We start from the raw sequence: 55,534 nt of genomic DNA, 5'->3' as shown, positions 1-55,534 counted from the left end.
GTGCCGAGCAGCGCGCCGAAGTTATCGGCAACCTGACTGAAGGCCAAGAAGTTGACGGTGTCGTCAAGAACATCACCGAATACGGTGCGTTCGTTGACCTTGGCGGTGTTGACGGTCTGCTGCACGTGACTGACATGGCATGGCGCCGTGTGAACCACCCATCCGAGATCCTCACAATTGGTGAGACGATCAAGGTGCAGGTCATCAAGATCAACAAAGACACCCACCGTATCAGCCTTGGCATGAAACAGCTGCAGGACGATCCATGGGATGCTGTTGAAGCGAAATTCAGCCTTGGTTCTGTTCACCAAGGTCGCGTGACCAACATCACTGACTACGGCGCATTCGTTGAGCTGGAAGCTGGTGTTGAAGGTCTGGTGCACGTTTCTGAAATGTCTTGGACAAAGAAAAACGTACACCCAGGCAAAATCGTGTCTACTTCGCAAGAAGTCGAAGTCATGGTTCTGGAAATCGACTCTGCAAAGCGTCGCGTTTCACTTGGCCTGAAACAGACACAGCGCAACCCATGGGAAGTCTTTGCTGAGACACACCCTGAGGGCACTGAGGTTGAAGGCGAAGTCAAGAACATCACCGAATTCGGTCTGTTCGTTGGTCTGCCTGGCGACATCGACGGCATGGTTCACCTGTCTGACCTGACATGGGAAGGCCGCGGCGAAGACGTGATTGGCGATTTCCGTAAGGGTGACGTTGTCAAAGCCAAGGTTGCTGAAGTTGACGTCGAGAAAGAGCGTATTTCTCTGTCCATCAAAGCACTGGACGGTGATCCGTTCGCAGAAGCTGTTGGCGGTGTGAAGCGTGGTTCGGTCATCACTGTAGAAGTGACCAAGATCGAAGATGGCGGCATCGAAGTTGACTATGAAGGTGCGAAATCCTTCATCCGTCGTTCTGACCTGTCCCGTGACCGTGCAGAACAGCGTCCAGAGCGTTTCGGCGTAGGCGACAAGGTCGACGTTCGCGTCACCAACATCGACTCCAAAACACGCAAGCTGGGTCTGTCGATCAAAGCACGCGAAATCGCAGAAGAGAAAGAAGCAGTCGAACAGTACGGTTCTTCTGACTCCGGCGCATCCTTGGGTGATATCCTGGGTGCCGCGCTGAAGGGCGACGAATAAGTCAGCGCTTAAGCGTTAGATTTTCACCCCGTCGCAGGACACTGCGGCGGGGTTTTCTTATGCAATGCGCTTTGCTGCCCCTGCTCCAATAGCTGCTTCCGATGCTGAAATCACTGCTCGTCATCGGGGTGGAGCACTGCGAAAACACGGTGAGAACCTAATAAAAGGACCTCGTTTATTGACTGTGTTACAATTGATAATTCTGGCCAATTCGGAGGCGGGCAGTCGATGCGCCGTGTATAAACCTCGAAACTCTGCGAACCTGTTGTTTCCAAACCCAGTTGAGACCAATCACCCCCGCCAGAACCAAACGTGTGCATGCCGTTTTTCCAAATCTCCAAGGCGGGATCTGCCAAGGTGCACTTAAGTTCTTGTGAGATTTGAACATTTTTTCCATCAATGATGACGGTATTTCCCAGTAATGGTGAAATGCGTTCCCAGTACCGCGCCCCACTGATACCTGTGGAGACGATATTCGTTGCAGCCCACTTGCCATCTAGTCGTTCGGGCTGAGCAACAGAAAAGTTGGGTACTCCGATACAAAGTAAGAGCAGAAATAGCGCTCGAGTTGCAGTGGCAGAAAGCGAAATCTGCATGGCGGTCTACTTTCCATCGGGTGGAACTAATAACTCTATTTCATGATAACAGACATTTATGCGCGGCACAGCGTGATGTGATCTGAATTCAAATTGGAAATTCATCTTGCTCTGCGCCCATGTCAGTTCTTGAGCTATTTGTCTGGAGACGGGAAGTGGTTTTGCCGATTGAACTGGTAAATCAGTTTTGACTTTTCGGCGCGATTGGAGATGCTTGGTATTTTGCGCCAAAGGGATTTCTAGGGCATTGCGGTAATGTCGGAAGGTTCAGGTTTCGTGCCAGCAGCGGTCAGCATTGCGTGTATTTGTCCGCGGTGGTGGGTTTGGTGATTGAACAATTGCAGGGCGCAGAGGCAGGTTTGCATTTGTATCCGACTACTATCGTCTGGTGGATAACAACCGATTGTTTCGCTTAGCTCGGCGTCAGAAATTGCGGCTGCCCAAGTTTCGATTTCTAGGTCTCTTTTTGATCGTAAATCTTTAAAGTCGCTCCAATCTGATGGGTGGGCGAGTGAATGTGAAATCGTGTCTTGTGGCCGTTCGTTCCCGTTGATGCGTTCTAGTATCAATGCGTCCGCCCAATACAGGTGATTGAATGTCCCTGCGATGGATTTAAAATATGCGCCGCGATCCTGCCAGCGCTCGGCGTTGGTCAATAGGTTCGTGGCTGTGACAAGCGAGGTGTTTTGCCAACGATTGTAGCGCGCCATGAGCTGACGGTAGCTGGTTGAAATCATGCTTGTTATCCTTTGGGTAATAGATATTTTGGTGTTCAAAGACTTGATCCACGGCTTCTGTGCGATGCGGAAAGCGGCAGGTTCCCGAACCCCATTGCACCGGAGATATCCACGTTTTTAAAGGGTCGTCGTTGTCTGTTTCGGCGTGAGAGCATTGCGAGCTTAATTAGAAGAGAACTTGCGTTTCGCTTGAATTCGTAACTTTGCTTTGATTTACAGGCCATAGATTGTCCATCGGACCAATCGTTCAACAGAGAAGGGTGATGAGTGTTAACTGCGCTTGAACTTTGCGGTGGATCGCATGCCAATTTTGCCGAGAAATTTTCGCAGCAATATTGTATGAGTAAACGTGCGCTACCGCGTATCGATGGGTGGTCATATACGCGCAAGCTTGCCGGTTGGCAGTTAGGCCATTGTCCCACTCTGGATCATACAGATATTCTGGACGCAAATGGCAAGCTCATCGGCTGGATGTTGGGCGTTGCGGTGCAGGCTAATGGCCAGATCGTCGGCCCTCGCCAGCACCACCTAGAGTACGCGTTGAATGACGCGCAGTTTTGGGAAAAATTTGAGGCTGAGATCACCCCTTGGGCTGGGCGTTACGTGGTTTTTGCAATCACGACAGCAGGCAAGCGTGTCTATTTTGACCCCGTTACCGATCTACCAGCCGTATTTCACCGCCAAGAGCAATGTGTCGCGTCATCAGTCTATATGGCTTTGTCGCGGCCGATTGCATGGAATAACCGGTTGCCCCGCCGTCGGATTATCCGCAAAGGCGGGCGTTATGGTCTTCAGCAAACCTGTGATGCGCATGTCTTTCGCGTTGTCTCGAACCATTATCTTGATCTCGAAACCTTTGCGCTTCATCGACATTGGCCCAAGGCAGATGATCAGTTTGATCGTCCCGCTTCCGATTTAGATGAAGTGGCCGAGCAGATTGTTCACAAGCTGGGCATGAATACAGGCGCTATTGTCGCAAATTACGCATGTGCGCTGCCGTTGAGTGGGGGAGCGGACAGTCGCACGCTGGCTTATTCCGCGCGCGCGCACCTGCATCATGTAAAACATGCGTTTTCCCATCGGATCAGTCGGATGTCGAAATTTGATTGTTATGTCGGTATGCGCTTGGCCGAGGATCTGGGGCTGGCTGACCGTTTTCAGTTAATTGACGGTGTTAAGCTGGTTGAAACTGGTGCCTATTCAGACGAGCGGCTTAACCGGTTAAAGTGGCAGTATATGGAGCGCACTGGATACTATCATCCACCTTCAGCGGAGATACTTGCCGCGGCCGAAGAGGTGCCTCCTGCACAGTATACGCTACGTGGCAACATTATGGAGCTTACTCGCGCGAACCAATGGCCCCGCAGTTTCGAATTTTCGGTGGAGCATGGGCTTTCGAAATTGGCGCTAGGCGGAAGGGACACACTCGACGAAAATCTCAACTATTGGGGGCCAGACTACCAGAATTGGGTTGATGGTCTCCCGGCCAGCACCAAAGATCGGGTTTATGACTTTGCATTTGTTGAGCATCTTTTGCCTTACTCTTTGGGGGGCGGCCTATTGGGGTTCCGACAAACGAGTTATCTCAACCCCTTTAATGATCGCGCGTTAACGTCGTTGGCAATTTCACTGCCGCCGCAGTCGCGTCGCAAGCGGAAGTTAAATGCCGCCATCCATCGGGCTTGCAATACCCCGGATATTCCGAGGGCACTCATGGTTAAGCGTGACGAAGACCTGAGGCGCGAGGCAGATAAGCTGTTTGCCTAGTTGTGCTCTATTGCGAATTGCATCCGTCTGTCAGTGTCGATAGCCATGGCGCAAAGGAGACCTGCCAATGCCTATTGATCCCGTTGCCCTGACCGCTGACCTTATTCGCTGTCCGTCTGTTACACCTGCCGAAGGTGGCGCTTTGGTGCTGTTGGAAAAGCTGCTGACCGAAGGCGGATTTCACTGCACGCGTGTCGATCGCGGCGGCATTGCGAACCTTTATGCACGGTGGGGGCGTCAGGGGGCGAACCGGACCTTTGGGTTTAATGGTCATACTGATGTCGTGCCGATTGGGAACCGTGATGATTGGTCCGTCGATCCCTTTGGCGCTGAGGTCAAAGATGGTTTCATGTACGGACGCGGTGCGACAGATATGAAATCTGGGGTTGCTGCTTTTGCGGCTGCGGCAATCGATTTTGTTCAAGATACCCCGCCTGACGGCGCAGTCGTTTTGGCGATTACCGGCGATGAAGAGGCCGACGCTCTCGATGGGACCACTGCCTTGTTGGATTGGATGGCTGCGAACAACGAAGCCATGAGCGTTTGCCTCGTGGGAGAGCCGACTTGCCCCAATACAATGGGTGAAACCATGAAAATAGGGCGGCGGGGGTCGTTAACAGCGTGGTTCACAGTGCGTGGTACGCAAGGGCATTCCGCCTATCCGCATCGCGCCAACAATCCTTTGCCCGCAATCGCCCGTTTGGTTGATCGGCTGTCATCGCATGAACTGGATCAGGGAACGGATCATTTCGATCCATCGACGCTGGCAGTGGTGACCATTGATACGGGCAACCCGGCCACCAATGTGATCCCGGCCGCAGCGACCTGTGCGGTGAACGTGCGTTTTAATGATGCGCATGACAGTCAGGCCATCATCGATTGGTTCCAGTCCGAGACTGCGCTGATCAAAGACGCATTTGGTGTTCAGGTCGAGATGCAGGTCAAAGTGTCTGGCGAAAGCTTTGTCACCCCACCGGGTGAGCTGTCTGATCTGGTGGCAAATGCGGTGGCACAGGAAACTGGTGTGCGTCCAGAACTGTCGACGTCTGGCGGTACTTCTGACGCGCGCTTTGTAAAGGATCACTGCCCAGTGGTGGAATTCGGTTTGGTGGGCAAGACTATGCACGAAGTGGATGAGCGCGTATCTGTGGAACAGATTGGCCAGCTTAAGGCGATCTATAAAAGTATTCTAACCGAGTATTTCGCATGATTAAGGTTGTCACCGATTATACCCCATGCATTGACCTGCGCCGCGCGGTGTTCATGGGTGAACAAGGTATTTCAGAGGAAGAAGAACTGGATAACCTCGATGAGGGGGCAGTCCATTTTCTGGCCACAGTTGATGATGTCCCTGTCGGCACGGCGCGTGTGCTCATGGATGGGGATATTGGGAAAATTGGTCGTATCTGCGTGATCAAGGAACAGCGCGGCACTGGTTTGGGGGCGCGGCTGGTTTTGGCTGCGATGGCGTATCTGCGTGAACAGCCGATGATCACTCGCGCTAAGCTCAGCGCGCAGGACCACGCTATTGGTTTTTACGAAAAACTTGGCTTTGTTCCCAATGGGCCGTTTTACGACGACGCCGGGATTCCGCATAAGGATATGTATGCAGCGCTTTAGCGTACGCGTTCGGGTGCTATTTCGCCATTCAATCCCCGTGACGGCATGGATTGCGCGTGATAGTGCAGACTAATGACTCGTATCCCATCTAAGTCCGAGATCCTTGAATGGATCGCCCAAAACCCCACCAAAGCGGCAAAGCGCGATATCGCTAAGGCCTTTGGCATCAAAGGGGCTGCACGCATTGATCTAAAACGTCTGCTCAAGGAACTTGAAGACGACGGTAAGCTGGTCAAACGGCGCAGTAGCTACCGCGACGCCGAAGATTTGCCGCCCGTTTCCGTGCTTGAGATCACGGGAGCAGACGCAGATGGCGATCTGTTTGCACGTCCGCTGGATTGGACGGGGAAGGGGCCAGAGCCTGTCATTCTCATGATGCTGCGCGATAGCGACCCGGCCTTGGGGAAAGGGGATCGCATTCTGGGGCGGTTGACCGTCGATAAGACCGAACATCATAGCCACACGGCACGTATGATCCGGCGTATTGGGTCTAATCCGCTGCGTATCTTGGGGGTATTTCGGGCGGGTTCCGAAGGTGGCCGCATTCTACCCATCGACAAAGGTGCTGATAAGCAATGGACCGTGGCTGCGGGTGCGACAGGCGGCGCTAAGGATGGCGAATTGGTGGAGGCAGAACAAGCCGGACCAAAGGGGCGCCTTGGCCTGCCCAAAGCTCGCGTTGTGGCGCGGTTGGGTGATCCAACGGCCCCACGTGCGGTATCGCTCATTGCGATTCATCAGCACGGCATCCCTGATCATTTTCCTGACGCAGTGATTGCGCAGGCGGATGCGGCAACACCAGCTGGGTTGGATGGGCGCTTGGACCTGCGTGATATGCCTTTGGTCACAATCGACCCTTGGGATGCACGCGATCATGATGATGCGTGCTTTGTTGCTCCTGACACTGATCCGAAAAACAAAGGTGGCTTTGTGATTTGGGTCGCGATTGCGGATGTGGCCCATTATGTCACGCCGGGTTCTGATCTGGATATCGAGGCACGCAAACGGGGCAATTCGACCTATTTCCCGGACCGTGTTGTGCCGATGTTGCCTGACCGCCTGTCTGGTGATCTTTGTTCGCTTCACGAAGGCGTTGAGCGCGCCTGTATCGCCGTTGCCATGCGCATCGACACCAAAGGCGAGATGATCGACCACAAGTTTCATCGTGCCTTGATGAAATCCGTTGTATCGCTGAACTATGAAGAAGTCCAAGACGCGATGGACGGCCGCGAGAACGAAAAGGTCGCCCCGCTGATGGATGAAATCATTCGCCCGCTCTATGCGGCCTATGATGCATTGACCAAGGCACGTGCGAAGCGACAGCCGCTCGAATTGGATTTGCCAGAACGCCAGATTGTTCTTGATGACGCGGGAACTGTCAGATCGGTCAATTTCAAGGAACGTCTGGACGCGCACCGCCTGATCGAAGAATTCATGGTGTTGGCCAATGTGGCCGCAGCGGAGACGCTGATTTCGAAACGCGCGTCTTTGCTGTTCCGTGTGCACGAGGAACCCAACGCCGATAAATTGGACGCGCTCCGCGAGGTTGCGCATGCGGCGGGTTTGGTTCTGGCAAAAGGGCAGGTCCTTAAGACTGGGCATTTGAACCGACTATTGGCGCAGGCCAAGGACACAGAAAACGCAGAGCTGGTCAATATGGCAACGCTGCGGTCGATGACGCAGGCCTACTATAACCCCGAGAACTTTGGTCACTTTGGTTTGGCCTTGCGTGCCTATGCGCATTTCACGTCACCCATTCGACGTTATGCTGATTTGATTGTCCATCGCGCGTTGATTGCCGCACATGGATGGGGCGAAGATGGTCTAAGCCCATGGGATGTCGAACATCTGGCCGATACCGCTAAGCTGATTTCAGATACAGAACGCCGTTCGATGATGGCGGAACGCGATACCACCGATCGCTACCTTGCGGCGTTTTTGTCGGATCGTGTCGGCGTCGAGATGACTGGCCGGATTAGTGGCATTGCCAAGTTTGGCCTGTTCGTGCGTTTGGATGAAACAGGCGCAGATGGTATAGTGCCGATCCGCACCTTGGGGCGGGAATATTTCCACTTTGATGCAGATAGCCAAACGCTGATGGGGTCTGACAGCGGTATGGTCATGACATTGGGCCAGCGTGTTACTGTCAAACTGACCGAGGCTGCACCCGTCACTGGCGGATTGATTGTAGAACTCTTGACGGTCGATGAACGCGCCATTCCACGCGGTCCTTCACGTGGGCGTGGTAAACCCGCACGGCGCAAAGTCGCATCCGCCCGCAAAAAGGCTGCAAAAACAGCGCGCAAGGTCAAACGCAAGCGGCGTTAAAGGTGATAGGTCAGCGCATGTCTGATCATTAGTGTCAGGCGTGCGGGATTGATGTCAGTGGAGCTGTCAAAGATAACAGCGCGATTGCCTTCGATTTGGTCTGTGTTGGGAAATGCTTGGGCGTAGCTGCTGATCACATTTGTCGCGCAGTGGGCGTAGATCGCGCAGCCGCCAGATTTCGGGATCCCTAAGCGCAAGGTCGTGCCTGTTTTGGGCTGTTTTGGCAGATAGGACGGTTGCCCCCATTTTAGCGTCTCTTGGAGCAGGCCGACCTGCGGCATTTGCGCGGCGGTTTCAAATATGAGGGCACGCAGTTGCAAAGCCATTTCCAACGCATCCGGTGGAAATGCGTCAAATGCAGCTTGGACTTGTGGATCGCTGATCACGGACATGGGCCCAGGCTAGCGTCCAGAAAAACCAAAGACCAGCAGACAAGTGACCATTCCTGACAGTTGTCGGGAAGTTGATTGCTCGAATCTTTTGGTCTGCATTAAGTTGAAGCCAAAATAACGAGGAAGAGTAGAATGTATCGTAGGCAGTTTATTGCGTCATCTCTTGCGGGCCTTGGTTTTGCCTCTGCCGCCCAAGCGGATGCACGTGGTTTTGGCAATTGGATCGCGAATTTCCGCCCGCGCGCACGGGCCGAAGGGATTTCCGATCGGACCTTTGACGCCGCATTTCAGGGCGTTCAATACTTGCAAGACAGTATTGACCGCGACCGAAACCAATCCGAATTTGTAAAGCCGCTGGCAGATTATATGGCGACTGCGGCGTCGGACGACCGCGTGCGTAATGGCCGCAATTTGCTGCAAACGCACAGCCGATTGTTGTCGCGGATTGAAGCGACTTACAGTGTCGAGCCGCACATTGTTTTGGCCGTTTGGGGCATGGAGAGCAACTATGGTCAGCGCAGGGGCAATACGCCCTTGATTTCGACGCTAGCGACATTGGCTTATGACGGTCGGCGCGGGCGTTTCTTTGAGGGGCAGTTGATTGCTGCGCTCAAGATTTTGCAAAATGGTGATGTAGCGCCTCGGAATATGACCGGGTCATGGGCGGGTGCGATGGGCCATACGCAGTTCATTCCTACCTCTTACGAGGCCTATGCCGTCGATTTCACAGGGGATGGTCGCCGCGATATCTGGGCGGATGACCCGAGCGATGCGCTGGCCTCGACTGCAGCATATTTCCGGCGCTTTGGCTGGCAAAAGGGGCAACCTTGGGGTGTAGAGGTGATCCTGCCACGTGGGTTTGATTTCAGCAAAACAGGGCGCACGGTGACCAAGAGCCCTGCGGCTTGGGCGCAAGATGGTGTGGGGGATGTAAATGGTCGTGCTGTGCCGAACTATGGCGATGCTTCCTTGATTACCCCGACGGGTGCGGGTGGGCCGGCATTCCTCGTCTTCCGCAATTTCGATGTGATCTCGCGCTATAACAACGCAGAGGCCTATATTATCGGCGTTGGTCATTTGGGTGACCGGATTCGGGGTATGGATCGGCTGCGCAGCCAATGGCCCGCAGGAGAGCGCCGTTTGCGTCGTTCTGAACGGGTCGAATTGCAGCAGCGCCTTACCAATGCTGGATTTTCAACAGGTGGTGTTGATGGACGCGTCGGCCCGAATACACGCGCGGCGATCCGGGCCTATCAAGCATCGCGTGGGCTGCCCCAAGATGGGCACCCATCCTATGGGTTATTGCAGCGCCTCCGCTGAGCATCCGTTGCCTTGCATACAGGCCGTCAATTGATCAAGCACGGCCTGTGTGGGTTCAGGAAAGATCATTGCACCACAAGGATCGGCGGTCATAACGACCGGATCATTATCGGCCCGTACGAAATAAAGCGCCTCAATGTCGCTTTGGGCCGAGCCGCAGTAATTCGCGACACAATCCACCTGAAGCAATGCCGGGCTGATGTAGTCAGAGGTGAACCCGTTGCGGGTCAGCCCCTTGCCGCGAAAGAACGCGTCGATCGGTTCGGGATCGGCACCTGGCTGATCGACAAAGCTGGGGGGCAGCGCATCAGCGTCAAAGCGCAACGTGCCATAGAGAACATAGTAATTTTCAGGGGCGGCCGCGACGCGATTGAATGTCGAAATGGGGTCTGGGCGCATACAGCTTAGGGCATTTGCTTGGCCGGCGATAAGTGCCAGTGAAGCGGCTAGAAAAAGTGGTTTCATCAGTATCTCCGTTCAGGGCGATGGGGTTGCCCTATTTGGTTTGACGTATTGAAACGCATGATCCTTGGAAAATTATGCAGCGTTATAGCTTGTCTTGGAATTCCTGCAGTACCTGCGCATAGACCTCGCGTTTGAACGGGACAATCGCATCGACCAATTGATCCGCTGGCAGCCATTGCCACGACGAAAATTCAGGATGTTTGGTTTCAATGTTGATCTGGTTGTCCATGCCGTGAAAACGAAACAAATACCATTTTTGTTCCTGCCCACGGTAGCGCCCCTTCCAAATGTTGGGAACCAGATCATGGGGCAGATCATAGGGAATCAGATTTGCGCTTTCCGCTTCGAGCGAGACAAGGTTCGCGGTTACACCTGTTTCTTCCTCAAGTTCGCGCAGCGCAGCATCATAGGTGTTTTCACCGCTGTCCACGCCACCTTGGGGCATTTGCCATGCGTCTGTATCGCGGTCGATCCGCTGACCTACAAAGATATGGCCACGGGGATTGGCCAACATGATCCCTACACAGGGACGATAAGGGAGCTTGGCGATGTCTTCGGGTGTCATATGCTTTTGATCTTTCTATTGCCTATGCCTGATGTGCCTGCATCATCCACCAAGGTCCAGTCGTTATGCGATAACAACACGTGATCCGGGGGTGATGCGCTGCGCAATCCAGCGCAGGTGGTCACGCCGAAAGGCAACACAACCTGCTGTCGGTCTGCCGGGTCCACGCCATTGATGGATAAAGATCGCTGATCCTTTGCCCGCAATGGCATCGGGATAATTCCAATCGGTAATCAGAATAAGGTCATACATCGGGTCTGACCGGCGCAGACGTTCGTGGCTAAACCCGTGTGGGGCGCGAACCTGACTGTTGTAGGCCCGATCATTCACATCATCTGACCACAAGTCAGCCGGTCCAATGGGCCGTGCCCAATCTGTGGGCTGCGCCATTCGGTCCGCACGGTAGAGCATTTCAACGATCCGGTGGATCCCGCAGGGCGTGGCGCCATCGCCTTCGACTTTGTTGCGGGTCAAACCACAGCGCCCAATCGTGCAGGGAAAGCGACGGTTCATAAAACGCACATGCGTTGGGGTCACAATGAGATCAGTTTGTTTCATGCGCCAGTGATAACCACAGCTATGGTCGATGTCAGCCCGACATCGAAAAGGGCCGCGCCGTAAATAAATGATAGCCATCGTAACCGTTAGGACATGCTAAGTTGGCGATGATCGGATGACGCGGATCAAGAAACAGGAGCAGTAGGATGAAGATCATTATTGTTGGTGCCGCTGGCGACATTGGCAAAGCAGCCTGTGACGCGTTAGGAACGCGCCACGACTTGATACGCGTAGGTCGTACAAGCGGTGACATTCACGTGGACATGTCTGACCGATCTTCGGTGGATGCGATGTATACACGGGTTGGTTCCGTTGATGCTGTTGTGTCGACCGCAGGCGAAGTTGCCTTTCGCCCGTTGGGGGAACATACCGACGAAACATTGACCTATGGGCTTAGACAAAAGGTAATGGGCCAGATCAATCTGGTGTTAGGTGGGCTACAAACAATTGCAGAGGGTGGTTCATTCACCTTGACCAGTGGTGTGCTGGATCGTGATCCGATCCGCATGGGGGGAGGGGCCGCGACTGCCAATGGTGCCCTCGCAGGTTTTGTGACTGGCGCCGCGATTGAGATGCCACACGGTCAGAGGATCAACGTCGTCAGCCCCGGATTATTGGATGTTTCTGTGCCGCGCTACGGGGAATGGTTCCCAGGCCATACCCCGGTATCATCAGAGCGCGTCGGTCGCGCCTATGTCAAAAGTGTCGAAGGCGCGATGACTGGACAAGTTATCATTGTTGATTAGCCGCACCTTGCGCGATCATGCTCCCGCGTAACCGAGCGGCCTGAGCGCCGCTTTGATTTCATCAAGGATTGCAGGGTCGTCGATGGTCGCTGGCATCTTGAACTCTGCATTGTCGGCGATTTTCACCATGGTTCCGCGCAAGATCTTACCCGATCGCGTCTTGGGTAGACGGTCCACCACGGCGACCAATTTGAACGCGGCGACCGGGCCGATGGTGTCACGGACAGATTTCACGACTTCTTTGGTAATGTCTTCGTGTGAACGGGTGCAGCCCTTGTTGAGACAGACAAAGCCCATCGGCAACTGCCCCTTAAGCTGATCCGTCACCCCAATCACAGCGCATTCACCGACGTCAGGGTGATTGGCGAGCACTTCTTCCATTGCACCCGTGGATAGGCGGTGCCCGGCGACGTTGATGACATCATCTGTGCGCGCCATAATGTAAACATAGCCATCCTCGTCGATCATGCCGGCATCGCCGGTTTCATAGTATCCCGGAAATGTGGTGAGATATGATTTCTCAAACCGATCTTGGGCATTCCAAAGGGTCGGTAGCGTTCCCGGGGGCAGGGGCAGTTTGATTGCAATCGCCCCCAATTCGCCTGCCGCTACGGGGTGCCCCCCATCATCGAGTATCTGTACGTCATACCCGGGCATGGGGACTGTCGGAGAACCAATTTTGACTGGTAGGGGCTCAATCCCGACGGGGTTGCCCGCAATCGCATAGCCAGTTTCGGTCTGCCACCAATGGTCATAAACCGGTTTGCCGGTTTTTTCTTGGGTCCAGTTGATCGTGTCGGGATCGGCGCGTTCTCCGGCAAGGTAGATCGCATTCAGGCATGATAGATCGTATTTCTTGACGAATTCGCCGGTGGGGTCCTCGCGTTTAACAGCGCGAAACGCGGTTGGGGCGGTAAAGAATGATTTGACATTGTGTTCTTGGATTACGCGCCAGAATGTCCCCGCATCGGGTGTGCCGATGGGCTTACCTTCGAACACGATGGTGGTGTTGCCATGGATCAAAGGGGCATAGCAAATATAGCTGTGGCCAACGACCCAGCCCACATCAGAGGCCGCCCAAAATACATCGCCGGGGTCAACGTTGTAGATGTTCTTCATCGTCCAGTTCAAGGCAACCAAATGCCCAGCGGTTGGACGAACAACGCCTTTAGGGGCACCCGTCGTGCCCGAGGTGTAAAGGATATAGGCGGGATGATTGCCCTCGACGGGGACGCATTCGGCAGGCGTTACACCATATTGAAAACCGTGCCAGTTGTAATCGCGGCCAGGGATGAGTTCTGCGACTTCTTGTTCGCGCTGAAAAATCACACAAAATTCCGGCTTGTGCGCTGCCATTTCGATGGCGCCATCCAAGAGTGGTTTATAGTGAACCACACGACCCGGCTCCATCCCGCAGGACGCGGCAATGATGGCCTTGGGCTTGGCGTCGTCTATCCGTACGGCCAGTTCGTTTGCCGCAAAACCACCAAAGACAACGGAATGGATCGCGCCAAGACGCGCACAGGCAAGCATCGCCTCGAGAGCCTCGGGGATCATGGGCATATAGATGATCACGCGATCACCCTTTTCGACGCCCTTGGCGCGCAGCGCGCCGGCAAGGCTGGCAACACGATTGCGCAACTCAACATAGGAGATTTCGCGCTTGGTGTGGGCAATGGGGCTGTCGTATATAATCGCGGTCTGCTCGCCGTGGCCGTTTTCGACATGACGGTCAACCGCGTTATAGCAGGTGTTTACCTTTGCATCGGCAAACCATTCGTAAAATGGTGCGTTATCACCAAAGAGCGCCTTTGTCGGGGGGCTGTCCCAATCAATGGCCTTGGCCTGCTCCATCCAAAATCCTTCTGGATCGTCCTGCCAGCCCTTGTAAACCTCCGCGTATCCCATGTGTTCCTCCCAAAACAACCTGAGGGGAAGTGTTACGCAGCGGATTGGGTACGGGCAAGCGATGGCTTTGAAGAATTCGCATGTGCTGTAAAATTCTTAACTAGGCGGAATTTCGCAACGTTTGATTGAAATTCGCAAAACTGTTTCGAAATTGGCTATCGTTGAGGCGCGGAGGAGAAAACCCAATTTGAGGTAAACTATGCCAATCATATCAGAGGACTATTTTCCACGCGGGCGGTTCATTGCAAACACCCGCTATGACATCCTTGAGACCTTGATCGAAGATGATGTTGTTGTGCGTCGCGATTACTACAAAGTAATTATAGATGAGGGTCTCTACCTTGTGCGCGAAGAGGTGATTGACGAGGATGGGATCGTCAAAGCCACCGAATATCGGGATTTGTGGGACAGTGAAGCGCGCGAATTGCACACGACGCGGCAACTGGTGACGCTCGACGATTCCTCATCCAACGTGAAGTCCTGGGACAGCATTGAAATGCGGTTTGATCTCTATGGAGTGATGGACCTTAAAACCACGGTGTATGACAACGGTCGTGTACGGGCAGCTGTCTACGAAGAGGGTGAGATCGCCTACGCCCGGACCAAGGATATGGATAATATCTATAGCTGGTACGAAAAGATCGAGTATTTCGACGACTCAGGGACGCTTGCCGAATTGGCGACCATTTATGACGATGGTCGCGTCATTGCCGAGATTTATGACGGCGATGAGATTGTCGACACGATCGTTTTTGCCTCTGAGGCTGAGTGGAGCAATGGCCGGGTTCCTGCCGAAGAAATCACGCGGACGGAAACTGTTCTTGACGATGGTGGAAAACGAGTACTGCTTAGGGATGCCGCAACCAATCTAGAGGATTGGGACAGGGTCGAGATCACCTATGATGCATCTGGAGTAATCACTGACCGGACAGTGTATTATGATGATTATCTCGTGAATACTGAAACCTATGAGAACGGTATTCTTGCCTATGAAATTCTGCAAGATCGGGATGATAAATATGACTTCCGATCTCGAGAAATTACCTATGATGAAAACGGTGAAATTGCGACATATTATCACCAGTATGACTTTACGGATGGTTACAGAAAGTTCTTTGAAAACGGCGTGCTGATCAAAGTCGAAAAACACGATCAGATTTTTGATAGCCCGTCAGGCGGATATTTTTCCCAGCAGGTTATTTTCTTTGATGAGGATGGGAACAAGGAATACCGCGTCGGGGAGATGGGCTTTGATGGAATGCGTTATTTCCAATACGATGATGAAGGCGATATTTTGGTTTTTGCGTCGTCAAATGAATATGGTCATGGCGACGATTTCGGGATCATCAATCACTACGATCAAGATGGCGCAGTGATTTCCCATGATCGCTACGAAACCGAGGAAGCATTCGATGCAGCGCTTGCAGAAGCGTTCGATGAGGCACCTTCAGACTTCTTTGATGATCTGCAAGTTTTCTCTTGGTGAAAATTTGGGGTAGCAAAAGCCATTTTTTGCTACCCCAATTATTTATCCGTAGTGGGCCACCGGCGTGCCTGCCAAAGCGGACATATTCAGAAGGCCGCGTGGTGTGATGGATGGTGTCACGATGTGACAGCGGTTGCCCATACCCATCAGGATTGGACCAACCTCTAGACCGCCACCCTTCATTTTCAGGATGTTACGGACGCCTGATGCCGCGTCGGTGTTGGCAAAAACCAGCACGTTTGCCGCGCCGGGCAGGTGCGCATCCGGGAAGACACGGTTGCGTAGCTCAACATCAAGCGCCGCGTCGATGTGCATCTCGCCCTCATAGGCGAAATCACGTGGCTCGCTATCAAGGATCGCCATTGCTGCGCGCATGCGTACGCCGGTGTCGCAATCAAGGTTACCAAATTGGCTATGTGAACACAGTGCGATCTTGGGTTCGACACCAAAGCGGCGCACGTGGCGTGCAGCGCCTATCACCGTTTCGGCGATTTGCTCGGGCGTGGGTTCGGCGTTGACCTGCGTGTCCGCCACAAACAATGGCCCATCTTCGAGGATCATCAAAGAGAGCGCACCAACGGGGTGTAGCGTCTCATTGCCGAGAACTTGGGTCACGTATTTCAGGTGCCAGCGGAATTGGCCAAATGTACCGCAGATCAGGCTGTCGGCTTCGCCGCGATGCACCATCACTGCGCCGATGGCCGTGGTATTTGTCCGCATGATCGCTTTGGCGAGGTCAGGGGTCACACCTTTGCGGGCCATCAGGTTGTGGTAGGTTTCCCAGTAGTCGCGATAGCGTGGATCGTTTTCTGGGTTCACGATGCTGAAATCAACGCCGGGGCGGATTTTCAGACCTGCGCGTTCGCAGCGCTGGGCGATGACGTCCGGACGGCCGATCAAGATTGGTGTATCAGTCGTTTCTTCCATGATAGCTTGGGAAGCGCGCAATACGCGTTCATCTTCGCCTTCTGCAAATACGATGCTGCGCGATGACGTGCGTGCCGCCTCAAAGACCGGACGCATGATCATGGCTGATTTGAATACAGAACCGTCAAGGTTCGCCTTGTAGGCGGCCATATCTTCGATCGGGCGCGTTGCGATCCCAGTTTCCATCGCGGCCTTAGCGACAGAGCTGGCAACGACGCCCATCAGGCGCGGATCAAAGGGTTTGGGGATCAAGTAGTCAGCGCCAAATGTGAGCTTTTCACCCGTGTAGGCGGCGGCGGCCTCTGCACTGGTTGTTGCACGGGCAAGGGCTGCGATGCCTTCGATACAAGCGATTTTCATCTCGTCGTTGATGTCGGTCGCGCCAACGTCCAGCGCCCCACGGAAAATGAACGGGAAACAAAGCACGTTGTTCACTTGGTTCGGGAAATCGCTGCGGCCAGTTGCGATAATAGCGTCTGCCTTGACGGCGCGTGCCTCGTCAGGGCTGATCTCTGGCGTTGGGTTGGCAAGCGCAAATATAATCGGCGCATCACTCATCTTGGCGACCATTTCGGGTTTCAACACGCCGGGGCCAGACAGGCCAAGGAACATATCAGCCCCTTCGATGACGTCGTCTAGCGTCGCTGGTGTCGTGCCTTGGGCGTATTCGGCCTTTTGAGGCGTCATGTCCTTTTCACGGCCGTTGTAAACCAGTCCTTCGATGTCGCAGAGCCACACGTTTTCGCGTTTTACGCCCAATTTCAGCAGCATGTTCAGGCAGGCGATGCCCGCCGCGCCACCACCGGTGCTGACGATCTTGATGTCTTCGAATTTCTTGCCTGCCACGCGCAGCGCGTTTGTTGCAGCCGCGCCAACAACGATTGCTGTTCCGTGTTGGTCATCGTGAAACACAGGGATGTTCATCCGTTCACGGCAGATCTTTTCAACGATAAAGCAATCAGGTGCCTTGATGTCTTCGAGGTTGATCGCGCCAAACGTAGGTTCGAGCGCGCAAACAATATCGGCAAGCTTTTCGGGATCGGGTTCATTTAGTTCAATATCAAAGCAATCAATATTAGCGAACTTTTTGAACAATACGGCTTTGCCCTCCATGACGGGTTTGGAGGCAAGCCCGCCAATGTTTCCAAGGCCCAGCACGGCTGTCCCATTTGTCACAACCCCAACAAGGTTTCCGCGCGTGGTGTAGTCGCGGGCAGCGTCTGGGTTGGCTTTGATCTCGACGCATGCTTCGGCCACGCCCGGCGAATAGGCTCGTGACAGATCACGCCCATTGGCCAAAGGCTTGGTTGCACGAATTTCGAGTTTCCCGGGTTTTGGGAATTGGTGATAGTCGAGCGCCGCTTGGCGGGTGCTATTTTTTGCGTCGTCGGTCATCGGTCCCTCCGGTTATTGTTTAACGTTAAACCATTTCCGCGCCGTAACGGAAGTCATTGGCTGTCGTTAAGCACAGTTTAGGGGCATTTGGCAAATCATTCGATATCAATCGTTGCCTGAAGATGTTTCAACGCGGTCGGCTCTTGCATCCGCTGGCAGCAAAGATCACTCTGCCTAGATCAAAACGGAGAGAAACATGTCCCTGATCGAAGCAGCGCGTGCTGTGCGTGAAAATGCTTATGCACCCTATTCAAAATTCAAAGTCGGTGCTGCCATCAAATCCACTTCGGGCAATATCTATGCAGGGTGCAACGTTGAAAACGTGGCCTATCCAGAGGGCACCTGCGCAGAAGCTGGCGCAATTGCGGCGATGATCGCAGCAGGCGACAAGCGCATTGCTGAAATTGCGGTGATCGCAGATAGCCCCAAGCCAATCAGTTGCTGTGGTGGTTGTCGTCAGAAAATTGCAGAATTCGCGGATGGGGATGTTGTCGTCACCTTGACCACTGTGGATGGGTTGACCGCAACCACAACAGTGGCGGACCTGTTGCCCGGAAGCTTTGACGCCGATTACATGAGCCGCGTCTGATCATGGATGCCCGCGCAATAATTGCGGCTGTCCGTCGCAAAGAGACACCAACCGCCGAGGAACTATCGTGGTTCGCAAATGGTTTGGCGCAAGGGACAGTCAGTGACGCCCAAGCCGGTGCCTTTGCGATGGCGGTTTGCCTGAACGGTCTGTCAGATGCGGGGCGCGTGTCGCTCACGCAGGGGATGCGCGATAGCGGGGATGTGTTGCGTTGGGATCTGCCGGGACCTGTGCTGGACAAACATTCGACTGGCGGGGTGGGCGATTGCGTGTCCTTGATTTTGGCGCCTGTGCTGGCGGCCTGTGATGTCTATGTGCCCATGATCTCTGGGCGCGGTTTGGGGCATACGGGCGGGACGCTGGACAAACTCGAAGCAATCCCAGGGCTATCCGTTGATGTGACCGAACGCAGATTCGCCAAGATCGTTCGCGATGTTGGCTGCGCAATTGTAAGCGCGACTGGGCAAATCGCACCAGCGGACAAGCGCCTGTATGCGATCCGTGATGTCACCGCGACAGTCGAGAGTATTGATCTCATCACGGCTTCGATCCTGTCCAAGAAACTTGCCGCTGGGCTTGAGGGGCTGGTGCTCGATGTCAAATGTGGCTCTGGCGCGTTTATGAAAACACCTGATGATGCGCGCGCGCTTGCCACGGCTTTGGTCGGTGCAAGTAACGGTGCAGGATGCAAGACAGAGGCGTTAATCACCGATATGAACGCGCCACTCGCACCTGCCTTGGGGAATGCTGTCGAGGTCGCCGTATGTATGGAGGTACTGTCGGGGAATGTTGCGGCAGCACCGCGGCTTTATGAGCTATCGGTCGCCTTGTGCTGTCAGTTGCTTGAGATGCATGGGGTCACGGATGCGCAGGCGCGAGTAACGCGCGCAATCCAAAGCGGCACAGCCATGGAGAAATTCGGTCAGATGGTTGCTGCAATGGGCGGCCCGCCTGATATGGCTGACGATTGGCATACCCATCTGCCCAAAGCCCCTGTGACGTTCGCTGTCTTGGCCGATCGTGCCGGGGCGGTGGCAGCAATCAATGGCGAGGCATTGGGTCTAACCGTTGTCGCCTTGGGTGGTGGTCGCCGGATTGAGACCGACAAAATCAACCCGGCGGTGGGCTTGACTGATATGGTTGATTTAGGTCAGAGCCTCAGCCAAGGAGACCGACTATGCACCGTACATGCGGCGACGGATGCAGATGCACAAGAAGCGGCGCAATCTGTGCGACGGGCCATCACCATTGGTGAAGCGGCCAATGTCGGTCCGTTGATTATTGAAAGGATCACCTAATGCCACGCGCATTTTTGATTGTCATTGATAGTGTCGGCATTGGCGGCGCGCCGGATGCGGATCAGTTCTTTAACGGTGATCTGCCGGATACTGGCGCCAACACCGTGGCACATATCGCGCAATCCGTGGGGTTAAACCTGCCGGTTATGGATGGATTGGGCCTCGGGGCTGCAGTTCAGCTAAGTTCCGGCGAGGATGCGCCGGGTTTGGGTGCAGAACCAACGGGTGCCTGGGGTGCCGCGACCGAAGTCTCAAAGGGCAAGGATACCCCATCGGGACATTGGGAACTGGCCGGAGTGCCCGTACCGTGGGATTGGCATGTCTTTCAGGATACAAACCCCGCCTTTCCCGACACTGTTGTCAAAGCGATATGCGCGGCCGCCGGCACGGACGGGATTTTGGGAAACCGCCATGCATCCGGGACCGAAGTGATCACTGATGAGGGCGAAGCGCACCTGAAGTCGGGATGGCCCATTTGCTATACTTCTGCCGATTCCGTTTTGCAGATCGCGGCGCATGAAGAGCATTTCGGATTAGAGCGCTTACTTAAGCTTTGTGCTGACATCGCGCCGATGCTTCATGAGATGAAGGTGGGTCGCGTCATTGCCCGCCCATTTATCGGCGAAGTTGGCGCATTTGCCCGTACGCCCAACCGCAAAGATTTCGCAATTGCGCCGCCTTCGGATACGATTTGCGACTACGTGAATAGGGCCGGACGCAAGGTCTATGCCGTTGGCAAAATCGGCGATATCTTTTCAATGCGCGGTATTGATGATCTGCGGAAAGGGCGCGACACGACATTGATGGGGCATATCCACGATCTGGTCGATGAGGCCGTCGATGGCTCGTTCGTGTTTGCCAACCTCGTTGAATTCGACAGCGAATACGGGCACCGCCGTGACCCCAAAGGATATGCCGGTCATTTGGAATGGTTCGATTCAGAACTCGGTCGGATATTGCCAAAACTACATGATGATGACCTGTTGATCGTCACGGCTGATCATGGCAATGACCCCACTTGGTCTGGCACGGATCACACCCGCGAACGTGTACCTGTATTGGTGCATGGGATCGGCGCAAAGGCGTTAGGACAAATGGCCTTTACCGATGTTGCGGCCAGTATCGCTGACCATCTTGGGGTCGGTTACAATGGAAAGGGGCGTAGTTTCCTATGAATTTCAGAGATATCCCAAAGGTAGAGCTGCATACGCACCTCGAAGGTTCTGCGCCACCCGCGTTTATTGCTGGGCTCGCGCGTGAAAAGAATATTGATATCAGCGGTATTTTTGATACCGATGGTGGCTATGTATTTCAGGATTTCGACCAGTTTCTAAAGGTCTACGAGGCGGCGTGCACGCCGTTGCAATCTCCCGAAGACTTTCGGCGTTTGACCTTGGCCGTTCTCGAAGAAACCGCAGCCCATGGCGTGGTCTATATGGAGAGCTTTGTCTCGCCTGATTTTTGTGGTGGCGGCGACGTCGCTGCGTGGCGGGATTATCTGGCCGCGATGCAGGATGCCGCCCAAGAGGCGGAGCGCACGATGGGCATCACGATGCGTGGGATTGTGACGGGTATCCGGCACTTTGGCCCGGAGCAATGTAAAACGGCAGCCCTTTGTGCCGCCGAGACCAAAGGCGATTTTATCACTGGATTTGGCATGGCGGGCGGAGAGATGGTCGGCCGCCCCGCTGACTACGCTTATAGCTTCGATATGGCGCGCGAGGCAGGTCTGCAACTGACCGCCCATGCGGGCGAATGGGGCGGTGCTGCCATGGTCGCCGAGACAATTCGCGATCTCAAGGTGGAACGGATCGGGCATGGGATTGGCGCGATTGAGGACCCCGCATTGATGCAGGAGATCGCAGATAAGGGTATCGTCCTCGAGGTTTGTCCGGGATCAAACGTTGTGCTGAAAGCGGTCACCGGCTGGGGCGCGCACCCGATTGCGAAACTGCGCGATGCTGGCGTGCCTGTGACGGTATCTACGGATGATCCGCCGTTCTTTCACACGACTATGACTGCTGAATACGAAATGCTCGCCAAGACATTTGGTTGGGGCGAAGACGATTTTAAAGCGCTCAACCAGACTGCTTTGAACGCTGCTTTTTGCGATGAAGAAACCCGCGCCCGTGTGGCAAAACGATTGGAGCCAAAAGATGACTGATCACGTCACCCATGTGACCCACCCACTGGTGCAACATAAGCTGACGTTGATGCGTCAAAAAGATACTTCGACTGCTGGTTTTCGTCAGCTCCTGCGCGAGATTAGCCAGCTTTTGGCCTATGAGGTCACGCGCGGTCTACCGATGACCACCAAACAAATTGAAACGCCGCTCCAGACAATGGATGCGCCGGTCATTGACGGCAAAAAACTGGCGCTTGTGTCCATTCTGCGCGCAGGCAACGGATTGCTTGATGGCGTGCTAGAGCTGATCCCATCAGCACGTGTCGGCTTTGTCGGGCTTTATCGCGACGAAGAAACACTTGAGCCGGTGCAGTATTACTTCAAGGTTCCGACCGAACTCGAAGATCGTTTGGTTATTGCCGTCGATCCGATGCTGGCAACGGGTAATTCATCTGTAGCGGCGATTGATCTGCTGAAAACGGCGGGCGCCAAGAACATCCGCTTCCTTTGTCTACTCGCCTCGCCCGAGGGGATTGCACGCATGAAAGAGGCGCACCCAGATGTGCCAATCGTGACGGCTGCGATTGATGAAAAGCTGAATGAGCAAGGCTACATCGTGCCCGGATTGGGCGATGCGGGTGACCGTATGTTTGGGACCAAGTAACCTAAATATTGCAGATATTTTGTAGGCTAACCCATTCGCTGTCCGTCAAAATGGCGGGCAGCGTTTCATTTTGTAGTGGGTCGTTGCCGAGGTCAGGCATATTGCCCGTCGTTTCGTCAAGAAGCGCCAGATAGGGGGCTTGCGGAATTTGCGCAGCGGACAGGGCCGCGCGCAACTTTACCCGTCCCGGAATGCTGACGGCACCTTCGGCCATTTGCTGCGCGTTTTGTTGCAATACCTCCGAAGGGATATCACCCGTTGTCAGCAACCGAAACGTGACACCCAGCCCGGCGGATGTAAGCACGCTTTCAAGCGGGTCATCTTCGCCAATTTTTGCGCGGCTCGCGACGATAAATCCTGCGATGGCGGCCGGGTCTTGGGCGCGTTGCAAAAGCGCATAATCGACCAAGATCAGTCGACCCGGTATCGCAATGGCACCTTGGGGTAGGTTTGGGACAACGACGATCTTTGTACGGGTTTCAGCGCCAAACAGGCGCTTGGCCAATTGGGTGGCAGCAGCATTCGCACGCGGTTCGCGGCAAGGGGCCCCCGTCGTGGCCTGCATATGCCCAAGGATTGTCGCGCCGATTTCTGTTCTTTTTGAGGCGGGGACAACGGATAGTGTTTGCCGTGTCAATGCGCCGGGCAACCAAAAAACCGCCAGCCCAAGCGCCAATGCAGTCAATCCAGCTGTTGTTAAATGCCGCAGCTTGCCGGGTTTTGGCTTGGCTTTGTCCAGCGCTTTTTGGATTTCGCCAATGGCGTCGATCATCAGCTCATCCGCGATTTCGACGGTTTCATCGGCATCGTCGCCGGGGGCATAGATCGCTGGGGTTTCACCGGGGTTGGTGCGCAAAATCGCAGGAAGCGACCAATGCGTCAGCGGGCGTCCAGCACCATCTGTGATCACCAGCGTGGCATTGCCAAAGGATACGACAACGTCGCGCCGTTGTGCGTCGCTATCAGCGCGCCACAAACCATCGCATTCCAGCCGCTCATATTTATCAAGTGCTGTCATTGCCCCAACTGCCCTTTTTGATCAACAATATCGCGGAGCGACGGTATTGTCATGTCGGTATTCAACGATGGGCAGGCATCTACCGGTTGGCGTGGTGCACCCCGCAATTGCGAGATGCACCGATCTGTTTAGGCCGCTTTTTCAGCCGCAAAGCGTTTGTAGAATTCCTGGCCTTTTTCCGCCATTTCCCGCAGCAGGGCAGGGGTGGTGAAACGTGGGCCGAATTCTGCCGTTAGCTGGTCACAACGTTCTGCCGCATAGGGCGCGCCGATGATGTCGAGCCAGCTGAACGGGCCACCGGACCAAGGCGCAAAGCCCCAGCCAAGGATCGCACCAACGTCACCTTCGCGGATGTCTTCCAGCACGCCTTCTTCGAGTGCGCGCACCGCCTCGAGCACCTGCGCAAACATCAGACGGTGCTGCACGGTGTGCAGATCAGGCTGATCATCGACGACAGGGTACTGCGCGGCCAAACCTTCCCACAGGCCAGTCCGTTTGCCTTTTTCATCATAGCCGTAGAAACCAGCGTTGGACTTACGGCCCAGACGTTCTTGGTCGAACATCCAGAACAGGACCTCGTCTACTTCGCCATCTGGGTATGCATCGCCCATCGCGGCCTTTGTCGCCTTGGCAATTTTCACGCCCAGATCAACGGATGTTTCATCAACCAACTGAAGCGGACCAAGCGGCATGCCCAGCAGTTTCGCAGCATTTTCGATAAGGGCAGGTTCAACACCTTCCTTCACCATACGGATGCCTTCGTTGATGTATGGAATGATGCAGCGGTTCGCATAGAAGAACCGTTCGTCATTCACAACGATAGGCGTCTTACGGATCTGGCGCACATAGTCGAGCGCCTTGGCCACAGCTACGTCACCTGTTTCTTTGCCTTTGATGATCTCGACCAGCAGCATTTTATCGACAGGGCTAAAGAAGTGGATGCCGATGAATTTCTCGGCGTCGTTCGATGCCTTGGCCAGTTCTGTGATTGGCAGGGTCGATGTGTTTGTCGCAAAGATGCAGTCAGGGCCAACCACGGCCTGAACCTTTTTGGTGACTTCAGCTTTGACGCCCACGTCTTCGAACACGGCTTCAACGATCAGGTCGCAACCTTCCAGCGCGGCATAATCTATTGTCGCGTTGATCAGGCCAAGCACGGCTTCTTTTTTCTCGGGCGTCGCTTTCTTGCGGGAAATCCCCTTGTCCATATAGGCCGTGGTATAGGATTTGCCTTTGTCAGCGGCCTCTTGCGTACTGTCGATCAGGACAACCTGAATGCCAGCCAAGGCTGACACCAGCGCGATACCAGCACCCATCATGCCTGCGCCGATCACGCCGACTTTTTTGACTTTTTGATCGGGGGCTTCGGGGCGGTTTGCACCTTTTTCCAAGGCCTCTTTGTTGATGAACAGGCTGCGGATCATGGCAGAGGACGATGGGTTCATCAGGATGTTGGTGAACCAACGTGCCTCGATTTTCAGCGCGGTGTCGAATGGCACCAATGCGCCTTCGTAGACGGCGGATAGCAGGGCCTTGGCCGCAGGGAATGCGCCTTGGGTCTTGCCGTTGACCATCGCGGACGCGCCAACAAAAGTCATGAAGCCAGCAGGGTGGTACGGCGCACCGCCCGGCATTTTGTAGCCCTTTTCATCCCATGGTTTCACGAATTTCGGCTCGGAAAGAACCCATTCTTTTGCAGCGGCGAGCGGGTCTTCAACAACCTCGTCGATCAGACCAGCAGCTTTGGCTTTCTTTGGATCGCTCAGCTTGCCTTCCAATAGGAACGGCGATGCTGCCATAGCGCCCATTTTGCGTGTCAGGCGCGTGGTGCCGCCCATGCCAGGGAAGATGCCGACCATGATTTCTGGCAGGCCAATTTTAGCCTTTGGGTTATCGGCACAGAAAATCCGGTGACACGCCAGTGGGATTTCCAAACCAATGCCCAACGCGGTGCCGGGCAGGGCGGCTGCGATTGGTTTACCACCTTTGTTGGTCTTTGGGTCCATGCCCGCGCGTTCGATTTTGCGCAGGATGGCATGTGCGCCCATCAGCCCGTCGAACAGACCCTTGGCGGGGTTGTCGCCCGCGCTTTCTTTCATCTTGGCGATGACGTTCAGGTCCATTCCGCCGGCAAAGCTGCCTTCTTTGCCCGAGGTGATCACGATGCCTTTGACCGCATCGTCGGCCAAAGCGTCATCAACCAAGGCTTCCAGATCAGGCCATGCTTCCATGGACATGACGTTCATGGATTTACTAACGGTATCCCAAGTGACTACTGCGACGCCATCAGCGCCTTTTTCCATAGTAAAGTCAGTCATAATTCGGACCCCTTACACGCGTTCAATGATTGTGGCTGCACCCATGCCGGATGCGATGCAAAGTGTGGCGAGGCCAGTGGATTTCCCGGTGCGTTCCAGTTCGTCCAACAAAGTGCCGATGATGATCGCGCCTGTTGCGCCCAGCGGGTGGCCCATGGCGATCGAACCGCCGTTGACGTTGACCTTGCTGTCGTCAACATCAAACGCCTGCATGAAACGCAGAACAACGGATGCAAACGCCTCGTTTACTTCGAACAGATCGATGTCCGAAATCGCCATGCCACTGTCTTTGAGAATTTTCTCGGTCACGGGCACTGGACCGGTCAGCATGATGGTCGGGTCTGTGCCGATTTTTGCAGTGGCACGGATCACAGCGCGGGGTTTGATCCCCATTGCTTCGCCGTATTCCTTGGAACCGATCAGAACGCCAGCAGCGCCGTCCACGATACCAGAAGAGTTACCGGCGTGGTGGATGTGGTTGATCCGCTCAAGGTGGGGGTATTTCATCAGCGCGACTTTATCAAAGCCGGGCATGACCTCGCCCATCTGCTGGAACGCAGGATTCAGGCCACCCAGTGACTGCATGTCTGTGCCGGGGCGCATGTATTCGTCATGATCCAGAATAGGAAGCCCGTTCACGTCAGTCACAGGCACGATGGATTTGGCAAAACGGTTGTCTTCCCAAGCGGCTGCTGCGCGCTTTTGACTTTCCATGGCAAGCTGGTCGGCCATTTCGCGGGTGAACCCGTATTCGGTGGCGATGATATCGGCCGAAATCCCTTGGGGGACGAAATAGGTATCCATCGCGATGGATGGATCAACAGCAATCGCAGCACCATCAGAGCCCATAGCGACGCGGCCCATCATTTCGACACCGCCTGCGATGTACGCGGACCCTGCGCCGCCTTTGACTTGGTTTGCTGCAAGGTTCACGGCTTCCATGCCGGATGCACAGAAACGGTTGATCGCAAGGCCGGGGATCGACTGGTCAAGGTCTGAAGCCAAAACCGCAGTACGCGCAAGGCAACCGCCCTGTTCGCCAACTTGGGTGACATTCCCCCAGATCACGTCCTCCACGGCGTGGCCTTCAAGGTTGTTACGCTCTTTGAGCGCATTGAGAACGCCAGCCGACAAACGTGCAGAGTTCACCTCGTGCAGGCTGCCGTCCTTGCGGCCCTTACCGCGCGGGGTGCGCACGGCGTCATAGATATAGGCTTCGGTCATGGTTTCCTCCGGTTTACGCAGTCGCTGAAAAGGCGCGCTGCATCAGTTCATAGGGTGGTTTCCAACCGGGCTGCGCTGCAATAGCGTCAAGCCAGCGGTCGATGTTTGGATAATCTTTACGATCAAATGTGAAGGGCTCTGGGTAATACAGGTAACTGGCGCAGCTAAGATCAGCGATGGTGATCTCATCACCGGCCATCCAGGCCTGTTCCTCAAGGTGTTTTTCGACAGTTTTGAGCGCTGTTTTCAGACGCCCCGCCAGAAATGCGATCACATCTGCGCTGCGCTTTTCTTCGGGTAAAAAATTCATCTGGAACCGCAACATGCCTGCAAAGCTTGACAGTTTATGGTTGTCAAAAAACATCCAGCGTAGCACTTCGCGACGCTCGTCCGCAGAACGGCCTGCGAGCTTACCAGTTTTTGAGCTAAGATAATCAAGGATCACGCCAGATTGGGTCAGCGTCAGATCGCCGTCTTCCAAGACAGGGGCTTCGCCCATGATGTTCAGTTCACGGTATTCTGGGCTGCGTGATGCACCTTTGAAAAAATCGATGAAAACAGGCTCCCAATCTAGCCCCATCATTTCAAGGGCCATGGCTACCATGTAAGAATGGCCGCTTTCGCCAAAACAGTGTAATTTCATCGTCATATCTTCCCCCTCTACGCCCTATTGGGCCTGTTTTCGTCACGCGTTTACGGCGACGAATGCTCTTGCCGGGAAATCCGGCAAGAGCGGTCAGTCACAGGTTAGAAGTTCGCAGCGTCCAGTGCCATCACAGTGTCGGCACCGGAGTTGATACGGGCGAGGTGCGTGGCTGTCGCCGGCAATTGACGCGCCATGTAGTATTTGCCAGTAGCGATTTTTGTCTCATAGAACGTCTTGTCAGACGCGCCACCTTCGAGTGCTTCCATCGCGGCCTTGGCCATTTTTGCCCACATCAAACCAAAGCAAACGTGGCCCATCATGTGCATAAAGTCATAGGATCCAGCGAGTGCATGGTTCGGGTTTTTCATGCCGTTTTGCATGAAATACATGCCCGCAGCCTGCAGGTCTTTTGACGCGGCTTTCAGCGGCTCGAGGAAGTCTGCTTTGAGTGCTTCGTTGTCGCTGTTTTCTTTGATGAAGGTTTTGACCATTTCAAAGAATGCCATGACATGTTTGCCACCGTCTTGGGCGAGCTTACGGCCAACCAGATCAAGTGCTTGGACGCCATTTGCGCCTTCGTAGATCATCGCGATACGCGCGTCGCGGGCGTATTGGGACATGCCCCATTCTTCGATGTAGCCGTGACCGCCATAGACCTGTTGTGCGGCGACAGCGAATTCGAAACCCTTATCAGTTTGGAAACCTTTGATCACCGGGGTCATCAAAGACACGAGACCATCTGCATCTTTGTCTTCGTTGCGGTGCGCGCGGTCGATGAGGTTGGCCCCCCAGAGCGTAAAGGCGCGTGCACCTTCGACAAAAGATTTTTGATCCATCAGGTTGCGGCGAATATCGGGGTGCACGATCAGCGGATCAGCCGGGCCGTCAGGGTTTTCTGCGCCAGTTACCGCGCGGCCTTGCAGGCGGTCGTTGGCATAGGCGACAGCGTTCTGGTAGGCCGATTCCGCTTGTGCGTAGCCTTGCAGGCCAACACCGACGCGCGCTTCGTTCATCATTGTGAACATCGCGCGCATACCTTTGTGCTCTGTGCCGAGCAGGTAGCCTGTTGCTTCGTCGTAGTTCATCACACAGGTCGAGTTTCCGTGGATTCCCATTTTTTCTTCGATCTTACCGACGGAAACACCGTTGCGCTCGCCTAGCGAACCATCGTCGTTCACGATGAATTTGGGCACGATAAACAGTGACACACCTTTGATCCCATCAGGGCCGCCCGGGATTTTCGCCAGAACAAGGTGGATGATGTTGTCTGCCAGATCGTGGTCACCGGCCGAGATAAAGATTTTTTGACCCGATACTTTATATGTACCGTCGTCTTGCGGGACCGCTTTGGTCCGCATCAGGCCCAGATCGGTGCCGCAGTGTGGTTCGGTCAGGTTCATTGTTCCTGTCCATTCACATGAGACCATTTTGGGTAGGTATTTCGCCTTTTGGTCGTCAGAGCCATGCGCGTGGATTGCAGAATATGCACCGTGGGTTAGGCCTTGGTACATGTTGAATGCCATGTTTGCCGAGACGAATGGCTCTTGGGCGGCACTGTTCATGACGTAAGGTAGACCCTGACCACCGTATTCTGGATCACAGTCCATGGCGGTCCAGCCGCCTTCTTTCATTTGTTCAAAGGCCTCTTTGAAACCTTTGGGGGTGCGGACGACACCGTTTTCGAGTGTGCAGCCCTCGGTGTCGCCGACCACGTTTAGCGGATGCAGAACTTCGGTTGCGACTTTACCTGCTTCTTCCAGAACCGCACCGGTGAAGTCCCGGTCGAGGTCTTCGTAGCCAGCGATGTCTTGTTCGCTGACCTTCAAAAGATCATGCAGCACAAATTGCAGATCTTTGGTGGGCGCGTTGTAAATAGGCATGGTCGTCTCTCTCCCTAAGTCCTGTATCAATGCGGCGGTTTATGCCGCGTCTGTTTTCCGCAGGCCCAGTTCAGCAAGCTTTGCTGATCCCCAGGCCATTTGTTCTTGCAGTTCGCTGATTGCTTCTTCCAGCTCGGCCTTTTGAGCCTGCATTTCGGCAAGGTGGCGTTCTGCGGTTTCGTAGGTTTTGGACAGCTGGGCCTCTTGGCCGTCGTCCATATGATATAGATCCAAAAGCTGCCGAATCTCTTCGAGGCTGAACCCAAATCGTTTGCCGCGCAGAATCAGCTTGAGCCGCGCGCGGTCACGTTTTGAGAACAGGCGTTTTTGTCCTTCGCGGACAGGAAACAGCAGTTCTTTTGATTCATAAAAGCGAAGCGTACGTGGTGTTACGTCAAAGGCGTCGCACATTTCGCGGATGTTCATCATTTCAGTCGTCATTACTCGTTCCTTGGTGCTCATCAATCTGATTAGCACTTGCGGATTTGAGATACAGCCTACAAGCAAAGGTGACGTTAACGTAAACGGAACGTCGCGTCATTTTAAAGCTGACGAAAGGTAAAGAAAGATGACGCTAGGGAAGGCGAAATTTTATAAGAGGGAGGAATTGCGCTATCTTCCCCCTTAGGGCGATTCAGCCCAAAGTTTTGGCGGTTGAGTCGCGCAATTCTGCGAGTTCGTTCATCGTTTCTTCGAGCTGCTTTTTCTGTTCAACAAGTTCGGCCATTTGCCGATCTGCAAGAGATATCCATTCGCGCATTTGGGCTTCGGTGCCTTCGTGTTCATAGATCAGCAGCCATTGCCGGATATCTTCTAAAGAAAAGCCAAACCGACGCCCCCGCAGGATGAGCGTCATGCGGGCAAGCTCCTTGGGGCCATAAAAACGCGATCGACCTTCTTTTTCGGGTGAGAGTAATTCGATGTATTCATAGTAGCGCAATGTGCGTGGCGTCACATCGAATTCTGCGCACATCTCTTTGAATGAAAGGCGTTTAACAGTCATCGCAATCTCCCTACACCTAGCGTAACGGTTGTTTTGCGGGCGGGCAACGGGGTCTGTCGCGTAAGTTTGCGGATCGGTACTTGCAGTTCAGGCGTTGTCGTTCACAATCGCGCTGACCTAGCAAAACTTGAGGCAAGGAAGAAAAATGGCGCAGAATGCCACTGTCGATCGGACAAGGATTGCCCGACAATTTATTGAAGCCATCCCCCATTCACGCGCGTTGGGGATGAAGCTGACCGAGGTCGGTGAAGGAAAAGCCGAGATTACAATGCCTTATGATTCGCGCCTGATCGGGGACCCGGATACTGGGGTCATCCATGGTGGTGCAGTATCGGCGCTGATGGATACCTGTAGTGGTGCCGCGGTGATGGCACATCCTGCGGCGCCGATTGCAACAGCGACACTGGATTTGCGGATTGATTACATGCGTGCGGCAAAACCGGGTGATCAATTAACCACCCGCGCAGAGTGTTATCACGTAACCCGAACCGTTGCATTTGTTCGTGCGACGGCCTTTGACGCGGATTTTGATCGCCCAGTCGCAACCGCAACGGGTGCATTCACTATTCAAAGGGCAGGACAATGAAGCGACCAGAGCCAGTTCAAATCGTTAAGCAGCGCCGTGATGCAGCGTTGCAAAAATTGGTATCGCGCGTGCCCTATATTCAATTCTTGGGTATTCAGATTGACCGACGCGGTGATGAACTCACGGGGGTCTTGCCCTATGATGATATGCTGATCGGCAATCCGGCATTGCCAGCGCTGCACGGTGGGGTGACTGCTGCTTTCCTTGAGGTTACTGCAATCATGGAGCTGAGTTGGTCCACGATGTGGGAAGATATGGAAGCCGGGCATGTCTCTGATGATGAAACACCGATTGTCTTACCTAAAACCATCGACTTCACCGTTGATTACTTGCGGTCGGGATTGCCGCGTGACGCCTACGCGCGTGCGCGGGTGAACCGATCAGGCAGGCGCTATGCATCCGTCCACGTCGAAGCATGGCAAGACAACCGTACCCGATTGTTCGCACAAGCGACCGGGCATTTTTTGATGCCGCAGCCCAATGAGTGATCTCACGCACCGTCGTGTCCTAACCATCGCTGTACCGATTGTTCTGTCCAATGCGACTGTCCCGATCTTGGGCGTGGTGGACACTGGTGTCGTTGGTCAAATCGGCGAAGCTGCACCCATCGGCGGTGTTGGCATCGGCGCGATCATATTGACGATGATCTATTGGATCTTTGGCTTTTTACGCATGGGGACCTCTGGGCTGACCGCCCAAGCAAGCGGGGCAAAAGATACTGCCGAGGTCTCAGCATTGTTGGTCCGATCACTGATTATCGGGCTCACTGCGGGTATCGTCATCATCGCTTTGCAAAGCCTGCTATTCGCGGGCGCATTCCGACTGTCGCCTGCCACACCTGCGGTCGAAGGTTTTGCCCGCGACTATATGGCGATCCGTATCTGGTCTGCCCCGGCGATGATTGCACTTTATGGTGTTACGGGCTGGCTCATCGGGCAGGGGCGCACTGGGGCTGTCTTTGCCATTCAATTGCTGATGAACGGGATCAACATCGTTTTGGATCTGGTCTTTGTGCTTGGATTTGATTGGGGTGTCCAAGGTGTCGCCTGGGCGACGTTTATCGCGGAATGGACTGGGGTGTCGCTGGGGGTATGGCTCTGTCGTGACGTGTTTGCTGTACCTGCATGGCGGGACTGGCCACGCGTTTTAGATCGTGCGCGGCTGATCAACATGGCGGCCGTGAACACGGATATCATGATCCGGTCAGTACTCTTGCAGGCGATTTTCGTCAGTTTTCTATTCTTTGGTGCGCGTTTCGGCGAAGTCCAACTCGCTGCTAATCATATCCTGCTGCAATTTCTGAGTGTAACGGGATACGCCATGGATGGTTTTGCCGTCGCTGCCGAGGCGCTTGTCGGGAATGCGATGGGGGCACGATCACGCGCGGCACTGCGGCGTAGCGCATTGTTGTCTAGCTTTTGGGGTGGAGTGACTTGTGTCTTGCTCGCCGTTGTTTTCGCGGTTTTCGGTACAACAATTGTCGCGATCATGGCCAAGAATATCCCCGTCCAAGAGGCCGCCGCGATCTTTCTGCCTTACATGGTGGCCGCGCCCATATTGGGGGCTGCTGCATGGATGTTGGACGGTATCTTTATCGGTGCAACGCGCACCAAGGACATGCGCAATATGATGGTGGTTTCTGCCGTCATCTACTTTGCGATGGTCATTCCGCTTAGCCAGTTCTACGGCAATCACGGTTTATGGATCGCGTTTTTGCTTAGCTTCGTGGTGCGCGGGGTGACGCTCGCTTGGAAGTACCCCGCGCTAGAACGCGCCTCAGAGCCAGTCGCTGCGCCCGCTGCCAACAGCCTCTGAAATATTTGCAAATCCATCACGTGCGAGCAGCGCATCAAGCCCGCGCGTGATTTCATCCACCAAAGAAATCCCGCCAAAGACCAGCGCCGTGTATAGCTGCACGACCGACGCACCTGCACGGATTTTCTCGTAGGCTTGCTCAGCATTGCTGACGCCACCCACACCAATGATCGGCAGTTCCGTCATGGTCGAAAGCTTTGCCAATGTACGGGTGGATTTTTCAAACAGGGGCTGACCCGAAAGCCCGCCTTTCTCTGCTGCATGTGGCCCGTGAAGGCCAATGCGATCCAGCGTCGTATTCGTTGCCACAACCGCTGAAATCCCGGAACTGTTCGCGACCTCGGCAATCTCTGCTAGCTCTTCTTCGGTCAAATCCGGCGCGATCTTGAGGAACACAGGAATCGGCTTGGCTAGCTTTTCGCGCGCCCCCATCACCCCAGCCAAAAGCGCCGATAGCGCGGCCTTGCCTTGCAGGTCACGCAGTTTTTCGGTGTTGGGTGACGACACGTTCACGGTGGCGAAATCAACGTGCGGGCCGCAATGGGTCAGCACCGTTGCAAAGTCAGCGGCGCGATCGGTGCTGTCCTTGTTTGCGCCAAGGTTTAGGCCAAGAACGCGGTCGTTGGGGCGCTGGGCAAGTCGGGTGCCGATGGCCTCCATCCCGTCGTTGTTAAACCCAAATCGGTTGATGGCCGCTTGGTCCTTTGTCAGGCGGAAAAGACGTGGCTTGGGGTTGCCCGGTTGCGGTCGCGGTGTTGCTGCACCCACCTCAAGAAACCCAAAGCCAGTGCGCGCCAGCGCATTGAGCGCGGTCGCATTCTTGTCGAAGCCAGCGGCAAGCCCGACAGGGTTTGGCAAAGACAAACCGGCAAAATCAGTCCGTAAGCGATCCGATGTAAACGGGCCACCTCGTGGACCAAGCCCGGTGTTCAACGCCCTAAGCGCCAAACCATGTGCGGTTTCAGAATCAATGCGTTGCAGCGCGGCCAGTCCCGCCTTTTCAAGAAACTTCATGTCAGATCCGGAAATTTATGTGCACCGTCAACATAAGGAAGCGGTGCATCCCACAAGACGTCTTCTATCCGCAAATTACGGTACAAATGCGGAAACAGGACACCAGCGCGTGCAGGCTCCCATTTGAGCGGCTCTAGATTTTCGGATTCAAGCGCGAGCAAGACAAGCCCCTCAACCCCGTCGAAATACTTTGCCGCTGTTTCAGCGACTGTCGCGGCGGTGGAAAAATGGATGTACCCGTCGGTCACATCAATCGGTGCACCTTGGGTTTCGCCATTGGCTTGCAGGTCGGCCCATTCATCGGCACGGAAGATTTTGTATATCAGCATAGCGTTGTCATGGAGGTTGCACACAAATTGGTCAAGGAGCGGATAGCAGCCAAGATACGAGCGCCCTTAACGTAGGGGCAGGCGCGTGATCGCGGCGAAGCTATTTGACTCTGTACTGGGGCGTTGCCAAGCTACGCCCATTCCAACTTGGGGACTGAAACAATGATTTCACGTATTTTAACATCCACATGTGCGCTTGCGCTGTCTGCGGGGGCCGCTGCGGCCGATTATTCGCTGACAATTCTGCACACAAATGACTTCCACGCGCGGTTTGAGCCAATCAGCAAATATGACAGCGGGTGTTCTGCCGAAGATAACGCTGCGGGCGAATGCTTTGGTGGTACAGCGCGTCTGGTGACAGCGATTGCTGATGCGCGTGCGCGTTCAAACAACAGCATTCTTGTTGACGGCGGCGACCAGTTCCAAGGCACGTTGTTCTACACCTACTACAAAGGTGCGATGGCCGCGGAATTCATGAACAAGCTTGGCTACGATGCGATGACAGTGGGTAACCACGAATTCGACGACGGCCCAGAGGTTCTGCGCGGGTTTATGGATTCGGTCGAATTCCCCGTGTTGATGTCAAACGCGGACGTATCTGGCGAACCCCTGTTGGCAGATGTTCTGATGAAGTCCACTGTGATCGAGCAGGGCGGCGAACAGATCGGCCTGATCGGTCTGACACCACAAGACACAGATGAGCTGGCAAGCCCGGGCGACAACATCGTCTTTACGGATCCATCCGAGGCTGTTCAGGGCGAAGTTGATAAGCTGACCGAAGCCGGCGTGAACAAGATCATCGTTCTGTCACACTCTGGTTACGTTGTGGACCAGCAGGTTGCTGCAAACACGACTGGCGTTGACGTGATCGTTGGTGGTCACTCGAACACGTTGCTGGGCGACATGGACGGCGCTGCTGGTTCTTATCCAACGATGGTTGGTGATACGGCCATCGTGCAGGCCTACGCCTATGGTAAATTCCTGGGCGAGCTGAACGTGACCTTTGATGACGCGGGCGTAGTGACCGAAGCATCTGGTGCACCATTGCTGATCGATGGCCAAGTTGCCGAAGATGCGGAAACTGTTGCGCGTATCTCTGAACTGGCGCAGCCGCTCGAGGAAATCCGGAACAAAGTTGTTGCCGTTGCAGCATCAGCGATCGAAGGAAACCGCGACGTTTGCCGGGCAATGGAATGTTCAGGTGGTAACCTGATTGCAGACGCAATGCTTGACCGCGTTGCGGATCAGGGCATCCAGATTGCGATTGCGAACTCTGGTGGTATCCGTGCCAGCATCGACGAAGGCGATGTCACAATGGGTGAAGTGCTGACCGTGCTGCCATTCCAGAACACGCTGTCCACATTCTTTGTCAGTGGCGAGACTGTTGTTGCCGCGCTTGAAAATGGTGTGAGCCAAATCGAAGAAGGGGCAGGGCGCTTCCCACAAGTTGCAGGTATCACCTTTACAGTTGATCCCGCAGCCGAAGCAGGCAGCCGCGTGTCTGATGTCATGGTTGGTGGCGAAGCCATTGATCTGACTGCGACATATGGTCTGGTTTCCAACAACTACGTACGCAATGGCGGTGACGGCTATGGCATGTTCAAAGACGCAGCCGACGCCTATGACTTTGGTCCTGACCTTGCGGATGTGACAGCCGAATATCTGGCGGAAAATGCGCCATATGCGCCATACACAGATGGTCGTATCGCGATGAAATAAGGCTTTACTGCCTGATTAGATTGCGCGCCGTGGCTAAGCTGCGGCGCGTTTTTTATGGGGATAATCAAATTTCTAGAAATTTGATCGCCCGTCCGCGCAAAATTCTGCACAGAAATGCCAGTGGTCGCTTGACCCTTTGGGATTAGTACAATAATTCGATCCTACAGCGCGCGGGCGTTGTGTAATGGTAAGACCTCAGCCTTCCAAGCTGATGATACGGGTTCGATTCCCGTCGCCCGCTCCACTCTCTTCATACATATTTGTCGCTTGCTTATACGAATGGTTGCCTTGTGAAACCATGCGGTCGGTTTTATGTCTTTTGGCAAGCAATGAGATGAGACTAAGATGGCCCGACCCCCAAAAGTTGTTGAAGAACGCGCCCCCGGTAAACGCATTAGCGCGCTCAAGGCGTTATGGCCGTTTTTAAAGCCCTATCGGCTCAATATCATTGGTGCAGGGCTGGCGTTGATCTTTACCGCGACTGTGTCGCTGATCCTGCCAATTGCGGCGCGTCTGATCGTCGATAATTTCAGCGCCACAGATGGTGCGATTCTGTCTGAACACTTCAACACGATGCTGACCTTTGCCGGGTTGCTCGCGCTGGGTACTGCGGTGCGGTACTATCTGGTGACCCGATTGGGGGAACGGATTGTTGCGGATATTCGCAAAGCAGTGTTCGGCCGGATGATCAGCATGAGCCCGGCATTTTATGAACGTGTCATGACGGGCGAAGTTCTCAGCCGGATTACGACCGACACCACATTGATTCTCTCTGTTGTGGGTAGCTCTGCCTCGATTGCCTTGCGTAACATCCTGATCTTTATGGGCGGTGTTGTCTTGATGCTTTTGACCTCTGTCAAAATGAGCATCATGGTGCTTTGGCCGATCCCAGTCGTGCTGTTCCCGATGATGATTTTGGGACGCCGCGTGCGCAGCCTTTCAAAAGAAAATCAAGACCTGATCGCCGAATCGAGCGGTGGCGCATCCGAGCAGCTTTTGTCAGCGCAGACTGTGCAGGCCTTTACCAACGAAGATCGCAGTCGCGCCAAGTTTAACGAAGTCACCGAGCAAAGCTATCGTTCTGCGCGACGCCGGATTCTGACGCGGGCGTTTTTGACGGCGCTGGTGATCTTTATGGTGTTTTCAGCGATTGTACTGTTCCTGCAGATGGGTTCCCAAGACGTCCGCACAGGGGAAACCACCGAAGGTGGGCTGGTTCAGTTTATGATCTACACGATCATGGTCGGCGGCGCAGTTGCTGCCTTGTCCGAGGTCTGGGGTGAATTGCAGCGCGCCGCTGGCGCGACAGAGCGCTTGGTCGAACTATTGACGATGGAAGACACGGTTCAGGACCCTGAGCAACCTGCCTCTGTCACTGCCCCAGTCACGGGTGCCTTGCAGTTTGATGATGTGCATTTCAGCTATCCGTCGCGTTCTGACATCCCAGCGCTGCATGGGGTAAATTTAGATATTCAGCCGGGTGAAACTGTTGCGCTTGTTGGTCCCTCTGGGGCCGGGAAGAGCACGATGATCCATCTTGTACAACGGTTCTACGACCCGCAAATTGGCGCGGTGCGGCTGGATGGCCAAGACTTGCGCGATATGGAGCGGACTGAGTTCCGCAAACACATCGCGCTTGTGCCGCAAGATCCGGTGATCTTTGCGGATACGGCGCGCGAAAATATTCGTTTCGGTCGGCCTAACGCTACAGACGCAGAGGTCGAAGAGGCCGCCAAAGCCGCCGCTGCACATGATTTCTTGTCGGCGCTTCCTGACGGTTATGACAGCTATGTGGGCGAACGCGGTGTGATGCTCTCTGGGGGGCAAAAACAGCGGATCGCCATCGCGCGCGCTATCTTGCGCGATGCGCCAGTGCTCTTGTTGGATGAAGCCACAAGCGCGCTTGACGCCGAAAGCGAACACGCTGTCCAAGTCGCTGTTGAGGAATTGGCCAAGACCCGCACAACTTTGATTGTCGCGCACCGTTTGGCCACAGTCAAAAAGGCAGATCGTATTGTTGTCTTTGAAGAAGGTGCGATCGTCGCTCAGGGCACACATGACAGTTTGGTGGCGCAGGGCGGACTTTACGCGCGGCTGGCAAAGTTGCAGTTTACAGATGGGGTTGCGGCGGAATAGTCCGAAAATTTCGTAGCGTCAGACTTGCGAAAGAAAGCTATTTTGCCCACGCTGTACCCTAACACAAAGACTGCGTTTTAAATGCGCGGCAAATCACCAGGGGAGGAGAACCGGCATGGCGTATGCAACTGTCGCGGATCGAAATGCGATCGAGAACGAAAAGCCGTGGGATCAGCGCGAGCTACCCACGACAACTTACGAAATGCTTAGCCAGACCGCGGCAAAACACGGGTCACGCAATGCTGTAACCTATAGTCTGCTGTCCGACCCTGCGTCGAAATGCGAAACCCTATCGTGGAATGAACTGCGCGAGCGTACCGCCCAAACCGCGAACCTGTTCCGCTCATTGGGGGTCGGTGAAAACGATGTCGTGGCTTTCTTGCTACCCAATGCGACCGAGACAATTCTGACTTATCTGGGCGGCCAAGTCGCCGGGATTGTTAACCCGATTAACCCATTGCTCGAGGCGGAACAGATTTCAGCTATCTTGCGTGAAACCAATGCAAAGGTTCTGGTCACGCTGAAGGCGTTCCCAAAAACGGATGTCGCACAAAAGGCCGCCGAGGCAGTTCGTTTCGCGCCAAATGTCAAAACCGTGCTTGAAGTTGATCTGCTGCGTTATTTGACCGGCATTAAGCGCCTGATCGTTCCGCTGATCCGTCCCAAGAACCCAACCAATCACGACGCACGTGTTTTGGATTTCAACGCTGAAGTCGCCAAGCAACCCAAAGAGCTGGCATTCGCAGATAGCACGACCGATCGTGTCGCGGCCTATTTCCATACAGGTGGCACCACGGGCATGCCCAAGGTCGTTCAGCATAGCTATTCTGGCATCGTTTATAACGCTTGGCTTGGTTCGCGCCTGCTGTTCACTGAAAAAGATGTGCAGATTTGCCCGCTCCCACTATTCCACGTCTTTGCGACCATCGTCTCACTTGGGGCGTCGCTGGGCTCAGGGGCCGAGGTCGTCTTCCCAACACCACAAGGTTACCGGGGCGAGGGGGTTTTCGACAACTTCTGGAAGCTGATCGAAAAGCACAAAGTTACCTTTATGATCACTGTTCCTACGGCGATGTCGGCTCTCATGCAGCGCAAGGTGGATGCGGATATCTCAACACTGCGGTTGGCATTCTGCGGATCGGCTCCGTTGCCGCTTGAGCTATACAAACGATTTGAGGCGGCTGCCGGCGTAACCATCTGCGAAGGTTACGGCCTGACCGAGGCAACCTGTCTGGTTGCGATCAACCCGCCAGAGGGCGAGAAACGTGTCGGTTCAATCGGGATTCCATTCCCCTACACCGACGTCAAAATCATGTCCGTCGCGACAGGTGAACAAGTTGGTGTCGATGAAATCGGCGAAATCTGCGTCAGCAGCCCGGGCGTCTCGGATGGCAAGACCTATACCGAAGCCGATAAAAACGCGGATCTCTATTATGGCGGCGACAAATCTGATACCCAATACTTGCGAACAGGCGATTTGGGGCGGATTGATCCTGATGGCTACTTGTGGATCACGGGTCGCGCCAAGGATTTGATTATTCGCGGCGGTCACAATATCGATCCAGCCGAAATCGAAGAAGCGCTCGCCGGTCACGAGGCCGTCGCCTTTGCCGGGGCGATTGGTCAACCAGATGCACATGCTGGTGAAATCCCCTGTGCCTATGTTGAGCTCGTCGACGGTGCGGCCATTTCAACCGATGAACTGATCGCCTTTGCCAAAGAGCATATCCACGAACGCGCCGCCTATCCAAAGTATCTTGAGATATTGGACGAGCTGCCCAAAACCGCAGTGGGTAAAATCTTTAAGCCCGATCTACGGAAACGTGCGATTACCCGCATCTATAACGAAGCCCTCGAGGGTATCGGCGCCGAGGTCCGTGAAGTGACCGAAGATAAGAAACGCGGTTTGGTCGCCCATATTGCAAAAACCGGCGATGTAGACGATCAAGAGATCATTAAAGCATTGGGCGCATATACAATCGCTTGGGAGGTCGTCGACTAAGCAAGCGCCCCAAACAAAGGGACGTTTATCATGGCAAAGCTCGCGTTTTTGGGTCTAGGGGTTATGGGCTATCCCATGGCTGGGCATCTTCAGGCGGCGGGCCATGAGGTCACGGTGTACAACCGGACGATCGCAAAAGCCGAAAATTGGGTGTCCGCTCATGGCGGGCATCTCGCCCAAACACCGCGAGAGGCGGCGCGTGGTGCAGATATGGTCATGGCCTGTGTCGGAAACGACGACGATCTGCGCTCTGTTTGCCTGGGCGACGATGGTGCCTTTGCAGGTATGTCTGCGGGCACCATTTTTGTTGACCACACAACTGTTTCTGCTGCTGTGACACGTGAACTCTACGCGGCCGCGGCCAATCAGCAGATCGGCCTCGTTGATGCACCAGTTTCAGGCGGCCAAGCAGGTGCAGAGAACGGTGTCCTATCCGTGATGTGTGGCGGCGATGCTGATCATTATGCTGCCGCTGAAACCGTGATCAAAGCATACGCACGAATCTGCCGCCGGATCGGTGAAAGCGGGGCAGGGCAGTTGACCAAGATGTGCAATCAAATTGCAATTGCGGGATTGGTTCAGGGCCTGTCCGAGTCGCTCCACTTTGCGCAAATGGCAGGTCTGGATGGGCGTGCTGTGGTCGAAGTCATCAGCCAGGGGGCTGCAGGAAGTTGGCAAATGTCCAACCGCTATGAGACCATGCTCGACGATAAGTTCGACCACGGTTTTGCCGTGGATTGGATGCGCAAAGACCTTGGTATCTGTCTATCAACCGCCGACGAAAATGGCGCGAGCCTACCTGTCACCGCGCTCGTCGATCAGTTCTACAAGGACGTGCAAAAACAAGGCGGCGGCCGCTGGGATACCTCATCACTGATCAAACGGCTGCAAAACGAAGGATAGTAGCGGTTCACTCTACAGTGGTTCGGGCAAAGCCCTGCGAAGAACCGCTTAGAGTAAATTTCTGCAAACGAATGCCAATAGCGTAGCCGCGTAGGTAGCTGGCAGCGATGAGGTCGTTGTTTGGCTCGGCTATGTCGAGGGCTCAGAACCGTCGGTCCATGCCTAGGTGATGAAAGGTAAGATAGGCTGGCGCTGCCTTGGTGGTGCCAGGTGATCCGCAGGCGCTGCGCGACAAGATAGCACACGCAGAGAATATGGTTTCAAACTATTCGTCGGAAATGTTGGCGCAGTTACCCTCCACCGAGCCATTGACCGGTGCTCGAATGCAGTTTCTAGCTGATGGAAGAATTAGGGTCGTTGAGGCGATGCGTCAACGCTCGCTGACTATGGTCGAAGTTGGTTCAGATCAGAACTATTTAGCTATACATTTGGCGCTCCTATTCGGTTTGCACAAACATTTTGAACAGGTTTCGTCGCCGGTTCCGGGTTTGTTGCTAGTCGACCAGATAAGCCGCCCATACTATCCAAAGGATGAAAGAGCTGAAGATGAGCGTGATCTTCCTAAGCAATGGCTACGACCATTGGCTGTGGGACGATAATGCTGCACCCTATGGAACACAGACTTGTCGATCTGGTTTCAATAAAACACCATGAGATTCGTTCTTTTTGTGTAACTTTAGCTACGCGCTGCAATCAATTGACGCGTGCGATCTCCCAACCTACGCTTGTTGAATTGAGCGAGAAAAACCCGGACTCATTGTGAACGTGCAAAACAAATTGCTTTGAGTTCATCTAACATTCCATCAAACATGATCTTACTTTCAATCCCGAGTATATTATACTTTTTAATATTGACTATGATTGCAAAACAAAGACTAAATTCCCTCTTTGTCATTCCTTGCAGCCTACGGTTACTTTTAATCGCAAGGTTCAGCGTTGTGCTAATTAATGGCACTTCGAGATAGCGCTCTCGACCCTCAATAAGAGCCTCAAGAATGAGTGGTAGCAGTTTTTGAAACCATTTTGGTTTGAGGAAAAAAACCGCATCAAAGCTACTCAGCATTAGCTCTACTTTGCCGTCGATGGCATCGTCACCCAGTAATTGCCAGACGGCATATTCACTGCTTTGATTTGACGTTGGTCGCTCAAACAATTCCTCCGTTTTGTTTGGGCGAGTGCACTGTACGGATTTCCACTCTTCAAGCAGATCTCTTACTTCATATGTTGCCATGTTAATTACCTAGAAGGTCCAAACGTGCCTTGTATGTATTTGTTACAGTCATAGACATGGCGCGTTGCTTCCCACATGGCCTCACGATGCCCGCTATCCTTAGTCCGCGCACCAGTCATTGACGAGCAAAAATGAACCAAACAAAGTTTGCAACCGCGACGAATGGCCGGTCAGAGCCAACTTTGACGAATTTCTGTGCCACAGCTAAAGTCTACTTTTTGGAAACAGGAAAACTCAGCGCCGACACAATGGCCCTATTCAGGCCTTCGCTAGGTTGAACCTCGCTGCGGCGCAGCTTCCCACAACCGGCCATCGGTGGCACAGTGCAGCACGATCTGACACACCAAAGTCGGCTTTGCGGGACGAGTTCGCCATCCGGGGAGTCCGTGTCGCGTCGCTATTATTGGCGGCACAAAATTTGTAGGATTAACTCTGATTTGCACGATTCATCATTAATATCGGCACCACAGAGAGCCCGAAAATAGTGGTTGAAATAATGAATAGACACGGAAGACGGAAAGCAAACAGCGGTAAGTCCAAGCCACTCAAGTATTTCAAGAAAAATGTTACCGAGATTTTCACCACTCCAGACCTAAGAGGACATGAAGTCTCGCTAATTGTAGCTCCGATGCGGAAATGGGCAGAAGAAAACCTTCAGCCCATGATGCATCCCTTTAGTGTGGAGATGGTTAATTATTTAATCTCGACCGGAACTGTTGAGCTGGAAACACTTGAAAAGCGCACCATTCACATGGGGCTAAAGCCGATCATCATTTGCGAGAGTGAAAATGGCCTGGGAGAGGTGTTAGTGGATGGGAACCATACTTACGTTATGGCGGCACTGGCTCATGAAATGGCGCAACGTGAAGGAAACCCTAGTATTGGGGGCATTCCATCCTATACGTTACGCCCCCACGAATGGGCGCAATTTGTGGTCCAACCTCCCACGTAATATAGAGGGCCACTTTGGGCTCGCCGCATTTCCCCGCACGTGCAGCATGCGGCAAGCGGCCATTCATCCCAAATCGATCAAGGTCGGCTTCGTCCGCACAGCAGACATTGGCGTGCAAAACGGACGGGTTCACAAATATGAAAGGCGGCTAACGAAATGGTACGATGGCACTGAAGTGGCGCTTAGATGACTTACCCCGTCGTTAAGAACGGCGTGACGCACCGACACAAAAATGGTCCATAGTATGGCTCATAGTAGATACATAATTCTGGTGTAACGTATTGATATGTATATTTAAATTTTATTAAAGTGGTGCCCGGGGGCGGAATCGAACCACCGACACGAGGATTTTCAATCCACTGCTCTACCCCTGAGCTACCCGGGCACGGGTTGGTTTTGCTTGATGCATCCCCTTGGGTAGCGGCGTTTTAGACGGGGGCGCGGGGGGTGTCCAGAGGGAAGTTGCGGAAAATTCGCTGTTAGTGCGGTTTCTTTTCAGATGCGCGCTGGAGTTCGTTTTCAAGCTCTTCGTCATCGTCGCCAGAGGCTGCTGGAATCGCATAGCTGCCGCTAAACCATTTCGCCAAATCGAGATCTGCGCAGCGTTTTGAACAAAATGGCCGATAGCTGGCTTGGGTCGGTTTTTTGCAGATCGGACAGGCCATTAGAGATTCGCAAATAGCTGCTTGGGGAAGGGAGGACGTTCACGTTTACGCTGCAATTCGAAAAGGCCCATCGGAGTCCACCCAACGAGTGACGTTTCAATAGGGTCGTTTTTGAACGCGGCGCGCAAAGACTGCTCGAGTTGTTTGCGATGGGCCTTGGACATGGAGACAAAGTCAACAGTGACTTGTCCAGCAAGGCCACGCAGGCGTAGCGCGCGGGGGAGGGCGCGTGCGGCTGCGAGATTGGTCTTGAGTGCAGCGGCAGGCGAGGTGTCGTTCCCAGTATTCACATCAACGGCGACAAGGGCGCGGGTTGGTTCCACGTACATCGACCCTTCGCCGAGCGGGACGTGCGCTCCTTCGAGCATAGCAAGTTGATCCAGAACGCCGTGTGTTTCAAAGCTGCCGGGGGCGGTGACGATTGACGCGGCACCCGTCCATTCACGCCAAGCAAGCGTGTGCGGGCCATCGCCTTCGGTAAGCGCCTCTGGTGTTTTCCCATCTGCATCAGCCAATACAGCATCAGCAAGCGAAAGCATCGCAACGATATCATCTGCGATGTCTTCCTCATTTGCGTCCTCGCAAGATGAACGCAGGATTAATCCGTGTTCGCTGTCAAAAACTTCATGTGCGATACCAAGCAGGGCATCGCGTTTGTCGTCGTCGGTGATCTGGCGAGAGATGTTCAAGCCCGGTTTGCCGAGTGTCACGATCGCATAGCGGCTTTTGAAGAGAACGCGATCAGTGACGGGAATTGCTTTGCCTGCCTCGCTGTAGCCGGTGACCTGCACTAGCAGAGGCTGACCGGGGCGCAGACCTTTTCCAGCGCGCAAGAACGCCATTTCGCCGTCTGGTAGGCGTAGCATCATGCCGCCTTGGCCCTTGATGGGGCGGTCGCAGATACCGCGAAAGATCGCGCCCGGACGTGGTGCATCTGTTTCGTCAATCAACAGATCGTCAAGTTTACCATCGACGAGGTAGGCAGCGGCCTCGTGCTCGCCAATATGGTCCAGAATGATCGCGCGACCCTTCATGTGTCACCTTTGTAAAGAGGGAAACCAGCCGCAGTCAAAAGCCCGGCGGTTTCGGTCAGCGGTAAGCCAACAATACCCGTGTAAGAGCCGTTGATCCACGGGATGAATGCGCCAGCGGGGCCTTGGATGGCGTAGCCGCCTGCCTTGCCCTGCCAGTCGTTGCTGGCGATGTAGCTTTCTATTTCGGCGTCTGACAGGTTTTTCATCGCGACACTGCTGACGGCATCCTTTTGCCACAGATTTTCGCCGCGTTTGATCGCGACCGAGGTGATCACCTTGTGGCGTCGCCCAGAAAGAGCCGACAGAAATTTGCGTGCTTCGTCGGCGCCACTGGGTTTGCCCATGATGCGGCGCCCTAAGGCCACGGTCGTATCGGCGCAAAGCAGTATTTCGTCATCTGCGATTGCGACAGCGGCCGCTTTTTCAGCGGCAATCCGGTTCACATAAACACGGGGGAGTTCGGCCGAATACGGGTCTTCGTCAATATCGGGGGGGCGAATCGCAAAGGGTGTCACACCCAATTGCGCCAGCAGTTCCAAACGGCGCGGTGACCCAGATCCGAGAACAAGCTTGAGGTTGTCGTGACGGGGAAGCGTAGTCATAGATAAGCCGTTTCGCAAAAGAAGAGCGAGGGCCGCATTTTACATCTTTGCAAAATGCTGACCCGCAAAGGGCGAAACACGCGTTTCGCCTTATTTAAAGCGATAGTTAATCCGACCTTTTGTCAGGTCGTAAGGTGTCATTTCGACTTGAACTTTGTCGCCGGCCAGAACGCGGATGCGGTTCTTGCGCATTTTACCTGCCGTATGCGCGATGATTTCATGGCCGTTCTCTAGCTCGACCCGAAACGTCGCGTTTGGCAGAAGTTCTTTCACGACACCTGGGAATTCGAGTAGTTCTTCCTTGGCCATGTGATCTCCTGTGTTTCACCTCCGCGCATGTCGCGGACGGCGCTTAAATGCGCCTGAAACCGTAAATTTTCAAGGCCTAATCCTCGGAACCTTACGAATGTCGCTGATATGATGTAAAATTTAGTTCAGTTTTGTGCTTCTGAGGGGGCTTTTACCTTGCCGGGGCCCCAACGTTCCAGCAATCGAGACCGAATTTGATCTCGGGCTTGACGGTAAATAGCAAGCCGCGCCTCGCGACCGTCACCAATGCCAGTTGGGTCAAGGATCGGCCAGTATTCCACCTCGAGGTGATAAAACTGGGTCAGGTCGAGCGCGCGTCGCTGACTAGCCGGCGAAAGCGCGACAACAAGATCAAATGATGAAAGATCATCACCCCATTCTTCCATTTCGTCGAATGTGCGCGACTGGTGGCGCGCCAGCTCTACCCCGATTTCATCGCAAACCGCGACAGCGAAGCCGTCAATTTCGAGGTCATTTTTGACGCCGACTGATTGGATGTAGCAATCCTTGCCGTAGAGGCTTTTCATGATGCCTTCGGCCATCGGCGAGCGGACAGAATTATAGTCGCAGCAAAACAGCACTGACTGCGGGAGGGGCTCGATTTTATCGTTTGCCGCCAAATCAGCCACCAAAGTGTAGAACGCAGATAAGTGTAAACAGTCGGCGGGCAGTATCGGTATCGACCTCTGCCTTGCCTTCGAGTCGTTCTTGCAGCACCCGTGCGCCTTCGTTGTGAATGCCGCGTCGCGCCATATCAATCGTTTCGATCTGACTGGGTGGCAGGGTTTTGACCGCGTCAAAATAGCTTTCGCAAATTTGGAAATAGTCTTTGACGACCTGCCGAAATGGCCCAAGGGACAGGTGGAATTCGCCTGCGGGGCGTTCGTCATCTGTCAGGATGTCGAACACTAGGCGCCGTTCGCGGATCGACAGGCCCAACCGATAGGGACCTGCAGGTATATCGCGCCCCTCGCGTGCGGGCAGGGCAAAGCTGTTGTCCTCGAGTAAATCAAACATCGCAACTTTGCGTTCCTGTTCGATTTCGGGGGTCGGCGCGGGCAGGCCGCTGTCGTCGAGAGTGATATGTGTGATCTTGGTCATGGCTCACCTTTGTTGAGCCGATCAAGCCGCGCACGAACAGAGAGGCCATGGGCCTCGAGGCTTTCGGATTTGGCAAGCCGTTCAGCAGCAGGCCCGATTGCAGCCAAGGCTTCGGGCGACATCCGCGACAATGTTGTACGTTTGATGAAATCCATGACGGACAATCCACTAGAAAAACGAGCAGAGCGCGCTGTGGGAAGCACGTGGTTAGGCCCCCCTATGTAGTCACCGATTGCTTCTGGTGTCCAACCTCCGATGAAGATTGCCCCTGCATGGGTGACCTGATTGGTTAATTCTTCGGCATTTTCGGTGCAAATCTCAAGGTGTTCGGGCGCGATCCGATCGGATAGGGCGACAGCCTCTGCCATGTTAGCGACAGTTATGACCGCACCAAAGTCACGCCAGCTTGCCCCCGCGATGGCCCGCCGCTCAAGGGTTTCGAGCCGCTTTTCGACCGCAGCAACCACCGCTTGGCCAAAGTCAGCGTTATCTGTAATCAGCAGCGATTGTGCGCTTTCGTCATGTTCTGCTTGGCTCAAGAGGTCTAGCGCAATCCAATCGGGATCATTGTTTTTGTCCGCAATGACAAGAATTTCGGAGGGGCCAGCAATCATATCAATACCAACCTTGCCGAAAACACGGCGCTTGGCGGCGGCGACAAATGCGTTACCTGGGCCAGTGATCTTATCAACCGGGGCAATCGTTTGTGTGCCATAGGCAAGGGCCGCGATCGCTTGCGCCCCACCGATCCGGTAGATTTCATCGACACCCGCGATTTTGGCAGCCAGCAGCACTAACGGGTTCGCCGCACCATCTGGGGTCGGCACAACAATCGCCAAACGTCCAACGCCAGCAACCTTGGCAGGGATGGCATTCATCAAAACGGAAGACGGATAAGAGGCAAGCCCCCCCGGCACATATAGTCCTGCTGCCGAAACCGGCGTCCAGCGCCAGCCCAATGTAGCCCCGGTGCTGTCGGTCCACATTTCATCGGCTGGCATCTGGCGTTCGTGATAGGCGCGAATGCGCTCTGCCGCCAGTTCGAGCGCGGCGCGATCTTCGGCGCTGACCTTGGCACATTCGGCATCAATCTCGGCGGGCGAGAAACGGATGGTCTCTGGGGTTAGCTCTAGTCGGTCAAATTTTGCCGTGAGTTCGATCAGAGCGGTGTCGCCACGTTCGCGCACGTCCGCAATGATCTGTGCCACAATATGATCCACATCTGGGCTGTCCTCGCGTTTGGCACCCAAAAGGGCGACAAAGCGATCTTCGAAATCGGCGTCAGATGTATTTAGAAACTGTGGCATGGGGCACTCCTTCGGGGCGGACATAGCCGCCTGAGCTGCGCGCATCAATGCGCCAATATATCACGCGGGGTGGGTTGGGGCTTTGCCTGATGGGGCGACATAGGGGCGGGTCACATCGCGCAAAATCACCTCGAGCGCTTCGACATCAAGCGCAATCGCGCCGTCGCCTGCAAGGGTCATTTCAATGCGTCCAGTTCCGTCCTCGCCGGGCGTAAACCCAATAGAAAGCAAGGAAAAAACCATCTCGGGGTCCGATTTATCAACACCCATGCTTTGGACGCGTGTGACATCCTCAAACGCTAAGACGGATTGGACGCGTTCATGACCGTGGCGGCGCGTGTTTTCACTGTCTTCCCAGCGAAAACGGTTCAACAGCAGCGCAAAACGCCGCGTTTTGCGATCCCAGCGCATTTCTGCAGCTGGGAACACGGCGTCTTGGGTAAGGGCGGCAATGATGGTCAGATCGTCTGCATCCAGCGCCTTGAGGCGCAGAGGCGTTTCTTTGCCGTCTTCGAAACGTGCGTCTTCGGTCATGATCCAGATACCCGTTCAATTTGCGCACCAATTGCGCCCAGCTTCTCCTCGACGTGTTCGTAACCACGATCAAGGTGATAAACGCGGCTCACGACGGTTTCACCTTCAGCCGCCAACCCGGCAAGGATCAAGGACACGGACGCGCGCAGGTCAGTCGCCATAACGGGCGCACCTTTTAGGCGCTCAACGCCGTGTACCGTCGCCGTGCCGCCATGCACTTCGATATTCGCACCCATGCGGATCAATTCCGGCGCATGCATAAACCGGTTTTCAAAGATTTTTTCTTCGAGAACCGATGTGCCCTCTGCGGTGCAAAGCATGGCCATCATCTGTGCTTGCAGGTCGGTTGGGAAACCGGGGAAGACCTCGGTCGTGACATCAACCGCCTGCGCGCGACCATTGCGGCGGCTTACCTTTAGCCCATCAGGGGTTTCGGTGACATCAACACCGGCTGCGTCCAGCTTTTCAACGAAAGAGCCAACCAGATCCAAACGTCCGCCGATACATTCGACCTCTCCACCGGCAAAGACAGGGGCAAGCATATAGGTGCCCAGTTCGATTCGGTCAGTGACAACAGGATGAGACGCAGTGCCAAGCCGATCGACACCCTCGATGGTGATTGTGCTTGTGCCTTCGCCCTCAATATGGGCGCCCATGCGCCGCAAACAGTGGGCAAGGTCTACGATCTCAGGTTCGCGTGCTGCATTTTCGATAACAGTTGTGCCCTTGGCGAGGGTGGCGGCCATCAACACGTTTTCAGTAGCCCCAACGGAGGCAAAGCGAAGCGGTACTTTTGCGCCTTTCAGCCCACCTTTAGCGGTTGCATGCAGGTAACCGTCCTTGAGTTCGATCTCTGCGCCCATGGCCTCGAGTGCTGTGACGTGAATATCCATTGGGCGTGCACCGATGGCGCAGCCGCCGGGCAGTGAAACCACCGCCTGATGATGACGCGCCAAAAGCGGCCCCAAGACAAGGTTGGAGGCACGCATCTTGCGAACGATCTCGTAATCCGCAGTGGTCGATGTCATCGCATGCGACGACAGGACTTGGACTTTGCCATCCTGCATTGCGGTGACTTCAACGCCCAGCGATTGCAAGAGCGCCGTCATCGTTTTGATGTCTGACAGACGCGGCGCATTTGTCAGCGTTAGCGGCTCTTCTGAGAGCAGCGTTGCAGGCATCAGCGCGAGGGCCGCGTTTTTGGCCCCGGCGATTTCAATTTTTCCGTTGAGGGGTTTGCCGCCTTTGACAACAATCGAATCCATGCCTGTCTACTCTTTCTGTGTATCGTCACTGCTAGAAGCACGCGCACGGGCCTGGGCCTTGCGCTTTGCCATATTTGCCTTGAGCGCCGCCTTCAGCCGATCTTCGCGGCTTGTGGCGGGTTTGCCCTTGCTATTCTTGCTTTGTTTGTCGCTCATGACAGTCCTGTTAGCAATTAGCGCAAAAAGCGTCTAGTCAGGGCTTGCACCACGACGCAATTGACGCTAATTCCCCGCCTCACGGATGCTGTGGTAGCTCAGTGGCAGAGCACACCCTTGGTAAGGGTGAGGTCGAGAGTTCAATCCTCTCTCACAGCACCATCCCAACCCAATTGTTCCTTCTGCGTTTTTGACGGCAAACCATTGTTGTCGGTTGGGCATATCGCCGAATATTTTGCCACCTATCGGGAACCAATCCGCGTTTCGCGCATTGTCCAACAGAGCACCAAGAACAAATTGGAGAACGCAATGTTGGAAATTACCGGAATCGGAAGTCTGCTTGTCCTCATCCTAGATGTCGTGGCGATCGTATCAATTGTGGGTTCGGCCAATACCACAGGAAGCAAAGTGCTTTGGGTGTTGCTTGTCCTCATTTTGCCGCTCATCGGCTTTATCGTGTGGCTCGTTGCAGGACCACGCGCGCGCAGACAGATCGTCTAAACACGCAGCCCGAACTTAGAACATCACAAATGAACAGAACGCCCGGCGATGTCATTGCTGGGCGCGGATAAACTCGTGAAAGGAAAGCAAATGAATTGGGATCAAGTCGAAGGAAAATGGAAAGAAATGACCGGCAGCCTCAGGGCGAAGTGGGCTGATCTCACCGACGATGATATTGCCGAAATCAACGGCAATCGCGAAGCGCTAGAAGGCAAGATACAGGCCAAATACGGAAAAACAAAAGAGCAGGCGAAGGAAGAAGTCGAGTCGTTCACGAAGCAGCTCTGACCGTTGCAAGGGGCGGCCATCTGGCTGCCCCGTTCAGCTAGCATCTGTCATGAGTAAAGCGATTCAAAATGCCGAATTGATTGAAATCCCGAGTGATCCAGTGCGGCGGTCGGTGCGGCTGACATTGCTATCTGTTATATTGTGCGCCCAAGTCAGGACCGGAATGAAACCTGCAAACGCAGCATCGGGAAACCCGACCTCAATATTGTAGAAGAATGTTCTATCCTGACGGCCATTCGTGATCCTTGATCCAAGGAGCGCGTAGTCGGGATAGGTGGCCCAGGTTGCACCTACATCCAGTCCCACGGTCATCGGACCCAACTGTTCCGCCCAGTCATAGCCCGTCTGTAATGTAAGTGCCTGAGAGGTATAATTATCGTTGTCGCCGACGCTGTCTTGATAGGACAACATCATATGCCAGCGGTCATTGTTGGCGCGGCGCTGACCAAATGCGCTGCGCAGGGACCAGCGGTCGATCTCGCCGATGGCGGTTTCCTCGTAGGACAACTTTTCTTTTGCGAGTGCCACGCTCACTTCGGAACGATCGTCGACTGGTAGACGATAACCGATTTCGGCGCGTCTGCTATCATAGGTAAGCCGATCTACAGTCAAATCCGATGCATCAAGGACGCCATAATCGGTGCGACGGGCAGCCAACGATAGTTGCAATGCACCCTTGGGTAATACCCGATCATAACGCAGATCCAATTCATAGGCGTTTGTGGCAAAGGTTTCATCGGGTGTGGTCTCCGCGTCAGTCAGTTTGACACGGGCCCCTTGATAGCGCCCACCGACAGCTAAGCGATGTACTGGAGATTGGGTTATCCGGTATTGCGTGCGCAGATTCAGCGTAGCGCGAATGCCCTTTAGCGCCATCGCATCTTCGGACAGGTCTCTGAAGATGATATCCTCGAGTCCGGGACCGCTGAGGGTATCGGACGTGGAACCGCCGTTCACATTGCTAGACGGAACAACCGAAAAACTAATTTGGGTGAGCCACGGATTACGCTGTTTGACCACCCGTGCATCTGCGATTGTGCGGTCGTAGTCGGCATCCGTTGGGGCAACGATCAAGGCACGGCGCAACCACAACGTTGCAAGCGTAAACCGTTCTTGGGCGACGGCCGCTCCGGCCGTTAGGCGGGCAGCTTCGAACTTCTCGGCATCAGTATTCGACAGTCGCCACGCGCGGGCACCTGCGGCACGTCCCTGAGCCGGTTCGCCGGTGCGGGGCAGGGTGGCAGCCATGACCAACAATGCAACGCGATCGTCAGGGTGCTGCGCGAGCAGTTGACGCGCGATTTCTTGCGCAGTCTCATAATCTCCGGCCTGAAGTGCCCGGGTGGCAATCGTACGGGCTTGTTCAATTGTAACGTCAATTGCAGTTTGCGCCGCGGCTGGTTGCGTGAAAAGGCAAGTAATTAAGGCAAGTGTGCGCAGGCGCATTTAGATAACCCATTGGAAATACGATTTTCAGGCACAGTGCCACAGCTAGCGCGCAGTCGCTAGCCACATCTTGGGTGCCTGCCGGGGCCAGACACTCTATAGTGACAACAACGCGAATCGAGCAGCCGGAGAAAAATATGCCCATTACCGCCGAACAACAGGCCGAAATCGACGAACTACGTGCGAATCCAAAGCCAACTTTGCGTGCCGTTGCCGAAGGAATGGAGCAGCACCTTTATAAAGCGCACGAAGTCTTGGATCACGGATTTATCCGGGTCATTGACTATATGGGCGATGATGCTGCGATTTGTCAGGCCGCGCGTGTATCTTACGGTAAGGGCACGAAATCGGTTCAAAACGATGAGGGGCTTATCCGCTATTTGATGCGCCACTGGCATTCGACCCCATTTGAAATGTGCGAAATCAAACTGCACGTGAAACTGCCCGTCTTTGTCGCGCGTCAGTGGATCCGTCACCGGACGGCCAACGTGAACGAATACTCCGCGCGCTATTCGATCTTGGATCGCGAATTTTATATCCCTGAACCCGACAAGCTCGCCGCGCAATCGGTGATCAACAATCAGGGTCGGGGCGAGGCGCTGAGCGGTGAAGAAGCCGCCCGCGTGCTGGAATACCTCAAAGGTGACGCAGCACGTTGCTATGACCACTACGCCGAGATGATCGACCAAGAAGGTCAGCAGGGTCTGGCCCGCGAATTGGCACGGATGAACCTGCCAGCCAACATCTATACGCAATGGTACTGGAAGGTCGACCTGCACAACCTGTTCCACTTCCTGCGGCTCCGGGCGGATAGCCACGCGCAATACGAAATCCGAGTCTATGCCGACGCGATCTGCAACGTCGTCGCCGACTGGGTGCCCGCAGCCTATTCCGCATTCGAAGACTACCGCATGGGCGGAGCCAACCTATCTGGTAAGGCAATCGATTGCGTGCGGCGTATGCTTAAAGGTGAAAAGGTCACTCAGGAAACCTCTGGGATGAGCAAAGGTGAATGGCGGGAGTTTGAAGGGATTATTGGGTGAGGGATGGAGCACTAATCAGTTTGGACGCCTGTAAAGGCTGGAGCGACAGCGGACAAAAGGTTCAGATTCCAAAGTCTGTTCGAGCGCAGTGTCCATTTTGTGGTGATTGGTGTGGGTTTGTTCTAGCTGGAACACACTTTAACGCCACTGCTCGAATAGCTAGCGCAGGTTCAACGTGCCCTAGCTGTGATGGCAAGCCTCAGTTCATGTTCGCTTACTCTGATAGTAAGAATGCGCTGGCGGCTAGCAAACCGAATACGATTTACATGTTCCCGGCTCGTTCAAAAAGTTTTCAAATCAAGACTAAGAGTCTTGGGGTTCCAGACGCGTTGTGGAGGTCTATGGAAGGAACTGTGAATGCGTACAACTCCAGAAACTACACCGCAACAATGTCGTCGGGGCGACGAACACTTGAAGGCATCTTCAAGTATATGGTGTCATCAAAAGATCAGAACCTGACTCTGTTCCAATTGATAAAGAAGGTCGAAGAAGAGGTCGATCTTGCGGCGCCTTTGAAACGGCTTTCTGACGCAATTCGCAATGGTGGAAATCTTGGTGCGCATTTTGACATGGAGTATGAACCAGACGACACAATGGCTAGACAACTTGTAGAACTTTTAGATTACTTGATTGAGTACTTATATTCGCTTCCAAATAAAATTGAAGCTTTGGAAAATGTGATTGATCCGCGAGAAGATACGTCAAAAACAAATGGATGAGCCTAAATAGTGTCTTGCCCGGCATCGCCGGGCAGCGCCCGGACCTCCCCCATGGGGAGGGCGCTTCGCACCCACCCCGAGGTCCAGACGCTGCCCTAACGTTGTGCATGACTTTATGCTTGGCTAAGGTTGCCGGTAACTAACCCAGACCCACGCACATAATCCTTTATCGCCTTCCCATGTGTTCCGACGGCAAGGCCGCAATCAAGGCGCTAGAAGCTGCGGGGCGGGAAGTGGATTTTCGTGAAGTCCGCGCCAATCCATTGACAGAGGCAGAGTGGGCACCGCTGATTGCGCAGTTCGGCGACAACCTCGTTGACCGCAAGTCACAGACCTACCGTAATCTGAACGCTTGGCTCCGCGAGAGCGAGGCAGATGTACTGCTAGATGCCCAGCCAGCCCTTGTGGCCGTCCTTTCAACAACAGGACCTTGGGCTGGGACGACGACGCCCGCCATGCATGGTTCCTATCTATAGGTTCTAGAACGCAAACCAAGATGGACACTCCTGTTCTTCTCAATCGTGGGAGAGTGAAGGGATCGGCGGAGAACTGCTGATTTGCCCTCAAGTCAGGTTGCGGTGTTGGTGTGTTCTATTTCTGATTGATTCTGTTGGTCTCTGGTGGCGTTTTGCGGGGCATATACAAAAGGACAGGTTGGTGTTTTGGTTTGGGTGTGGGGTGTAAAGATTTACGCGTAAAAGTTGCAGTGACCTAGCGTCACTTGATGCGTGCCCAAGGAATTTCCCCATCACGCGGCGCAGGTTTTTTGATATATATAAGAATGTAAATATGTCCCAGCGACCGAAAGATAGCGAGGTTGAGTAATGAGTGATCAGGTAAATAGCCAGTCTAACGCAGACGCTACTCCACGTGATGTTTTCTCTCCGATCCGTATGGATCTGGTGGACCGCCTGACCCGCACCTGTGACCGCTTGGCTGGTGGCCAAGCCCACATCGAACGGGCCAAGCTAAAGATCGCGGCTTAGCGGCCTTGCGTTAGACCTTGGCAAGATTGCCGGCCATTTTGCGGCCGTCACGCCCTTCGACCAGATCAAAGGTCACCTTTTCATTGTCGGCAAGCCCTGTTAGCCCCGCTTGTTCAATCGCAGTAATATGAACAAAAACGTCTGATCCGCCTTCGTCCGGTGCGATAAACCCAAATCCCTTTG

General features: G+C 54.4%; 58 protein-coding genes and 3 tRNA genes (2 of these 61 cut by a window edge). 30 read left to right on the top strand and 31 right to left on the bottom strand.

The genetic code is table 11. The annotated features are described in order from the left end of the window. On the top strand, positions 1-1,133 hold the 3' portion of the coding sequence (rpsA, locus tag TW80_RS07635) for a 30S ribosomal protein S1 (protein ID WP_084625726.1). The gene continues 541 nt to the left of window position 1, outside the view; only the last 1,133 of its 1,674 coding nucleotides appear in the window; the start codon falls outside the window, past its left edge; its stop codon occupies positions 1,131-1,133. 110 nt (positions 1,134-1,243) lie between these two features. On the opposite strand, the gene TW80_RS07630 is transcribed toward rpsA, so the two are convergent. Then, on the bottom strand, positions 1,244-1,729 hold the full coding sequence (locus tag TW80_RS07630; protein WP_045996648.1) for a hypothetical protein: 486 nt from the start codon (positions 1,727-1,729) through the stop codon (positions 1,244-1,246). Positions 1,730-1,968: 239 nt separating this feature from the next. Beyond that, positions 1,969-2,466: a DinB family protein gene (locus tag TW80_RS07625; RefSeq protein WP_045996647.1), complete on the bottom strand. Its 498-nt coding sequence runs from the start codon at positions 2,464-2,466 to the stop codon at positions 1,969-1,971. 339 nt (positions 2,467-2,805) lie between these two features. Between TW80_RS07625 and TW80_RS07620 the strand changes: the two genes are divergently transcribed. The 4 genes from TW80_RS07620 to rnr all read left to right on the top strand — a co-directional run bounded on the left by TW80_RS07620 (position 2,806) and on the right by rnr (position 8,181). After that, complete coding sequence (locus TW80_RS07620) at positions 2,806-4,233, top strand: hypothetical protein (RefSeq protein WP_045996646.1); 1,428 nt, start codon at positions 2,806-2,808, stop codon at positions 4,231-4,233. Between the two features lie 67 nt (positions 4,234-4,300). After that, a complete protein-coding gene (gene dapE, locus TW80_RS07615) occupies positions 4,301-5,443 on the top strand; it encodes a succinyl-diaminopimelate desuccinylase (protein WP_045996645.1) in 1,143 nt (380 codons plus the stop codon). After that, complete coding sequence (locus TW80_RS07610; protein WP_045996644.1) at positions 5,440-5,853, top strand: GNAT family N-acetyltransferase; 414 nt, start codon at positions 5,440-5,442, stop codon at positions 5,851-5,853. The genes dapE and TW80_RS07610 overlap by 4 nt, the downstream gene beginning before the upstream one ends. Before the next feature lie 72 nt (positions 5,854-5,925). Then, entirely contained in the window at positions 5,926-8,181 is a 2,256-nt protein-coding gene (rnr, locus tag TW80_RS07605; RefSeq protein ID WP_045996643.1) for a ribonuclease R, read from the top strand. On the opposite strand, the gene TW80_RS07600 is transcribed toward rnr, so the two are convergent. Further along, positions 8,178-8,573 (bottom strand): DUF1801 domain-containing protein, encoded by a 396-nt coding sequence (locus tag TW80_RS07600; RefSeq protein ID WP_045996642.1) that lies wholly within the window; start codon positions 8,571-8,573, stop codon positions 8,178-8,180. The two genes, rnr and TW80_RS07600, sit on opposite strands and share 4 nt — an antisense overlap. A 132-nt stretch (positions 8,574-8,705) precedes the next feature. On the opposite strand from TW80_RS07600, the gene TW80_RS07595 reads away from it, so the two are divergent. Further along, entirely contained in the window at positions 8,706-9,893 is a 1,188-nt protein-coding gene (locus TW80_RS07595; protein WP_045996641.1) for a lytic murein transglycosylase, read from the top strand. Here the strand turns inward: TW80_RS07595 and TW80_RS07590 are convergent. The 3 genes from TW80_RS07590 to TW80_RS07580 form a co-directional block, all read right to left on the bottom strand. Further along, positions 9,873-10,358 carry a hypothetical protein gene (locus tag TW80_RS07590; RefSeq protein WP_045996640.1) on the bottom strand — a complete coding sequence of 162 codons (486 nt, stop codon included), beginning with the start codon at positions 10,356-10,358 and terminating at the stop codon, positions 9,873-9,875. The genes TW80_RS07595 and TW80_RS07590 overlap by 21 nt on opposite strands. An 82-nt stretch (positions 10,359-10,440) precedes the next feature. Beyond that, on the bottom strand, positions 10,441-10,923 hold the full coding sequence (locus TW80_RS07585) for an RNA pyrophosphohydrolase (protein WP_045996639.1): 483 nt from the start codon (positions 10,921-10,923) through the stop codon (positions 10,441-10,443). Positions 10,924-10,986: 63 nt separating this feature from the next. Then, entirely contained in the window at positions 10,987-11,481 is a 495-nt protein-coding gene (locus TW80_RS07580; RefSeq protein WP_045996638.1) for a L,D-transpeptidase family protein, read from the bottom strand. Between the two features lie 146 nt (positions 11,482-11,627). Here TW80_RS07580 and TW80_RS07575 point away from each other — a divergent pair, with 146 nt between their 5' ends. After that, positions 11,628-12,227, top strand: coding sequence for a short chain dehydrogenase (locus TW80_RS07575; RefSeq protein WP_045996637.1), 600 nt, complete (start codon positions 11,628-11,630; stop codon positions 12,225-12,227). 15 nt (positions 12,228-12,242) lie between these two features. On the opposite strand, the gene prpE is transcribed toward TW80_RS07575, so the two are convergent. Next, positions 12,243-14,135 (bottom strand): propionate-CoA ligase PrpE, encoded by a 1,893-nt coding sequence (prpE, locus tag TW80_RS07570; RefSeq protein ID WP_045997093.1) that lies wholly within the window; start codon positions 14,133-14,135, stop codon positions 12,243-12,245. Between the two features lie 199 nt (positions 14,136-14,334). Here prpE and TW80_RS07565 point away from each other — a divergent pair, with 199 nt between their 5' ends. Continuing rightward, positions 14,335-15,621: a hypothetical protein gene (locus TW80_RS07565; RefSeq protein WP_045996636.1), complete on the top strand. Its 1,287-nt coding sequence runs from the start codon at positions 14,335-14,337 to the stop codon at positions 15,619-15,621. Between the two features lie 42 nt (positions 15,622-15,663). Here TW80_RS07565 and TW80_RS07560 read toward each other — a convergent pair whose 3' ends face one another. Next, positions 15,664-17,943 (bottom strand): NADP-dependent malic enzyme, encoded by a 2,280-nt coding sequence (locus TW80_RS07560; protein ID WP_045996635.1) that lies wholly within the window; start codon positions 17,941-17,943, stop codon positions 15,664-15,666. Positions 17,944-18,139: 196 nt separating this feature from the next. Here TW80_RS07560 and TW80_RS07555 point away from each other — a divergent pair, with 196 nt between their 5' ends. Genes TW80_RS07555 through upp form a run of 5 tightly spaced genes read left to right on the top strand, consistent with a single transcriptional unit; the run spans position 18,140 to position 22,619 of the window. Continuing rightward, a complete protein-coding gene (locus TW80_RS07555; protein ID WP_045996634.1) occupies positions 18,140-18,532 on the top strand; it encodes a cytidine deaminase in 393 nt (130 codons plus the stop codon). Between the two features lie 2 nt (positions 18,533-18,534). Continuing rightward, positions 18,535-19,830, top strand: coding sequence for a thymidine phosphorylase (locus TW80_RS07550; RefSeq protein WP_045996633.1), 1,296 nt, complete (start codon positions 18,535-18,537; stop codon positions 19,828-19,830). Then, positions 19,830-21,005: a phosphopentomutase gene (locus TW80_RS07545; protein WP_045996632.1), complete on the top strand. Its 1,176-nt coding sequence runs from the start codon at positions 19,830-19,832 to the stop codon at positions 21,003-21,005. The genes TW80_RS07550 and TW80_RS07545 overlap by 1 nt, the downstream gene beginning before the upstream one ends. Further along, positions 21,002-21,994, top strand: a complete 993-nt coding sequence (locus tag TW80_RS07540) for an adenosine deaminase (protein WP_045996631.1) — start codon at positions 21,002-21,004, stop codon at positions 21,992-21,994. The genes TW80_RS07545 and TW80_RS07540 overlap by 4 nt, the downstream gene beginning before the upstream one ends. Continuing rightward, positions 21,987-22,619 carry a uracil phosphoribosyltransferase gene (upp, locus tag TW80_RS07535; RefSeq protein ID WP_045996630.1) on the top strand — a complete coding sequence of 211 codons (633 nt, stop codon included), beginning with the start codon at positions 21,987-21,989 and terminating at the stop codon, positions 22,617-22,619. The genes TW80_RS07540 and upp overlap by 8 nt, the downstream gene beginning before the upstream one ends. Before the next feature lies 1 nt (position 22,620). Here upp and TW80_RS07530 read toward each other — a convergent pair whose 3' ends face one another. The 7 genes from TW80_RS07530 to TW80_RS07500 all read right to left on the bottom strand — a co-directional run bounded on the left by TW80_RS07530 (position 22,621) and on the right by TW80_RS07500 (position 30,708). Further along, on the bottom strand, positions 22,621-23,637 hold the full coding sequence (locus TW80_RS07530) for a hypothetical protein (protein WP_045996629.1): 1,017 nt from the start codon (positions 23,635-23,637) through the stop codon (positions 22,621-22,623). Positions 23,638-23,765: 128 nt separating this feature from the next. Continuing rightward, complete coding sequence (locus tag TW80_RS07525; RefSeq protein WP_045996628.1) at positions 23,766-25,955, bottom strand: 3-hydroxyacyl-CoA dehydrogenase NAD-binding domain-containing protein; 2,190 nt, start codon at positions 25,953-25,955, stop codon at positions 23,766-23,768. A gap of 12 nt (positions 25,956-25,967) precedes the next feature. Continuing rightward, positions 25,968-27,179 (bottom strand): acetyl-CoA C-acetyltransferase, encoded by a 1,212-nt coding sequence (locus TW80_RS07520; RefSeq protein WP_045996627.1) that lies wholly within the window; start codon positions 27,177-27,179, stop codon positions 25,968-25,970. Between the two features lie 13 nt (positions 27,180-27,192). Continuing rightward, positions 27,193-27,828 (bottom strand): glutathione S-transferase family protein, encoded by a 636-nt coding sequence (locus TW80_RS07515; protein WP_045996626.1) that lies wholly within the window; start codon positions 27,826-27,828, stop codon positions 27,193-27,195. Positions 27,829-27,926: 98 nt separating this feature from the next. Continuing rightward, positions 27,927-29,705 (bottom strand): acyl-CoA dehydrogenase C-terminal domain-containing protein, encoded by a 1,779-nt coding sequence (locus tag TW80_RS07510; RefSeq protein WP_045996625.1) that lies wholly within the window; start codon positions 29,703-29,705, stop codon positions 27,927-27,929. A 39-nt stretch (positions 29,706-29,744) separates the two neighbouring features. Then, entirely contained in the window at positions 29,745-30,146 is a 402-nt protein-coding gene (locus TW80_RS07505; RefSeq protein WP_045996624.1) for a MerR family transcriptional regulator, read from the bottom strand. Between the two features lie 193 nt (positions 30,147-30,339). Continuing rightward, positions 30,340-30,708, bottom strand: a complete 369-nt coding sequence (locus tag TW80_RS07500; protein ID WP_045996623.1) for a MerR family transcriptional regulator — start codon at positions 30,706-30,708, stop codon at positions 30,340-30,342. A gap of 145 nt (positions 30,709-30,853) precedes the next feature. Between TW80_RS07500 and TW80_RS07495 the strand changes: the two genes are divergently transcribed. The 3 genes from TW80_RS07495 to TW80_RS07485 are packed head-to-tail and all read left to right on the top strand — an operon-like array spanning position 30,854 to position 33,109. After that, complete coding sequence (locus TW80_RS07495) at positions 30,854-31,294, top strand: PaaI family thioesterase (protein WP_045996622.1); 441 nt, start codon at positions 30,854-30,856, stop codon at positions 31,292-31,294. Further along, on the top strand, positions 31,291-31,782 hold the full coding sequence (locus TW80_RS07490) for a PaaI family thioesterase (RefSeq protein WP_045996621.1): 492 nt from the start codon (positions 31,291-31,293) through the stop codon (positions 31,780-31,782). Before TW80_RS07495 ends, TW80_RS07490 begins: the two co-directional genes overlap by 4 nt. After that, on the top strand, positions 31,775-33,109 hold the full coding sequence (locus TW80_RS07485) for an MATE family efflux transporter (RefSeq protein ID WP_045996620.1): 1,335 nt from the start codon (positions 31,775-31,777) through the stop codon (positions 33,107-33,109). The genes TW80_RS07490 and TW80_RS07485 overlap by 8 nt, the downstream gene beginning before the upstream one ends. Here TW80_RS07485 and TW80_RS07480 read toward each other — a convergent pair. Both TW80_RS07480 and TW80_RS07475 read right to left on the bottom strand, forming a co-directional pair. Continuing rightward, positions 33,071-34,123, bottom strand: a complete 1,053-nt coding sequence (locus tag TW80_RS07480; protein WP_045996619.1) for a quinone-dependent dihydroorotate dehydrogenase — start codon at positions 34,121-34,123, stop codon at positions 33,071-33,073. The genes TW80_RS07485 and TW80_RS07480 overlap by 39 nt on opposite strands. Further along, on the bottom strand, positions 34,120-34,452 hold the full coding sequence (locus TW80_RS07475) for a DUF952 domain-containing protein (RefSeq protein WP_045996618.1): 333 nt from the start codon (positions 34,450-34,452) through the stop codon (positions 34,120-34,122). The genes TW80_RS07480 and TW80_RS07475 overlap by 4 nt, the downstream gene beginning before the upstream one ends. Before the next feature lie 162 nt (positions 34,453-34,614). Between TW80_RS07475 and TW80_RS07470 the strand changes: the two genes are divergently transcribed. From TW80_RS07470 to TW80_RS07445, 6 genes are all read left to right on the top strand, one after another. After that, positions 34,615-36,171 (top strand): bifunctional metallophosphatase/5'-nucleotidase, encoded by a 1,557-nt coding sequence (locus tag TW80_RS07470; RefSeq protein ID WP_045996617.1) that lies wholly within the window; start codon positions 34,615-34,617, stop codon positions 36,169-36,171. 170 nt (positions 36,172-36,341) lie between these two features. Next, a tRNA-Gly gene (locus TW80_RS07465) sits at positions 36,342-36,415 on the top strand. Between the two features lie 101 nt (positions 36,416-36,516). Beyond that, complete coding sequence (locus tag TW80_RS07460; RefSeq protein ID WP_045996616.1) at positions 36,517-38,307, top strand: ATP-binding cassette domain-containing protein; 1,791 nt, start codon at positions 36,517-36,519, stop codon at positions 38,305-38,307. 115 nt (positions 38,308-38,422) lie between these two features. After that, on the top strand, positions 38,423-40,309 hold the full coding sequence (locus TW80_RS07455) for an acyl-CoA synthetase (protein ID WP_045996615.1): 1,887 nt from the start codon (positions 38,423-38,425) through the stop codon (positions 40,307-40,309). Positions 40,310-40,339: 30 nt separating this feature from the next. After that, positions 40,340-41,212, top strand: coding sequence for an NAD(P)-dependent oxidoreductase (locus tag TW80_RS07450; RefSeq protein WP_045996614.1), 873 nt, complete (start codon positions 40,340-40,342; stop codon positions 41,210-41,212). 200 nt (positions 41,213-41,412) lie between these two features. Beyond that, complete coding sequence (locus tag TW80_RS07445; protein ID WP_239450516.1) at positions 41,413-41,811, top strand: DUF3732 domain-containing protein; 399 nt, start codon at positions 41,413-41,415, stop codon at positions 41,809-41,811. Positions 41,812-41,966: 155 nt separating this feature from the next. Here TW80_RS07445 and TW80_RS07440 read toward each other — a convergent pair whose 3' ends face one another. Then, positions 41,967-42,443, bottom strand: coding sequence for a hypothetical protein (locus TW80_RS07440; RefSeq protein WP_045996612.1), 477 nt, complete (start codon positions 42,441-42,443; stop codon positions 41,967-41,969). Positions 42,444-42,939: 496 nt separating this feature from the next. Here TW80_RS07440 and TW80_RS07435 point away from each other — a divergent pair, with 496 nt between their 5' ends. Next, positions 42,940-43,395 (top strand): hypothetical protein, encoded by a 456-nt coding sequence (locus tag TW80_RS07435; RefSeq protein ID WP_045996611.1) that lies wholly within the window; start codon positions 42,940-42,942, stop codon positions 43,393-43,395. Between the two features lie 310 nt (positions 43,396-43,705). Here the strand turns inward: TW80_RS07435 and TW80_RS07430 are convergent. The 11 genes from TW80_RS07430 to TW80_RS18280 all read right to left on the bottom strand — a co-directional run bounded on the left by TW80_RS07430 (position 43,706) and on the right by TW80_RS18280 (position 50,368). Beyond that, a tRNA-Phe gene (locus TW80_RS07430) sits at positions 43,706-43,780 on the bottom strand. A 94-nt stretch (positions 43,781-43,874) separates the two neighbouring features. After that, complete coding sequence (locus TW80_RS07425; RefSeq protein WP_045996610.1) at positions 43,875-44,060, bottom strand: DNA gyrase inhibitor YacG; 186 nt, start codon at positions 44,058-44,060, stop codon at positions 43,875-43,877. Continuing rightward, positions 44,060-45,094, bottom strand: coding sequence for a ribonuclease E/G (locus TW80_RS07420; protein WP_045996609.1), 1,035 nt, complete (start codon positions 45,092-45,094; stop codon positions 44,060-44,062). The genes TW80_RS07425 and TW80_RS07420 overlap by 1 nt, the downstream gene beginning before the upstream one ends. Continuing rightward, a complete protein-coding gene (locus TW80_RS07415; RefSeq protein WP_045996608.1) occupies positions 45,091-45,696 on the bottom strand; it encodes a Maf family protein in 606 nt (201 codons plus the stop codon). Before TW80_RS07415 ends, TW80_RS07420 begins: the two co-directional genes overlap by 4 nt. Positions 45,697-45,786: 90 nt before the next feature. Further along, the gene (infA, locus tag TW80_RS07410; protein WP_007205486.1) at positions 45,787-46,005 is read right to left on the bottom strand and encodes a translation initiation factor IF-1; all 219 of its coding nucleotides are present in this window, start codon (positions 46,003-46,005) and stop codon (positions 45,787-45,789) included. A gap of 125 nt (positions 46,006-46,130) precedes the next feature. Next, positions 46,131-46,625 (bottom strand): arsenate-mycothiol transferase ArsC, encoded by a 495-nt coding sequence (locus TW80_RS07405; RefSeq protein ID WP_045997092.1) that lies wholly within the window; start codon positions 46,623-46,625, stop codon positions 46,131-46,133. Position 46,626: 1 nt separating this feature from the next. Beyond that, positions 46,627-47,106: a UPF0262 family protein gene (locus TW80_RS07400; RefSeq protein ID WP_045996607.1), complete on the bottom strand. Its 480-nt coding sequence runs from the start codon at positions 47,104-47,106 to the stop codon at positions 46,627-46,629. Further along, positions 47,103-48,413, bottom strand: a complete 1,311-nt coding sequence (hisD, locus tag TW80_RS07395) for a histidinol dehydrogenase (RefSeq protein WP_045996606.1) — start codon at positions 48,411-48,413, stop codon at positions 47,103-47,105. The genes TW80_RS07400 and hisD overlap by 4 nt, the downstream gene beginning before the upstream one ends. 60 nt (positions 48,414-48,473) lie before the next feature. Beyond that, the gene (locus tag TW80_RS07390; RefSeq protein ID WP_045996605.1) at positions 48,474-48,947 is read right to left on the bottom strand and encodes a DUF2948 family protein; all 474 of its coding nucleotides are present in this window, start codon (positions 48,945-48,947) and stop codon (positions 48,474-48,476) included. Then, the gene (gene murA / locus TW80_RS07385) at positions 48,944-50,212 is read right to left on the bottom strand and encodes a UDP-N-acetylglucosamine 1-carboxyvinyltransferase (protein ID WP_045996604.1); all 1,269 of its coding nucleotides are present in this window, start codon (positions 50,210-50,212) and stop codon (positions 48,944-48,946) included. Before murA ends, TW80_RS07390 begins: the two co-directional genes overlap by 4 nt. Before the next feature lie 6 nt (positions 50,213-50,218). After that, entirely contained in the window at positions 50,219-50,368 is a 150-nt protein-coding gene (locus TW80_RS18280; RefSeq protein WP_204218474.1) for a hypothetical protein, read from the bottom strand. An 87-nt stretch (positions 50,369-50,455) separates the two neighbouring features. Between TW80_RS18280 and TW80_RS07380 the strand changes: the two genes are divergently transcribed. The 3 genes from TW80_RS07380 to TW80_RS07370 all read left to right on the top strand — a co-directional run bounded on the left by TW80_RS07380 (position 50,456) and on the right by TW80_RS07370 (position 51,157). Next, positions 50,456-50,530: transfer RNA gene (locus tag TW80_RS07380), tRNA-Thr, on the top strand. A 147-nt stretch (positions 50,531-50,677) separates the two neighbouring features. Then, the gene (locus TW80_RS07375; protein WP_045997091.1) at positions 50,678-50,869 is read left to right on the top strand and encodes a PLDc N-terminal domain-containing protein; all 192 of its coding nucleotides are present in this window, start codon (positions 50,678-50,680) and stop codon (positions 50,867-50,869) included. A 90-nt stretch (positions 50,870-50,959) separates the two neighbouring features. Continuing rightward, complete coding sequence (locus tag TW80_RS07370; protein WP_045997090.1) at positions 50,960-51,157, top strand: CsbD family protein; 198 nt, start codon at positions 50,960-50,962, stop codon at positions 51,155-51,157. Positions 51,158-51,220: 63 nt separating this feature from the next. Here the strand turns inward: TW80_RS07370 and TW80_RS07365 are convergent, their stop codons facing one another. After that, positions 51,221-52,603 carry a surface lipoprotein assembly modifier gene (locus TW80_RS07365; RefSeq protein WP_045996603.1) on the bottom strand — a complete coding sequence of 461 codons (1,383 nt, stop codon included), beginning with the start codon at positions 52,601-52,603 and terminating at the stop codon, positions 51,221-51,223. A gap of 137 nt (positions 52,604-52,740) precedes the next feature. On the opposite strand from TW80_RS07365, the gene thyX reads away from it, so the two are divergent. The 4 genes from thyX to TW80_RS18050 all read left to right on the top strand — a co-directional run bounded on the left by thyX (position 52,741) and on the right by TW80_RS18050 (position 55,351). Then, positions 52,741-53,646 carry an FAD-dependent thymidylate synthase gene (gene thyX / locus TW80_RS07360; RefSeq protein ID WP_045996602.1) on the top strand — a complete coding sequence of 302 codons (906 nt, stop codon included), beginning with the start codon at positions 52,741-52,743 and terminating at the stop codon, positions 53,644-53,646. Between the two features lie 206 nt (positions 53,647-53,852). Next, positions 53,853-54,365 (top strand): DUF4145 domain-containing protein, encoded by a 513-nt coding sequence (locus TW80_RS07355; protein WP_045996601.1) that lies wholly within the window; start codon positions 53,853-53,855, stop codon positions 54,363-54,365. 179 nt (positions 54,366-54,544) lie between these two features. Next, positions 54,545-54,841 carry an arsenate reductase family protein gene (locus TW80_RS07350; RefSeq protein WP_071210175.1) on the top strand — a complete coding sequence of 99 codons (297 nt, stop codon included), beginning with the start codon at positions 54,545-54,547 and terminating at the stop codon, positions 54,839-54,841. Positions 54,842-55,189: 348 nt separating this feature from the next. Continuing rightward, positions 55,190-55,351, top strand: a complete 162-nt coding sequence (locus TW80_RS18050) for a hypothetical protein (RefSeq protein ID WP_157033221.1) — start codon at positions 55,190-55,192, stop codon at positions 55,349-55,351. 10 nt (positions 55,352-55,361) lie between these two features. On the opposite strand, the gene TW80_RS07345 is transcribed toward TW80_RS18050, so the two are convergent. After that, a protein-coding gene (locus TW80_RS07345; protein WP_045996599.1) for a cold-shock protein crosses the window boundary here: on the bottom strand, positions 55,362-55,534 show its 3' portion. The gene runs 34 nt beyond the window's last position; only the last 173 of its 207 coding nucleotides appear in the window; its start codon lies beyond the right edge, outside the window; the stop codon is at positions 55,362-55,364.

Source organism: Loktanella sp. S4079, from assembly GCF_000967725.1.
GTDB lineage: Bacteria > Pseudomonadota > Alphaproteobacteria > Rhodobacterales > Rhodobacteraceae > Yoonia.
This window is presented reverse-complemented; position numbering and strand designations above follow the sequence as displayed.

Bases quoted from the DNA above. Each gene is read 5' to 3' on its own strand.
- TW80_RS07505 (WP_045996624.1), bottom strand. From the start codon at position 30,146: ATGACGACTGAAATGATGAACATCCGCGAAATGTGCGACGCCTTTGAC.
- TW80_RS18280 (WP_204218474.1), bottom strand. From the start codon at position 50,368: ATGAGCGACAAACAAAGCAAGAATAGCAAGGGCAAACCCGCCACAAGC.
- TW80_RS07455 (WP_045996615.1), top strand. From the start codon at position 38,423: ATGGCGTATGCAACTGTCGCGGATCGAAATGCGATCGAGAACGAAAAG.
- TW80_RS07560 (WP_045996635.1), bottom strand. From the start codon at position 17,943: ATGACCGACGACGCAAAAAATAGCACCCGCCAAGCGGCGCTCGACTAT.
- TW80_RS07460 (WP_045996616.1), top strand. From the start codon at position 36,517: ATGGCCCGACCCCCAAAAGTTGTTGAAGAACGCGCCCCCGGTAAACGC.
- upp (WP_045996630.1), top strand. From the start codon at position 21,987: ATGACTGATCACGTCACCCATGTGACCCACCCACTGGTGCAACATAAG.
- TW80_RS07470 (WP_045996617.1), top strand. From the start codon at position 34,615: ATGATTTCACGTATTTTAACATCCACATGTGCGCTTGCGCTGTCTGCG.
- TW80_RS07490 (WP_045996621.1), top strand. From the start codon at position 31,291: ATGAAGCGACCAGAGCCAGTTCAAATCGTTAAGCAGCGCCGTGATGCA.
- TW80_RS07600 (WP_045996642.1), bottom strand. From the start codon at position 8,573: ATGTCCGTGATCAGCGATCCACAAGTCCAAGCTGCATTTGACGCATTT.
- TW80_RS07540 (WP_045996631.1), top strand. From the start codon at position 21,002: ATGAATTTCAGAGATATCCCAAAGGTAGAGCTGCATACGCACCTCGAA.
- murA (WP_045996604.1), bottom strand. From the start codon at position 50,212: ATGGATTCGATTGTTGTCAAAGGCGGCAAACCCCTCAACGGAAAAATT.
- TW80_RS07585 (WP_045996639.1), bottom strand. From the start codon at position 10,923: ATGACACCCGAAGACATCGCCAAGCTCCCTTATCGTCCCTGTGTAGGG.
- TW80_RS07350 (WP_071210175.1), top strand. From the start codon at position 54,545: ATGTGTTCCGACGGCAAGGCCGCAATCAAGGCGCTAGAAGCTGCGGGG.
- TW80_RS07375 (WP_045997091.1), top strand. From the start codon at position 50,678: ATGTTGGAAATTACCGGAATCGGAAGTCTGCTTGTCCTCATCCTAGAT.
- TW80_RS07440 (WP_045996612.1), bottom strand. From the start codon at position 42,443: ATGGCAACATATGAAGTAAGAGATCTGCTTGAAGAGTGGAAATCCGTA.
- TW80_RS07575 (WP_045996637.1), top strand. From the start codon at position 11,628: ATGAAGATCATTATTGTTGGTGCCGCTGGCGACATTGGCAAAGCAGCC.
- TW80_RS07610 (WP_045996644.1), top strand. From the start codon at position 5,440: ATGATTAAGGTTGTCACCGATTATACCCCATGCATTGACCTGCGCCGC.
- TW80_RS07565 (WP_045996636.1), top strand. From the start codon at position 14,335: ATGCCAATCATATCAGAGGACTATTTTCCACGCGGGCGGTTCATTGCA.
- TW80_RS07435 (WP_045996611.1), top strand. From the start codon at position 42,940: ATGAATAGACACGGAAGACGGAAAGCAAACAGCGGTAAGTCCAAGCCA.
- thyX (WP_045996602.1), top strand. From the start codon at position 52,741: ATGCCCATTACCGCCGAACAACAGGCCGAAATCGACGAACTACGTGCG.
- TW80_RS07480 (WP_045996619.1), bottom strand. From the start codon at position 34,123: ATGAAGTTTCTTGAAAAGGCGGGACTGGCCGCGCTGCAACGCATTGAT.
- TW80_RS07475 (WP_045996618.1), bottom strand. From the start codon at position 34,452: ATGCTGATATACAAAATCTTCCGTGCCGATGAATGGGCCGACCTGCAA.
- TW80_RS07370 (WP_045997090.1), top strand. From the start codon at position 50,960: ATGAATTGGGATCAAGTCGAAGGAAAATGGAAAGAAATGACCGGCAGC.
- TW80_RS07515 (WP_045996626.1), bottom strand. From the start codon at position 27,828: ATGACGATGAAATTACACTGTTTTGGCGAAAGCGGCCATTCTTACATG.
- TW80_RS07390 (WP_045996605.1), bottom strand. From the start codon at position 48,947: ATGACCGAAGACGCACGTTTCGAAGACGGCAAAGAAACGCCTCTGCGC.
- TW80_RS07500 (WP_045996623.1), bottom strand. From the start codon at position 30,708: ATGACTGTTAAACGCCTTTCATTCAAAGAGATGTGCGCAGAATTCGAT.
- TW80_RS07550 (WP_045996633.1), top strand. From the start codon at position 18,535: ATGGATGCCCGCGCAATAATTGCGGCTGTCCGTCGCAAAGAGACACCA.
- TW80_RS07625 (WP_045996647.1), bottom strand. From the start codon at position 2,466: ATGATTTCAACCAGCTACCGTCAGCTCATGGCGCGCTACAATCGTTGG.
- TW80_RS07355 (WP_045996601.1), top strand. From the start codon at position 53,853: ATGTTCGCTTACTCTGATAGTAAGAATGCGCTGGCGGCTAGCAAACCG.
- TW80_RS07525 (WP_045996628.1), bottom strand. From the start codon at position 25,955: ATGACTGACTTTACTATGGAAAAAGGCGCTGATGGCGTCGCAGTAGTC.
- TW80_RS07495 (WP_045996622.1), top strand. From the start codon at position 30,854: ATGGCGCAGAATGCCACTGTCGATCGGACAAGGATTGCCCGACAATTT.
- TW80_RS07510 (WP_045996625.1), bottom strand. From the start codon at position 29,705: ATGCCTATTTACAACGCGCCCACCAAAGATCTGCAATTTGTGCTGCAT.
- TW80_RS07580 (WP_045996638.1), bottom strand. From the start codon at position 11,481: ATGAAACAAACTGATCTCATTGTGACCCCAACGCATGTGCGTTTTATG.
- TW80_RS07590 (WP_045996640.1), bottom strand. From the start codon at position 10,358: ATGAAACCACTTTTTCTAGCCGCTTCACTGGCACTTATCGCCGGCCAA.
- dapE (WP_045996645.1), top strand. From the start codon at position 4,301: ATGCCTATTGATCCCGTTGCCCTGACCGCTGACCTTATTCGCTGTCCG.
- TW80_RS07620 (WP_045996646.1), top strand. From the start codon at position 2,806: ATGAGTAAACGTGCGCTACCGCGTATCGATGGGTGGTCATATACGCGC.
- TW80_RS07425 (WP_045996610.1), bottom strand. From the start codon at position 44,060: ATGGCCTGTCCGATCTGCAAAAAACCGACCCAAGCCAGCTATCGGCCA.
- TW80_RS07485 (WP_045996620.1), top strand. From the start codon at position 31,775: ATGAGTGATCTCACGCACCGTCGTGTCCTAACCATCGCTGTACCGATT.
- infA (WP_007205486.1), bottom strand. From the start codon at position 46,005: ATGGCCAAGGAAGAACTACTCGAATTCCCAGGTGTCGTGAAAGAACTT.
- TW80_RS07545 (WP_045996632.1), top strand. From the start codon at position 19,830: ATGCCACGCGCATTTTTGATTGTCATTGATAGTGTCGGCATTGGCGGC.
- TW80_RS18050 (WP_157033221.1), top strand. From the start codon at position 55,190: ATGAGTGATCAGGTAAATAGCCAGTCTAACGCAGACGCTACTCCACGT.
- TW80_RS07420 (WP_045996609.1), bottom strand. From the start codon at position 45,094: ATGAAGGGTCGCGCGATCATTCTGGACCATATTGGCGAGCACGAGGCC.
- TW80_RS07555 (WP_045996634.1), top strand. From the start codon at position 18,140: ATGTCCCTGATCGAAGCAGCGCGTGCTGTGCGTGAAAATGCTTATGCA.
- TW80_RS07630 (WP_045996648.1), bottom strand. From the start codon at position 1,729: ATGCAGATTTCGCTTTCTGCCACTGCAACTCGAGCGCTATTTCTGCTC.
- TW80_RS07450 (WP_045996614.1), top strand. From the start codon at position 40,340: ATGGCAAAGCTCGCGTTTTTGGGTCTAGGGGTTATGGGCTATCCCATG.
- TW80_RS07595 (WP_045996641.1), top strand. From the start codon at position 8,706: ATGTATCGTAGGCAGTTTATTGCGTCATCTCTTGCGGGCCTTGGTTTT.
- TW80_RS07520 (WP_045996627.1), bottom strand. From the start codon at position 27,179: ATGACCGAAGCCTATATCTATGACGCCGTGCGCACCCCGCGCGGTAAG.
- TW80_RS07400 (WP_045996607.1), bottom strand. From the start codon at position 47,106: ATGACCAAGATCACACATATCACTCTCGACGACAGCGGCCTGCCCGCG.
- TW80_RS07365 (WP_045996603.1), bottom strand. From the start codon at position 52,603: ATGCGCCTGCGCACACTTGCCTTAATTACTTGCCTTTTCACGCAACCA.
- hisD (WP_045996606.1), bottom strand. From the start codon at position 48,413: ATGCCACAGTTTCTAAATACATCTGACGCCGATTTCGAAGATCGCTTT.
- rnr (WP_045996643.1), top strand. From the start codon at position 5,926: ATGACTCGTATCCCATCTAAGTCCGAGATCCTTGAATGGATCGCCCAA.
- TW80_RS07530 (WP_045996629.1), bottom strand. From the start codon at position 23,637: ATGACAGCACTTGATAAATATGAGCGGCTGGAATGCGATGGTTTGTGG.
- TW80_RS07415 (WP_045996608.1), bottom strand. From the start codon at position 45,696: ATGACTACGCTTCCCCGTCACGACAACCTCAAGCTTGTTCTCGGATCT.
- prpE (WP_045997093.1), bottom strand. From the start codon at position 14,135: ATGGGATACGCGGAGGTTTACAAGGGCTGGCAGGACGATCCAGAAGGA.